Below are 56570 nucleotides of genomic sequence, written 5' to 3'. Positions count from 1 at the left end.
CTTTCGTCTTCCCAGAAAAAGTGCGGATGATCGTGGGTATTGGTATCGAAATAGCTTTTCGAACCATCAACCGTAATCTCCTGCAGAACTCCGGCATCACAAAACGCGCGCAGCGTGTTGTAGACCGTTGCCAGAGATACCGCGTCCCCATTCTTTTTGGCCGCCTCAAACAGGCTTTCGGCAGTGACGTGCCGATGGCGTCCATCGCCGACTAAAAGCTCGGCCAAAGCGACACGCTGGCGCGTTGGGCGCAGCCCCGCGTCAACCAACCAATCTGTAGCTCTGTTCTGGCTCTGAGGTGTCATCAATCCGAAACCCAATTGTTGCTGAACCATATATAGGTGCTGTGTTCGGGTAATTTCAAATGAAATTCATTCGCAAAGAATGCCGTCTGCACAACAGGATGTGACGTGCTGCTCTTGCAGGACCTTGCATACGGGTGCTAGACGAGGCCAGATATAACGAACGGACCCCTGGCAGGAGAGGCGGCAGAATGGCCCAATTCCCGAGCAGCTTTGACAAGGACGATCTGCTGAAATGCGCCCGTGGCGAATTATTCGGCCCGGGCAATGCGCAATTGCCTGCACCTCCGATGCTGATGATGGATCGGATCACCGACATCTCGGCCGATGGTGGCGCGCATGGCAAAGGCCATATTCTGGCTGAATTCGACATCACCCCTGACCTGTGGTTCTTTGATTGCCACTTCCCCGGCAACCCGATCATGCCCGGCTGTCTGGGGCTGGATGGCCTGTGGCAGCTGACCGGTTTCAACCTGGGCTGGCGTGGCTGGCAGGGACGCGGCATGGCCGTAGGTGTCGGCGAGGTCAAGCTGACCGGCATGGTCCGCCCCGACCGCAAGATGCTGACCTACAAGATCGACTTCAAAAAAGCGATCCAGACCCGCCGTCTGACCATGGGTGTGGCGGATGGTATCGTCGAAGCGGACGGTGAAATGATTTACGATGTCAAAGACATGAAAGTCGTTCTGTCCGAAGCCTGAGCCTGACCGGCCCGAAATAAGGAGCACGCACATGCGTCGAGTAGTTGTCACCGGTTTGGGGGTTGTGTCCTCCATCGGGAACAATGCCCAGGAAGTAATGGCCTCTCTCAAGGCCGGAAAGTCCGGCATCGAGGCCAACGAGCAGATGGTCGAACACGGCTTTCGCAGCCAAATCGCCGGAACGCTCAAGATTGATCCGGCTGAGCATGTAGACAAGCGTACCCTTCGCTTCATGGGTCCCGGTGCAGCATACGCACATATCGCCATGAACCAGGCAATCGCCGACGCGGGCCTGACCGAAGACCAGGTCGTGAACCCGCGCACCGGTTTGGTGGCCGGTTCCGGCGGTCCGTCAACCAGCGCGATGCTGACAGCGCATCAGACAGTCCTGAAAACTGGTGCGACTAAGCGTATCGGCCCGTTCGCCGTGCCAAAATGCATGTGTTCGACGATTTCGGCCAACCTTGCGACCGCGTTCAAGATCAAGGGTATCAACTACTCGATCACCTCGGCTTGCTCGACCTCGCTGCATTGCATCGGCAACGCAGCCGAACAGATCATGCTCGGCAAACAGGACGTGATGTTCGCTGGCGGTGGAGAAGAGCTGGACTGGACACTGTCCTGCCTGTTCGACGCGATGGGCGCGATGTCGTCGAAATACAATGACACGCCGGACAAAGCCTCGCGTGCGTTTGACCAGGACCGTGATGGATTCGTCATCTCGGGCGGTGGCGGGATCGTCGTTCTAGAGGATCTGGAACACGCGTTGGCCCGCGGCGCAAAGATTTATGCCGAAGTGACCGGGTATGCGGCCACGTCTGATGGCCACGACATGGTGGCTCCGTCCGGTGAAGGTGGCGAGCGCGCGATGCGTCTGGCTCTGTCGACCATGCCCGAAGGGCGCAAAGTCGGCTATATCAACGCCCACGGCACCTCGACCCCGGTCGGAGATGTAGGCGAAGTTGAAGCTGTGCGCCGCATCTTTGGCGAAGGCAATGTGCCCCCGATTTCATCGACCAAGTCGATGACCGGACACGCACAGGGCGCCGCAGGCGCGCTTGAGGCGATCTTCTGCCTGCTGATGCTGGAAAATGATTTTATTACGCCGTCGATCAATGTCGACACGCTTGCCGAAGGCATCTTGCCCGGTGAAATTGCAACTCAAGTAGTTGAAAACGCAGGATTGGACAGTGTGATGACCAACAGCTTCGGCTTTGGCGGCACCAACGGCTCCATGATTCTGTCGAAGTATAACGGGTGAATGTAATGTCGGATCTTCTAAAAGGTAAACGCGGCCTGATCATGGGCGTGGCCAATGACCGCTCGATCGCGTGGGGCATTGCCAAAGCCATGCATGAGGCCGGTGCTGAACTGGCATTCACCTATCAGGGCGAAGCCTTCGGAAAGCGTCTTGAACCGTTGGCGCAAAGCCTGGGCAGTGATTTCATGGTGGACGCGGACGTCACGGATGACGCCTCACTGGATCGCGCATTCGAAGAGCTTGGCGCGCGCTGGCCCACCATCGACTTCGTGGTTCATGCCATTGCCTATTCGGACAAATCCGAACTGACAGGGCGTTTTCTGAACACAACGCGGGCCAACTTCAAACACTCGATGGATGTTTCCGCCTATTCCTTCATCGAGGTTGCGCGCCGCGCCTATCCGCTGATGCAAGAGAATGGCGGGACGCTGCTGACCCTGACGTATCAGGGATCGAACAAGGTTGTTCCGAACTATAACGTCATGGGTGTGGCCAAGGCCGCGCTGGAATCGGCGACCCGCTATCTGGCCAACGATCTGGGCCCGGAAGGCATTCGCGTCAACGCGATCTCTCCCGGCCCGATGAAGACACTGGCCGGTGCAGCAATCGGCGGTGCCCGCAAGACCTACAAATTCTGCGATCAGAACGCGCCCATGCGCTCGAACGCAACGCTCGAGGCTGTTGGCGGCACGGCCGTTTACCTCACTTCAGATGCCGGAGCATGCACGTCGGGTGAGATCATCCGCGTTGATGGTGGCTTCCACGTTTTGGGTATGCCGCAGCCCGATCACATGTGACCCGATCTTTCCCTGCCGGTGCCAAGATTTCACCATCTTTCACGGGCAGGGATATCGGCATGAGCAAAGCCGAACATATCCTTTCCAGCAACACTCGCAGCATCCGGTCGCGCCGCAGATCCGGATTTCTGGGCACGCGTGGCATTGTCGCGTTATTGGCCCTGACCACCCTATTGTTGTTTGTGTTTTTCACACAGCCGCAGATGCGGGAAACCGTCAAAGCCTGGATCAGCCTCATAACAGGCTGATCCGACTCGTTTCCTAGATCAGTTGATCGAAACGACCTCGATATCAAATATCAGATCCTGGCCGGCCAATGGATGGTTGGCATCCAGCGTGACGGTTGCTTCATCGACCTCTACCACCGTTACCGGAACGGCCTGTCCGTCCGGCGTTTGCATCTGCAATTGGGTGCCGGGATCCAGCGGAATATCGTCCGGAATGCCTTCGCGCGGGATTTGCTGGCGCGCCGCGGGGTTGATCGGGCCATAGGCGTCCACGCAGGCGATCTCGACCCGCTTTTTGTCGCCAATGTTCAAACCCGGCATCGCCGAATCCAAACCCGGGATAATCTGGCCCGTACCAACGACGAATTCCAGTGGGTCACGTCCTTCGGAACTGTCAAAGACGTTTCCGTCCAACAGCGTTCCTGTGTAGTGGATGCGAACCGTGTCGCCTTGTTTGATTTCGGTCATATTGGTCTCCGGCCTCTTTTGGGGTTTAGCGGCCAAGCCTAGGAGGTAACACGACATTGTAAACCCCGGCCTCTTTCATGCCCGTTATTGTTGTGCAAACCTGCGCCGGACGATCAGGAGGGGACCGGATGCCAATCACAACCTGCATTTTCGATGCGTATGGAACGCTGTTTGATGTGGCCGCCGCCGCGCGGCAAGCAGCCAGAGAGCCGGGCTTTGAGAAACTGCAACAAAAGTGGCCCGAACTGGCCAATCATTGGCGACTGAAGCAACTGCAATACACTTGGCTGCGCGCGGTCACGGACGCGCACGCGGATTTCTGGGATGTCACTCAGGATGGACTCGACTGGGCGCTTGAGGCGACTGAGCTGCACGGCGACGCCACCCTGCGGCAGCGGTTGCTGGATCTCTACTGGGAATTGCAGGCTTACCCGGAAGTTCCGGAAATGCTGCGCGCATTGAAATCGGGTGGATTGCAAACAGCGATTTTGTCGAACGGTTCACCTCCGATGCTGGACGGCGCGGTCCAGTCTGCGGGTATCGGAGAAGTTTTGGACGATGTGTTGTCGGTGGAAAGCGTCGGCGTGTTCAAACCGGACTCGCGTGTCTATGACCTTGTGCAAGAGCGTTTCGGCTGCGCCCGTGACGAGGTGCTGTTCGTCAGTTCAAACGGCTGGGACGCGGCTGGTGCCAGCGGGTATGGCTTTGTAACCGCCTGGGTCAATCGCGCCGGGGAGCCGATGGACCGCTTGCCATGGAAACCTGCGCATGTACTGTCCGAACTAACGACGATTCCGCAACTGGCTGGACTTTAATGGTATTTTTCACTTCGTCAGATAACAGGCGTCTTTTTTTCGAGGACACTGGCTCTGGTGCACCTGTCCTTTGCCTTGCTGGGTTGACCCGCAACAGCAAGGATTTTTCGTTCCTCACGCCGCATCTGGGCGACATGCGGGTAATTGCGATGGATTACCGTGGTCGCGGACGCTCGGACCATGACCCGGACTTCATGAACTACAACGTCGTTCGCGAATCTCAAGACGCGATCGAGTTGCTGGACCATCTTGGTTTGGACCGTGTGAATGTCATAGGCACCTCGCGTGGGGGACTGATTGCCATGGCGCTTGCCGCCAGCCATCACGAACGGCTGTTGGGTGTTGTCCTGAACGATGTCGGCCCGGTGCTGGAACCATCGGGTATCGCCAAGATCATGGAATTTGTCGGCAAGCAGCCCGTTTCCAAAACACATGATTTGGCGGCTCGGGCGTTGCAGCACGTCTTGGGGCCCCAATTTCCCGGCGTGTCACTAGCGCGTTGGCGGCAGCAGGCGGAAGTCCAATTCGACGAAACGCCTGATGGTCTGACCCTCAGCTATGATCCTGCACTGCGTACAGCGCTTCTGGAACAGGCCGCTGCAGGGCCCGCCCCTGATCTGTGGCCCCTGTTTGAAGCACTGCAGAGCATTCCAACCGGCGTCATTCGCGGCGCAAATTCGGATATTTTGGGCAAAGACACGCTGACCGAAATGCACAACCGCCACCCTGATCTTATATCAGCAGAAATACCCGACCGTGGTCATCCCCCGTTTCTGGATGAACCACAGTCGGTAGAACTCATTCGCAAGGTACTGGTCACCGCATGAGCACACTAGAAATGATCGAGGCCGCCGCCGAGCGCCTTAGAGGGCATGTTCGCGAGACACCGATTCTAACCTCGCCGTTTCTGGACGAAATCGCTGGCCGCCGCGTGCTGGTGAAACCCGAATGCCTGCAACACACCGGCAGCTTCAAGTTTCGCGGCGCTTGGTCGGCCATTTCGGCGCTCAGCGACGCGCAACGACAACGCGGCGTGATTGCCTATTCTTCGGGCAATCACGCGCAGGGCGTGGCCTTTGCTGCAGCTCAGCATGGGATTTCATCGGTCATTGTCATGCCCTCTGACGCACCGCAGCTAAAGATCAACAACACCCGCGCGCTGGGGGGAGAGGTCGTTCTGTATGACCGCGCGAACGAAAGCCGCGAAGAAATTGGCGAGGCACTGGCGTCCCAACGCAGTCTGACCCTGATCCGGCCTTACGACGAACCTCAGGTCATCGCAGGTCAAGGCACCGTCGGGCTGGAACTGGCGCGGCAGACGGCCGATTTGGGTATCGAGAAGGCGGATGTTCTGGTGTGCTGCGGCGGCGGCGGGTTGACCTCGGGCATTGCGCTGGCGCTGGAAGGCCACGCGCCGGGGCTGCGAGCCCGCCCGTGCGAGCCCCAGGGGTTCGACGACGTCAAACGGTCTTTGGCAACAGGGCATATTCAAAGCAACAACGCTGCATCGGGCAACATTTGCGATGCGATCCTGACGCCGGAACCGGGCCAGATCACCTTTCCGATTCTGAAAAGGCTGTGCGGTCCGGGCCTGTCGGTGTCCGAGGAAGACGCGCTGCGCGCCATGGCGCATGCGTTTTTGCGCCTCAAGATCGTGCTGGAACCAGGCGGAGCGGTGTCGCTGGCCTCGGCCCTGTATCGCGCGGACGAAATCGAAGGCGATGCAGTGATCGTTGTGGCATCGGGCGGCAACGCCGACCCCGAAGTCTTTGGAAAAGCGCTGGAATACCTGACCTGACAAGCCGTTTGGGCTGAGGCAACCTTACTATCGTGCGTATGACGCCAGGGGATTGAGTCGTGCAAATTGCAGACATTGGAAACGTGCAAATCCACTATCGGATCGATGGTGATCCAGACGGCGCGCCGATTGTGTTTGCCAATTCATTGGGAACCGACCTGCGGCTGTGGGACGATTTGCTGCTGCACCTGCCTGCCGGGCTGCGTATCATCCGATTTGACAAGCGCGGGCACGGCCTGTCCTCTCAACCCCCGGCACCTTATTCGATGGGTGCCCTCGTGCGCGATACGGAAGGTCTGCTTGATTTCCTGAAGGTGCGCGATTGCGTGTTTGTCGGCCTGTCGATCGGCGGACTGATCGGACAAGGGCTGGCCGTCAAACGTCTGGATCAGGTCCGCGCCTTGGTGCTGTCCAACACCGCAGCCAAGATCGGCATCCCTTCGATCTGGCAGGACCGCATGGACGCGGTACAAAAGGGCGGGATCGAGGCCCTGGCTGATGCAACCATGGAGCGCTGGTTTTCCAAGGCATTCCGCGCATCGCCCGAGCATCTGCTTTGGCGCAACATGATGGTGCGCCAGCCAGTGGATGGCTATCTGGGCTGCTGCGCGGCAATCTCTGGCACAGACTTCTACACCCCCACCAGTGGCCTACGCCTGCCGACCCTTGGCATCGCCGGCAGCGAGGACGGATCGACCCCACCGGATCTTGTGCGGGAAACCGTTGACTTGATCCCCGGCTCTCGGTTCGAGCTGATGCGACGCGCTGGGCACTTGCCTTGTGTGGAACAGCCGGCAGAATACGCGGCATTGCTGCACAGCTTTCTGACCGAAATCGGACATGTTTGAAGGAGCCTTGGTTTGGCCGATCTTCTATTAGTCCATGGGTCCTGCCACGGTGCCTGGTGTTGGCGCGACCTTATCCCGGCGTTGGAAGCGCTGGGGCACGAGGTACGCGCCATTGACCTGCCCAGCCACGGATCGGATCCGACGCCTGTTGCCGATGTGACGTTGGACAGCTGTCGGGACACGATTTTGGATGCGACCTCGCCCAATACAATCATTGTCGGTCATTCCTGGGGTGGCTACCCGATCAGTGCCGCGGCTGAAGCCACGCCGGAGGCCATGCGCGCCCTTGTCTACCTTGCCGCCTACGTCCCGCAGGATGGCCTGTCGATGGTAGAAATGCGCAGACGAGCACCCCGGCAGACAATCCATGATGCCGTCGAAAAATCAACCGACGGTCAGTCGTACATGTTTAAGCCGGACAAAATGCACGATCTGTTCTATCATGACTGCCCACCCAAAACGGTGCCGTACGCGTTTGCACGCTTGTGCCCTCAAGCCATCGCACCACAGGACACCCCCCTGTCCCTGAGCGACAAATTCGACCGGGTTCCTAAGGCTTATATTCGGACAACCAAGGACCGGACAATTCCGACTGAATACCAGGAACAGATGAGCCATAAAGCACCCGAAGCTATGCGGCATACGATTGCCACGTCGCATTCCCCGTTTTTTGCGCAACCCCAAAAACTCGCTGATTTGTTGGACAAAATCGCAAAAAACCTGCCAGGGTCACAAGTCTGAGCACATCCCTTTCAACCCGCATCGTCTGCGGATAAGGTCCGCCCAAATTATCATCCTTGCGGTTCAAATGCGCCTTCCCTTTTTCTTCGTCCTTCTCACGGTCATGATCGACGCCATGGGCATCGGCCTTGTCCTGCCTATCATGCCGGAACTGATCGTCGAAGTTCAGGGCGGCACATTGGCGACAGCTGCGATCTGGGGTGGCATCCTCAGCACCGCGTTTGCCGCCATGCAATTTGTGTTCGGACCGGTTCTGGGTAACCTTTCGGATGCTTACGGGCGACGGGTGGTATTGCTGGTCTCGCTGTTCGTCATGTCACTGGACTATGTTGTCATGGCGCTTGCGGGCAGCATCTGGTTGCTGTTGGCCGGACGCATCGTCGGAGGCATTACGGCTGCCACGCATGCAACGGCGGCGGCCTTCATGGCGGATGTGTCGAAACCCCACGAAAAGGCTGCAAACTTTGGTCTATTGGGCGCAGCATTTGGCGTCGGGTTTGTCTTTGGCCCGGTACTAGGTGGGCTGCTGAGCGAATATGGCACACGTGCACCATTTTGGGCTGCGGCGGGCTTGTCTGCACTGGCCTTCGTCATCGGTGTATGTGTCATGCCCGAGACGGTCACCGACAAGACGCGCCGGGCCTTCAGCCTGAGGCGGGCAAACCCAGTGAACTCGTTGCGCGCGATTGCCGCGTTGCCCGGGATCCGGCCGATGCTGTGGGTCTATCTCCTGTACTCAATATCGATCTATGTCTACCCGGCAATTTGGGCGTATTTCACAACCGAACGGTTCGGCTGGTCACCACAAATGATCGGCCTGTCACTAGGCGTCTACGGGATCGGCATGGCGGCCGTTCAGGGCGGCCTGATCCGTCCCGCAACCAAGTATTTGGGGGAACGCGTCACAATCATCTACGGCATGGGGTTCGAGCTGTTTAGCTTTTTTCTTCTGGCCTTCCTGACCAATGGGATCATTGCCTTGATGCTGATCCCGATCACCGCCATCGGAGCGGTTGTGACCCCTGCCCTGCAGGCCCTGATGTCGCGCAAGACGCCCGACTCGCAACAGGGTGAACTGCAGGGTGTACTGACATCCTTGCACGCTTTGTCGATGGTCATCGCACCGTTGCTCATGACGAGCGTGTTCGCTCAGTTCATCAAGCCCGACGCGGCGATCTACTTGCCAGGCGCACCATTCCTCTTGGCATTCGTCATGATGGTGATCTGTCTTCTTGTGTTTTCCCGTTCACGTGGGGTCATGGCATAACTACGACATCCCTTTGACGGATTCCGCCTTGCAGCGTCCCCATAAGCGCGCCACCGTAGCGCAAAGCGAGAGAGGGACAGCATGCAAACCATCAAAGCCGCCGTTTGCCGGGCGTTCGGTGAACCTCTGGTCATCGAAGATATTCAGATCGCGCCGCCCAAGCCAGATGAGGTCGAGGTGACACTGGATGCGGTGGCAATTTGCCATTCGGACATTTCATTTGCCGGTGGTGCGTGGGGCGGGCATCTTCCTGCCGTCTACGGGCACGAAGCTGCGGGCATTATCACTGCGGTCGGCGACTCGGCAGGTGTGTTTCAGGTTGGGGACCCGGTTGTCGTTACCCTGATCCGGGCATGTGGCTCGTGCCCCTCTTGCGCGGGGGGGAAACCAACTGTCTGCGAAACGCCTTATGATAAGGTCAACGGGCCGTTGCGCACAGCAGATGGCGGACCACTGGAGCAGGCAATGGCCTGCGGAGCATTTGCAGAAAAGGTTGTGGTCAGCCACCGGCAAATTGTCAAAATACCACAGTCGATGCCCAAAGACGTCGCCAGCCTGCTGTCCTGCGGAGTGATCACGGGCGTCGGCGCCGCCGTCAACGCCGCCGGGTTGCGGCCCGGACAGGACGTGGTGGTGATCGGTGCCGGAGGTGTCGGGCTGAACGCAATTCAGGGCGCCCGCATCGCCGGTGCACGCCGTATTGTGGCCGTGGACATGACCGAAGAGAAGCTGACCATTGCCAAGGAATTCGGCGCGACCCACGGCGTTTTAGCCGATCAGAAAGCGCCCTGGAAGGCCGCCTACAAGGCGCTTGGGGGTCGCGGCGCAGATGCCGTTTTGATCACCGTCGGCGCGATTCCTGCCTACGACCAAGCCCCTCGTTTCTTGGGTCCGGGTGGTAAGGCGGTAATGATCGGGATGCCGCACTCCGGGGATATGGCAAGCTACGAGCCGGTAGTTCTGGCCGCGCTGGGTCAGGGTTTGATCGGATCAAAAATGGGCGATGTTGTCATCCAGCGGGATATTCCGTGGATGATCGACCTTTATGATCAGGGACGCCTGAAACTGGATGAACTGATCTCGGGCCGGTGGTCGCTGTCGCAGATCAACGAAGCGATCGAGGACACCAAAACCGGATCCGCCAAGCGTAACGTGATCGTTTTCGACAGGGATTAACCCGGCAGGGCAGGAGACCACCTGATGAAGCTGCAAGACCTCGACATCATTGTCACCGCCCCTCCTGCGCCCGGATGGGGCGGGCGGTATTGGATTCTGGTCAAAGTCACGACCGATACTGGGATCACGGGCTGGGGTGAATGTTATGCATCCTCAGTTGGCCCCGAGGCGATGCGCCATGTCATTCGGGACGTGTTTGAACGGCACATGCTGGGCGAGAACCCCGAAAACATCGAGCTGATGTTCCGCCGCGCCTACTCCAGCGGATTTACACAGCGTCCCGATCTGACGGTGATGGGGGCTTTTTCCGGATTGGAAATCGCGTGTTGGGATATTCTGGGCAAAGATCGCGATCGCCCGGTCTACGCCTTGCTGGGCGGATTGGTGAACGAACGCATAAGGGCCTACACCTATCTGTATCCCCTGCCCCAACATAATCTGAACGATTTCTGGACGTCGCCTGAACAAGCGGGCGAATGTGCCGCCGAAATGGTCCGGCGCGGGTTCACAGCCGTCAAGTTCGACCCCGCCGGGCCTTACACTGTTCGGGGCGGGCACATGCCTGCGATGTCCGATATCTCGATGTCTGTTGCGTTCTGCAAAGCAATCCGAGAGGCCGTGGGCGACAAAGCCGATCTGCTGTTCGGCACCCACGGGCAATTCAACACCGCGGGCGCAATCCGGTTGGGTCAGGCGCTTGAACCCTATTCACCGCTTTGGTTCGAAGAACCGACACCTCCGGACATGATTGAAGATATGGCTCGTGTCGCGCGGAACGTTCGGATCCCGGTCGCAACCGGTGAACGCATGACGACCAAGGCCGAATTCTCTGCCGTTTTGCGGGCTGGGGCGGCGGAGATCCTGCAACCCGCGCTGGGGCGTGCCGGCGGAATTTGGGAGATGAAGAAAGTCGCGGCCATCGCCGAAGTGTTCAACGCCCAGATGGCCCCACACCTATACGCCGGTCCGATTGAATGGGCCGCGAATATCCATCTGGCCGCGTCCATCCCCAACCTGCTGCTGCTTGAGACCATAGACACGCCGTTTCACGATCAACTCATCAACGGCTCATTGCAGGTTGAGGCCGGATTTGTCCCCGCGCCGACCGCACCGGGCCTTGGCATCGAGGTGAACGAAGACCTTGCACGGGCGCACCCTTTTAACGGTGATGGCCTGCATCTGCAGATGCAGGAAGAGCCCTGTGATTACGTGAACGGAAACGCCTTTCAAGGTGGTGCCCCTGCAACCGAGGGGTGACAACCCAATAGGTCTTGGGGCACATTGACCCAACCCATAGGTGTTAAACAGGCCACGCGTGACACTCGAAGACGAACAAACCGAACAAACCGAAGCTGCGCTATCTGAAATGAAAGAAAGCGCGGCTCGGGCCTCTGCGTTTCTAAAAACGCTCGCGCATGAGGGTCGGTTGATGATTTTGTGCCATCTGGCCGACGGCGAAAAATCCGTGGGTGAATTGGAGGCCTTGTTGCGTATCCGTCAGGCTGCGGTCAGTCAGATGCTGGCGCGTCTGCGCGCTGAAAACATTGTTGCAACGCGCAGGGACGGAAAATCCATCTATTACTCGCTGAACAACGACGGCGCGGCGCAGGTGATCGCTGTACTTTACGACATGTTCTGCAGCCCCGAAAGCGAATAACCCTTAGTTCGATACATAGCCCGCGATCACCTGCAACAGTTTGAACGCGGTTGCGGCGTCGTTTTCGACCACGGCCAGGAATTCCTCTTCACCAATACGCAGGCACGACAGTTCCGTCTCGGCGATCATGCTCAGCGCTCGAGGTTCCTTGCGGATCAGGCCCAACTCTCCGACCAGGGCACCGGGGCCGACCGTGGCAATCAACTGATCCACTCCGTCAGTTTGCGGAAGGTACAACCCGGCCTCCCCGTCCAGCACCACATAGGCACCGTCGGTTGGCTGATCGTCTTTAAGGAAAACAACCTCTCCTGCTTTGGCATCGAACCAGCGCGCGCCAAAGGCCAGCAGGCGCAGCTGTCGGCGGTCCAGCCCGGAAAACAGCGGTGTCTGTTCCAGCGCGCGCAGCTTGCGCGAGAGGTCAGCCGAGGCGGCACTGTCTTCTTCCACGTCCGCAGGTCCTTCATCCGAGACGACCCGACCTTGCCTGATTTCCACATACATGTCGAACACGCTCGGGTTTTCGAACTGGTCGTTCAGGTAGATCACCGTGGTATCCGGCAGCAGAGCGCGTAGATTTTTGTACACGGCCACTTTCGAGGCCATGTCATAACTGGCCAACGCGTCCTCAAGAATCAGAATATCCGGTTTCTTGATCGTCGCGCGCGTAAAAGACAGAGGTTCAGCAAAGACCGCTGGCAGGTTTTGACCACCCAGCGCCACCGGCACGTCATAGATCAGCTCAACCACCAACGGGCGCGCACCGTTTTCGCTCAATACATCCACGATCAGTTTGCGCGCCTCGTCCGAACGGGCGCCGCCGATCTGACTGACCTTTCCAAACAGGGCGTTCTCAAGAACTGTCAATCCGGGCGCGAATTTTGATTTGTCCAAGGGCACAAATACATCCAGCAACCGCTCCAGCAGCTTTTCGGAATGGCTATGTCGCAGCTCAAGGATGCGGTCCTTGAGGTCGTCGGTGAAGGCTGGTCCGATCTGTTCCGCCGAAATCACAAACGGAACGGCCAGCAGGTTTGCCAACTGTTCATCATTCAGCCCCGATACGCCCTCGTTCCGGGTCTTTTCGACAAGCTCGACCGCAGCCTCGTACGTTTGCGCCTCTAGTCCCAGTTTGCGAAACAGCGGGTGATCGGTGCCGTCCAGGCCGAAAATCTGGCGCAGCATCTCAATCACATCGCGTGTCAGGCTCACCAGTGTCTCGTCCAAACCAAATTCGCGCAACTGCTCAAGGAACACGGTCTGCTGCGCCAAAAGCTCTTGTGTGACGGGGACTTTGGGGGTGGCGAACAACAAGTTCTCCGCAACCGGCAAGGCAGGGTTATAGCGATTGCGGTCAAAGATCAGGGCCTGTTGCTCTAGCCCTGTTGCTTTCACCGCATCCTGAACCAAAGGTCGCAGTTCGACCAGTTTGTCGGCCAGCTCGGGATGCTCGGCGGCATCGAAGACCTGTTCGGCCCCGCGCAAAAACAGCGCCGCGCCGGAACCCATCCCGTCAATCAGTTTCAACCACCAGTCGCGCACCTCTTCAGCGCTGTCTAATCCCGCAGTCGTCGGGTCCAGCCAGTTTGCCTTGAAGGGGTCCGGGCTATTGCCGGCCCGCAACGTCTCATCATATCCGGGGTCGTTTGTTTCGGATGTCTGTGGCTTGAACCGCATCGGCATCATGACGTTGTCGCCCAGCGTACCCTGGAACATTACGGGTCGTGACGAAGCATACCCAATACGGGCGGCCACAACGCTTTGATGCAGCTCTGACAAACGGATTTCACCGATCCGAACCCGGCCCGAGCTGGGCAGAATTTCCCGCGTCAGCAACTCTGCCATAGCGCGGCGATCTTCTTCGCTGGGGGCCGCGATCCCGATGATTTTCCCGCTGGGAAAGGACAGGTCCAAATCATCCAGAACCTGGTTACCGTCCATATCGCGGACCGAGACATGGTCGAGCACGATGTCACCGTTCAGCCTTGGTGTGGCCTCGGGTTCGCCATCGAACAGTTTTTCGTCATGCATTCCGGAAGGTGCAAACCGTTCCGTCACCACGTCCCAGCGCAGCGACATGTCCTGTGTCTGGTTATAATAGGTCAGCAGTTCCTTCCACGGTGAGCTGAGATCCTTATACGCAGCCAGGGCCGCAACCAGCGCACCAAGCGAAACCGACCCCTGCAGGACCAGAAGACCGCCAACCAAATAGAACAGGAACGGTGTCATCTGCGAGATGAAGTTGTTTATGAATTTCATAAAGAACTTCTTCTGGTAGATCTCGAACCGGATACCAAAAAGGCGCCCCAGCTGCTCAGACACCATCGCCCGGCGGTATCGCCACCCACCATTGGCACGCAACGTAGACGCGCCCGCCGCGTTCTCGCCGATTTGGGCGGCCAGCAGGCGAACCTCCTGAATGCGTTTTTTGTTCAGAAGGTTGATCTGACGCTGCAGTTTCGGAATCAGCCAGGCTTGCAGAGGGATCAGCGCGACTGCCGCCAGCCCAAACCAGAAGCTTTGCAGAAAAAGGAAGGACAGGATGGTGATCATCTGACCCGCCTGCAAAACCGGTTGGCTGATCGCGTCCCCCATGAGCCCGCCCATCGGCTCGCTTTCGGCGGTGACCATCGACACCAGCTCACCTTGGCTGACGCGTTCGAAATAGGGTTGCGGGAAACGCAACGCGCGGCTGATCAGCACGTACCGGAAGCGGCGCAACATACGCTCGCTCAGCACGCCTTTCATTGTGTTGATGCGCATTTTCATCAGGCCATGCGCCAGCACCGCGATCAGAAACGCGATACACAGAATGATGAGGAATGTCGTCTGAGGCAGGCTATAACCCCAGACATCTACAACCGGGCTGGCCGCGCCAATCGCATCGTTGATGATGCGCTTGGGCAATTCGAGCGTCAGATAAAGTAGTGGAAACAACGTCGAGGTCACGGCCAGCAGAATCAACTGGTCGCGTTTCGAGTATTTCCAAATAAACTGGAAAATTGAACGTTCTATGGAACCTGCCCCTACTAAGGATCACCGAAACGATCTTGACGAAAGTGTCGTAAACCCAACACTCTGAATTTACCTTAGTCCAGCCAAAAGAGGCAAATAGTTTCCAATCTGATCAGTTAATTGCCGAGTGTGAACAAGTTCATTTGCGCAACCACAGATTAGTGCCTAGACTCTGTCTGGGACGATATCGGGAGGACTCATTTGACTGCCAGTATAGGCGCAGTGCTATTGATGCTCTGCTTGTTGCAGATCAAACATATGTTTGCGGATTTTTTTCTCCAGACTCCGAAAATGTTGGCAGGGCGCGGTGAGTATTTTCACGTGGGCCGTGCGCAGCATGCGGGCGTGCATGTCATCGGGTCAGTGATTGTCTTTTTAATTTTTGGCGCGCCGTGGTCGTTTATTTTGATCATTGCTGCACTGGAATGGATTGTTCACTTCAATATTGATTTCGCCAAAGCCAGCTATTCGGACAAAAAACAACTGATGCCGACGCAAGCCGCGTTTTGGCGGGCTGCGGGTCTGGACCAGTGCCTGCACAACCTGACATACATCGCCATGGTTTGGGCCTGGGCTGAATTCGCGACCTGATCAGCGATTGCTTCAGGCGACGTTTTCCAGGGATTGCGGACAATACGCGTCCAGCCACATTCGATCCAAATGGTCGATTCTAGCGGCGTCGAAACGTTCTTCTTCCTCCCAATAGCGACCAGACGAAACGAAGTAATTCAACTGTGCCTCTGCCTGCAGTGCCGCTTGCATACCCTTTGTCGAAAGCAGCCTGTCAGATATTAGGGCGTCAGTCGTCACCGAAGGAAAGACCAGCCGGCTTTCACCCTGCGACAGTCGAACCACGCGGCAGTTCTGCGCGGCACCGAACAAAGCCAACCGGGCGGATTTTGCCTCGAGCGATCGCAGCGTCACATCAGCGCGCAAAGGGTCGGCTGCTCCGTTGCCGTAAAAATGGGTCTTGCCGGAACTCGGGTAAATCATGTCACAGCCAAAAAAGGCCAAGACGGCTGGCTGCAGCGCGGCCAAGGCCCAGTAGCCCGCCGTAAACGCCATCGTGCCACCGGCATAAACAAATCCGCCAAACTTGTTTTGATGCGGAACGTATTCATCCGCCTCGACGATGCTTTGGCTGCGGACCAGTTCGTCCGGACGATTGCAGATAGGGAAGTCCTCGGGATGGATGAGGAAATCCCAATCGTCGCGGATACGCCAGGCGTTGTTGATTGCAACGATGTGGGTAAACGGATCCCTCGACCACTCCCGAGCTGCAGCGGCGGCCGGTGCACTTCCAAGTATCAAAACGCGATGCATCGGTTCGGCCATTCTGGGCCCTGCCCTTTTTCCAGTTCCCCGGAAGGATAGAGCTTTTTTTTTCCTTAACTACCCCAGTACAGAAAAACTGCTTTCTTCGTTGATCGGGCGCTTGCGGGAATAGAACCCGACATCAATGCTCCACCCGATATAGGGAAGTTCGTATTGCAGCGGCTGCGCATCGTGATCCGCGCCCCCTTCACAATACGCGATCAGGGCCGTCATCATCTTGCCTGCGATCGGCGCGTTCTTGTACTGGTTCCCACTGGTCCCGCAGGCCATGTAGAACCCCGGCAGGCTGGATTTGTCATAGATCGGAATCCAGTCTGTGGATGCGTCATACAGATCCACAACTCCGCGTGTTTTAGACGGGATGCCAAGACTTGGGACGCGCTGTGCGTACCGCATGGCTTGCGTTGTCCACTGATCGGTGAAGTCATGGTTATAATGAACGTCGTCCTCGCACCATTGATGCGGATCGCATTCCGGGTCTTCCGAGCCTACCAGGATGTGGTTACCATGTTCGGGCCGACAGTAGCAGGCGATATCGCTGTCCGAGACAATCGTGCCATCGTTTTCGAAATCGAACCCTTCGGGTGCTGGCACGTGCACAACCTCTTGCCGCAAGGGGCGGGTTTCGATCGTCATGTCATCCAGAACGCCCGCCATCTTGTTGATGATCGCCGAGCCGGGGCCCGCGACGTTCACGACGACTTTTGCGTAGATTTCTTCGCCCGAGGCAAGTTTGACACCCGAAACCCGACCGTCGCTGGACAATATCTCAACCACTTCGGCACCAGTGCGCACTTCTGCGCCATGCAGCTTGGCAGCGTCCATCAAGTTCTGCGCGGACAAAGCCGGATCCGTGACGTATCCCGCCTGTGGCCAGAACACACCGCCCTGCATCTTGCGCCCGTTCGGGTGTCCAAATTCCGGATCATCCATACGGCGCGCCGGCGCGAAACTGTCCTGAGAATAGATCGGCAGGCGCTCGGAAACTTTTTCGGCCGACCACTCCTCGAAAGGGCAATCCAGATCGGCGCTGTTCTTCATGTGCTTTTCCAGCATACCGTTCGCGTCGGTCTTCATCACCAGACAGCCGGTTTCGCGGAACTGCGCCAGATTGGCATCCTCGGGCAGGCCGAGGTAGTCCGCCCAATCGCGCCAGTAGTGGTAACCTTCCCACGCAAACGCCGTTCCGTCGAAAGTCGAATAATGCATGCGGATAATGGCGCAGGATCCGGCAGTCGAACCGTGGCCAACCTGACTGTTTCGGTCCAGCGACAGGGTTTTCCAGCCCGCTTTCGCCATTTCAAAAGCGATGGCCGCGCCGATCACACCTGTTCCGATGATGATTGCGTCAGGTTGACTCATGAGGCTTCTCCCTTCCAATAGCGCGTTGAATAGGCGCTGAATTCTTCGACTTCTTCGGGCTTGGGCTCAACCCCGGTGAAGACATAAAGGTAATGCGGAACCATTGCGATCCGCGTGGACATTGGTTCGTTCAGCTGGGCCAGATCGTACCCGATCTGCATGTAGTACAGAACGCGCGCGCGGGTTTCGGCCTCGACCTCGGAATAGCCGTACCGCGCGAACATGTCGTGAAGCGCGTCGAGCCTGCGCGCATCCGACTGATCGAGCGCCCGGCGTACTTTCCCCGATTTGCGCGCCCAATCCCGGACGGCAAAATCCAGCGCGGTATCGAACAAATCGGTGTTCACCACGCAACGATGCACGTTGCAGACGGCTGCGGTTATCGTATCCGCTGGGGCTTTGGTCTGCGCAACCAAAGCCGCTGTATTCGTCGCATGCCAGCGCGCCAGTAGGGAATCCAAAAGCTCTTGCCGGGATTTGAAGTACCAATAGAAGGACGACCGCGACACGGCCATCCGTTCAGCCAGGTTCAGAACCTTGATCTGGTCCACACCGTCTGAGATCAGCACATCCATAGCCACGTTCAGCCAGTCGTCACGCGTGACCTTGATGTTACCAACCAAGGGTTCAGCTTCGGGGTCATCCCGGTGCAGGATGGGCTTTGTGCTCATTCAACTCTCCGGCGGTGCGCCGCCCGCAGCCGTACGGCGGGTAATATAGTCTCGCAAGGCACCAATGCGGTCACTGTCTGTGGGCGGGGCCTTAAAGTCATTCACAATGCCTTTCCAAACCCCGGTTGCGCGATGATTGGCATCCATTGATCCGCGCTCTGTCCAAGTTCCGAAATTTGCGTAATCGTGCAAATGCGGTTCATAGAATTCGGTGTTGTACCGCTCCATCGTCTGGCTTGAGGCAAAGAAGTGCCCGCTGGGTTCGACTTCGCTCAGGGCGGTGTCGAAACCGATCTCAGCTTTGCCCGCCTGCGCCCCCGCGCACAGTTCGGCGACCATGTTCAGGACCTCGGCGTCACAGATCATTTTCTCAAAAGAAACGGTCAAGCCACCCTCCAGCCAACCGGCCGAGTGAATGATTACTGTCGCTCCTGCCATCAGACAGCCCCAAAGACCAAACTGGTTTTCATTCGCTGCTTGAACATCGTTGATGTTCGACGCTGATCCGGCAGCTGACCGCCAAGGTAGGCCCAGATGCCGGGCCAATTGACCTGCGGCAAGCGAAGCCTGGAAATGTGAGGGTGTTCCAAATGCGGGCGCACCCGATTTCATATCCACGTTGCTGGTGAACGTGCCATAACACACCGGCGCACCCGGCTTGGTCAGCTGTGTCAGCGTCAGCGCCGCCAGCGCCTCGGCATGCGACAGCGTAATCGCCCCGGCCACAGTAATCGGGGCCATCGCGCCCATCAGAGTAAACGGCGTGATGATCGACATCTGTCCATTGCGGGCGAAATCTATCAGCCCTTGCGCCATCGGTATGTCCAGCGTGCGCGGGCTGTTCGTATTGATGATCGTGTAGCAATGTGCGCCCGCCTGAAACTCATCGTCCGACAGCCCCCGCGCGATGGACAGCATTTCAAAGCAATCCATCACCTGCGGCGTCCCGCGTGAGAAAAAGAACGGGAACTTGTCGGTCAACTCCATCTGGGCCTGCGTCGTGAAGTAGTGGCGCAGGTTGGTTGGCACGTCCTGAGGCTCGACCTGAGGCGAGATCATCTGGAATACATCGAAATGATGCGTAAGCTTGAGGAACTCCAGATAGTCCTGCCCCGAGGCCGGGCGGCGGCCGCGTTCAAGATCTGTCGCGTTCGGTGCCCCTGCCCCCGGTTGAAACACCAAACTACCTAGCTCAAGGGTGAAGTCTCTGTGTCGCGCGCCTGCATGGCACGCAATCGACTTTGGTGCTGATGCAACGGCGGCTTCAACAATGTCGCGGCCGATAAAGACCATTTCGGTGTCTTCATACACACGCGCGCCAGCCTTTTCAAATATGCGCCGCGCTTCAGGCAACAGACATTTGACCCCTAGCTCTTGCAGTGTCCGAAGTGCTGTCTCGTGCATTTCCGCAATCTGATCCGCCGGGAAAACCTCCATCAAAGGAAACGGATTTTTGAGTTGTCGGTAGTTCACATCGCGTGTTGGGCCAGTGGCGGCATCGGTGCTGCGTCCGCGCCTTCGTCGCCCGCGTTCAGGTGTTTGCGACATCATCATCAGCCCCTCATCGCTTTGCCTTGAGGATCGTAAGGCGAAGGTGCGATGACCCGCGCCGAGCGCTCAACGCCAACTACGTGCACCGACAATTCTGTCCCCGGCTCGGCCTTTTCACGGTTGACCAACGCCATTGCCAGCGACTTTCCAGTGTAGTGTCCATACCCGCCCGAAGTGACAAAGCCGACACGCTCATCGTCCGCCCAAACGGGTTCATATCCGCTGGCGTCCGCGTCTGCGGCGTCCACTTCCAGTGTTACCTGAACCTGCGCCGGACCATTGCCGTCACGTTCTGCGACTGCTGCATCTTTGCCGACAAAGTCCTTGTCCCAGTCGATCCAGCGATCCATCCCGGTCATGCCCGGGGTGTAGAGCTGCGTGAATTCTGCAGACCAGATGCCAAAACTCTTTTCCAGCCGCGCCGACAGCATCGCGTTGAAGCCACATTCGCGAATACCCTCATCTGCCCCGGCCTCCAGCAACATACGGCGTAGCTTGATGTGGTCTCCGTAGCGGCAGTTGATCTCATACCCTTTCTCGCCGGTCACCGACATGCGCGCAACTCGGGCGCGCACCAGACCGATGTCGAAATCACCACAGCCCATGAATTTCAGACCCGAGATGTCCTGTTCAGCCAACTTTTCGACCACGGCTTGCGACTTGGGACCAACCACCGCGAACCCGCAATATTCCTCGCCCAGATCCCGGACAGTAACGCCGTCGATCATGTGATCGTCAAACCAGCGCATGTGCCAAGCTCGCAGGTAATAGCTGCCCATGATCCACCAGGTACCATCGCCCCAGTTCAGAACTGTCAGGTCCCCCTTGAGCCGCCCGTTTTCACCCAACATAGGCGCCAGCTTTGCACGACCCGGCGCAGGTAGTTTCGAGACCATGACTTTGTCGAGCCACACTTCTGCATTTGGTCCCGAGACCTCGAACCGCGAAAAGCCCGAGATGTCCAACAAACCAGCACCTTCGCGGATTACCTTGCATTCCTCAGCTACGATTTCGTGTGCATTCGACCGCTTGAGCGTCGGTGTTTCCTCGAACCCTTTCGGCGCGAAATACAACGGCACTTCAAGATCCCAGCTGACGCCCCATTTGCAGCCCGCATCCGTCATCGCGTCATGCGCCGGGGCCATCTTTAGCGGCCGCCCCGCGGGCAGTTGCTCGTTCGGGTAGGTCATAACAAAACGACGGGAATAAAACTGGCCCGTGGTTTCACGGGTATACCGCTTGTTCTGCGCAAAATCGCCAAAACGCGCCACGTCCATCGGCCAGGCATCCGCCTCGGGCTCGCCATGGATCATCCACTCGGCCAGTGTCTTGCCGACACCGCCGCCCTGCAAGAAGCCCGCCATGACAGCACAGGCCGACCAATAGCCGCGCTTGCCCGGCACCGGACCGACCAATGGGTTGCCGTCGGGGGCAAAGGTAAAGGCACCGTTTACCCATGTCTTGATGCCCACGTTCTGAATCGACGGATAACGGTCAAAGCCAAGCGTCAGCTCATTCTCGATCCGGTCGAGCTGTTCCTGAAACAGCTCTTCACCATAGTTCCAAGGCGCACCGTCCATGGCCCAGTGTTCGTGATCGACCTCATAAATACCGACCAGAACCCCTTTCTGATCCTGCCGCATATAGGTGAACCCTTCGAGGTCGACGGTCATCGGCATCTCGAAATCTGCCTCGGCGACCTCGGGCACAGTATCAGTGATAAGATAGTGGTGCTTGAGCGGTGAAACCGGCAGCTCCACCCCCGCCATACGCCCCACCTGCTTGGCCCAGAGGCCGGCGGCGTTGACCACGTGTTCACAGGTGATCGTGCCCTTGTCGGTGACGACCTGCCAGCCATCGCCGGTTTGGATTAGTTCTTCGACCTTGGTTTCTTCGTAATACTCCGCGCCCCTCTTTTTCGCCGCTGTCGCATAGGCCTGAACCGTGCCAGTCGTGTCGATATAGCCCTCGCGGTCCGCCCACATGGCCCCCAAAACGCCGTCGGTGGACATGATTGGGCAACGCCTTTGCGCCTCCTCCGGGCTCAGCAATTCGCAGTCATCAATGCCGATAGACTGGAAGATGCGGTAATTCGCCTGCAGCCATTCCCACCGTTCGGGCGTTCCGGCCAACGTCAGGCCACCGGTCATGTGCAAGCCGATATTCTGACCCGATTCCTTTTCGATCTCGCTGAGCAGGTCGATTGTATACGCCTGCAAGGACGCCATGTTTGGGTCCGCATTCAGAGCGTGAATGCCGCCAGCCGCATGCCAGGACGAGCCGGACGCCAGCCGCCGCCGTTCCAGCATAACCACATCTGTCCAGCCAAACTTGGCCAGATGATACAGAACCGAGGCGCCCACGACGCCGCCCCCGATGACCACAACGCGATACTGAGAATTCATCCTGCGCTCCCCTGCATGTCTCACCAGGGACGCTAGAGGTACTGTTCACATCTGTCTAGACATTTCTGTACAGTTCTGCGCCTACCAAAAAACTGCCTTGGAGCGGCAGTTTTCAAAGTTGTGCGCTGGGACGGGAAGCGACCTTATCAAACCACGTCAAAGTGGCTGTGTTTTCTTGTGGTATCCGCTTTTTGATCACGCGGGCAAAGTCGACGAAGACAAAGGTGGAAATGTCAGCCAGAGTGAAATCCAAACCTGCGATAAACGCGCTTTCGTTCAGTCGCTGTTCCAGAAGCGAAAAGAAATGGTCAACGCGAGTTGAACCGCGCTGCGCCAGTTCCGGGATTTGCGCGTGATTCACCGGACCCGGAATTGCCCTGTCAGCAAAGGCTGGATGTGTATTCCGCAACGCCTCGGCTACAGGCGCGCCGCCCTGCTGTTCGACAATGCTGTTCCACATCAGAACCTGCCCCTTTTCATCCGGAGTTCGGCCCATCAAAGGTGGCTCAGGAAACCGCGCCTCAAGATAGGCGGCGATCCCTAGATTCTCAGTTAGCGTGCTGCCCTCATCCGTCACCAGCACCGGAACCGTTGCATTGGGGTTCACCGCGCGAAAGTCGTCACTGAGTTGTTCACCTTTGCCGATCGAGATTTCTCGGGTTTCGATATCCAAACCCTTTTCGGCAATGAACATGCGCGCGCGCCGTGGGTTGGGGGCCGTGGAACAATCATAAAAAAGCATCAGGTTCTCCCACCCTGTCAGCGGCGATAAATGAAACAGCGCCCCTCGACGGCCCCTTCAGGAAGGGACACTTCGGTCAAGGTATCGAAATACATCCGGTCGCTGGACACCATCAAACCACCCTCGGCTAATAGCGGCTCGATCAATGGTGAGACAAATCTGGCGAAGTCGTCGTTCTTTTTGCGGTTGTGACCGCCCAAGTCCGCGTGGATCAGACTGGCCGTGGCTCCGAACCGATCCACCGAGGCCGGTAGTGTTTCTCGCACATCCCCCAAAATCACCCGATCTGCGGGCGGCGTGGAATCCGGATGCGACGCCACGGCGCGCTCGAACACATAAACAGGTCGACCTGAAATATACTGCACCATGTGATGATAGGTGCGCCCGTTGCCCAACCCCAGTTCGAACACTGGCCCAGGCATTCCTTTGGTTTCAGAGATGGCGAAATCCAGACAGGCCCGTTGGGACACCATACGGTCGATGAACAGATCCAGGCGGCTTTGGTTGTCGGGCACGGGGAAATCTCTCCTTGATATCAGTCAGCTCATGATTTGGGGCCGACACCGCATGTGATGACAAATCCTCAAGGATTTGTGTAGGTAAATTGGCCTAAGTTTCACATTTTCGCGACAATTCGGCCCAAGAACGGGTTTGACTACACAGGCACAACCGCGCGAGACTAAGTCAAAAAACACAGGGAGTTGAATACGCCGATGTCGAACCACGGACGAACGGGTGGAAAACCCGCATGACTGCGTTGTTGTCCGTCAGAGACCTCAGCATCGGTTTTGGTGCGGGCGACTCAGTCGTCAAAGGTGTCAACTTTGATGTCGAGGCTGGGCAGACATTGGCTCTGGTCGGTGAATCCGGATCGGGAAAAACCATCTCGTGCCGGGCGGCCTTGCGTATTCTGCCACGTGCCGCGCAAATCCGCAGTGGCACGATAACCCTGAACGATTCAAAAGGCTTCGAGGATCTGACCAAGATCAGCGAACGCCAGATGCGCGACATTCGCGGCAATCGGGTTTCGATGATTTTTCAAGAACCGATGCGATCACTATCCCCGTTGCACAAGATCGGCAATCAGGTCAGCGAGGTCTTGTGGCTGCATCGGAGCGCGTCCGAGGCGCAAGCCCGCAAAGAGGTCCTGACCCAATTCGAACGCGTGGGCTTTCCTGATCCGCAGCGCGCTTATGATTCTTACCCGTTCGAGTTGTCGGGCGGCATGCGCCAGCGCGCCATGATTGCGATGGCAATGGTTTCCAAGCCGGAACTGCTGATCGCGGATGAGCCAACGACCGCGCTGGACGTAACGACACAAGCGCAAGTGCTTGGTCTGATCAAAGAACTACAGCGCGAGACAGGAATGGCTCTGATCCTTGTGACGCACGATCTTGGTGTGGTTGCCAATATGGCAGAACAGGTCGTTGTTATGCACAAGGGTCGCGTGATGGAGGCAGGGGCAGCCGCCCCGATCCTAAGCGCCCCGGCGCACCCCTACACACAACAATTGTTCAACGCGGCCCCTGCAATTCCCGACGAAGATTCGGTCGGGCTGCCTATGCCGGATGATGACCTCATTCTACAGATGAAGGGGGTGTCCAAGACTTACACTATGCGGTCCAGCAGGGGCTGGCAGGGGGACAAGCTGATCCATGCCTGCCGAGGTGTGGATCTGAAATTAGCCCGCGGCAAAACACTGGCAATCGTCGGCGAAAGTGGCTCGGGCAAAACAACGGCCGCGCGGATCGCCCTTGGCGCGGAACTGCCCGATCCGGGTGGCGAGGTTCTGTTTCGCACCTCGCCAGGCGAAGACCCGATCACCGTGCACCACATGAACCGCTCTCAGCGCACGGCCTTTCAACGCAAGGCGCAGATGGTGTTTCAGGATCCGTACAGCTCTCTCAGCCCACGGATGCGCATTCAGGACGCTCTGACCGAACCATTGGAAATCCACTCCATTGGTTCGACCGCCGAACAGCGAGACAAAGCGGTCGAGATGCTGCAGCGCGTCGGACTGAATGGTGATATGCTCAAACGTTATCCCCATGCCTTTTCCGGCGGACAGCGGCAACGCCTGTCGATTGCGCGGGCGATGATGCTGGACCCGCAGCTGATTGTCTGTGACGAGCCGACATCGGCACTGGATGTATCGGTTCAGGAACAGATCCTGACCTTGCTGGAAAACCTGCAGGACCGGTTGAACCTGTCCTACCTGTTCATCTCGCACGACCTTGCGGTTGTGGCGCGCATTGCCGACGAAGTGGCCGTGATGCGCCGGGGTCTTGTCGTCGAACAGGCCCCGCCCGAGACACTGTTTTATAACCCCCGACACCCTTACACCAAGGCGCTGATTGCCGCCCAACCAGAACCCGACATCAACCGGCCCATCGACCTTAAACTGGTTGCGTTGGGCGCTGGTTCACCAGACAGTTGGGATGACACCTTCCGATTTACGGACTCCGTGATACCCTCACTGGTAGAGATGGAGCCCGGCCATAAGGTACGATGCCATGTTTAAAACCACTCGCCCGCTTATTCTGGCTGCCACGTTGGTCGCCACTTTGGTCCTGCCCGCCACGGCAGGAACACCGACCCCTCAGGAAAGCGAATTCTGGAAAGCCGAGGTCAGCGCCGGGAACCTGCCGCCGGTCGCAGAGCGCCTGCCAGCCGAACCTCTGATCGTGGATCTGGCAGCCAAAGGCCGCGAGTTTGGTGCCCCTGGCGGCACGCTTCGCACAATGGTGACCCGGTCAAAAGACATCCGCCAGATGGTCGTTTACGGGTATGCGCGATTGGTTGGGTTTGACGAAAACTACGACATCGTCCCTGATCTGCTGGAGTCCTATGAAAACGAAGGCAATCGAAAGTTCACACTGCATCTGCGTGACGGCCACAAGTGGTCCGATGGATCGCCGTTCACATCCGAAGACTTTCGTTATTGGTGGGAAGACGTTGCCAACAATGAAATGCTCAGCCCTTCTGGCCCACCTGACTTCCTGATTGTTGAAGGTAAAACGCCAGCCGTGACCTTCCCGGATGAGACAACTATTGTCTTTGAGTGGGAAAACCCAAATCCTGATTTCCTGCAGTCGCTGGCCCAAGCGCGCCCGCCATTCATCTACCGGCCGTCTGAATTCCTCAAACAGTATCACGAGAAGTTCGCAGATGCTGAGGACCTCGCCTTTCAGGTTGAAGACGCACGGGTCAAAAGCTGGGCGGCGCTGCACAACAAGCTGGACAACCTCTACAAGTTCGACAACCACGAACTCCCGACGCTGCAGCCTTGGCTGAATGCAAGTTCGGGCAAGAAGATCCGCCACAATTTCGTTCGCAACCCTTATTATCACCGCATCGATTCCAACGGCGTTCAGTTGCCCTATATCGACATCGTTGAGATGGAAATCGTCGCTGCTGGCTTGGTCGCGGCCAAGACCAATGCTGGCGAAACTGATCTGCAGGGGCGCGGTCTGGCGTTTCGCGATGCATCTATCTTGAAAAAGGGCGAAGCCGGTGGAGACTACAAAACTCTGCTGTGGAAGACCGGTGTCGCATCGCAAATCGCGATCTACCCGAACCTGAACTACTCGGATGAAATTTGGCGCGACGTTCTGCGCGATGTTCGTGTTCGCCGGGCGCTGTCCCTGGCCATCGACCGCAAAACCATCAATCAAGCGCTCTATTTCAAACTGGCCCATCCCGGTGCGATGTCCGTTTTACCCGCGTCTCCGTTCTATGACGAGGAAAACGCAAAAGCCTGGGCGCAGTATGACGTTGAGATGGCCAACGCCCTCCTGGACGAAGCTGGCCTGGCCGAGCGCGATAAAAACGGCATTCGCCTGCTGCCGGATGGGCGCCCGATGGAACTGATCATCGAAACCGCAGGAGAGCGGCAAGAGGTTGAGAACGCGCTTCAGATCGTCACGGATACGTGGCGCGAAATTGGTGTGGACCTGATCATGCGCCCACTGGACCGGGACATTCTGCGCAACCGCGTTTTTGCTGGCAACACCATGGCCTCAGTTTGGTTTGGCTGGGATGACGGTATCCCGCAGGCGCACACTTCCCCTGCTTATTTGGCACCTACGGATCAGGTGTTTCTGGCCTGGCCCAAATGGGGACAATTTTACCAAACCGGCGGCGATGTTGGTGAAGCGCCTGACATGCCCGAGGCTGAACGTCTAATGCAGCTGGCCCATGATTGGGAGGTAGCTACCACCGACGAAGAGCGTTCGGCAGTCTGGTCAGAAATGCTGAACATCCACGCTGATCAGCTTTTCGCCATCGGAATTCTGAACGGCGCGCCGCAGCCCATCGTAGTGTCCAACCGTCTGCGCAACGTGCCCGAGCAGGGCATGTGGGCGTGGGAGCCCGGCGCACATTTTGGCATTCACCGCCCCGACGAATTCTTTTTCGCCGACTAATCAGGAGCAGCTAAATGGTAATGCTGCGCTATGCGGTGTATCGCTTTTTCACGATGCTGCTGACTTTGCTGGTGGTGTCGGTTCTGATCTTCGTGATCATCAACCTGCCCCCCGGCGATTATCTGAGCAATCAGATCGCGGAATTGCAGGCCTCGGGCCAATCTGCCGGGGTCGCCAAGGCTGAATTCCTGCGCGCGGAATACGCCCTGGATCGCCCCATATGGGAACAGTACCTGGTCTGGATGGGCTTCTGGCCCGGACCGCACGGGTTTGAGGGCCTTCTTCAGGGCAACTACGGCTGGTCTTTTGAATTCGACCGTCCTGTGGCCGAGATCGTTGGCGATACCCTATGGCTGACTGTTGTGGTCAACCTGGCCGCTATCCTGTTCGTTTATGCCGTTGCCCTGCCGCTGGGCGTCCTCGCCGCAGCAAAATCGCGAACCTGGATTGACTATACGTCGGCCTTTGTTGGCTATCTTGGTTTGGCGACGCCCAACTTCCTGCTGGCACTGATCCTGTTCTATTACGGACACCGCTACTTCAACCTGCCCATCGGCGGCCTGATGGACCCATCCTTCGAAGGTCAGCCGATGAGCTGGGAAAAGCTGAAGTCCATTCTTGTCCACCTGATCGTGCCGACTTTCGTCATTGGCACATCTGGCGCCTCTGCCATGATGCAGCGCCTGCGTGCGAACATGCTGGATGAACTGGGCAAACCTTATGTGGAAACGGCCATTGCCAAGGGTATGGCACCATCGCGAATGCTGACAAAGTACCCGCTGCGCGTGGCGTTCAACCCATTTGTTGCAGATATCGGGAACTTGCTGCCGTCGATGGTATCCGGGTCGGTACTGGTCTCAGTCGTGCTTGGTCTGCAAACCATCGGCCCGACCTTGCTGACCGCACTCAAGACCCAGGACCAATTTCTGTCTGCCTTCATTCTGATGTTCGTGGCCTTGCTGACCCTGATCGGCACCATGATCTCTGATATCTTGCTGGTCATGCTGGACCCGCGCATTCGGTACGAGGGGCGTGAAGCGTGACCAAACACACCGACGGTCGCTTTGTCGACGATGCACCTTTCGACGCAGATGCCGCCCTGCAACAGTTAGAGCGCGCAGATCTGGACGCACCCAACTGGGTTCTGGTCTGGCGCAAGTTCAAAACCCATAAGCTGGGTTTGATTTCAGGTGTCTTCCTGCTGTTCTGCTACCTGATGCTGCCCTTCGCTGGATTCATCGCCCCCTACGGCCCGAATGAACGAAACGGCGAACACCTTTACGCCCCACCACAAAGCATCAATTGGTTCCACGATGGCTCCTTCATTGGCCCGTATGTCTATCCGATCGTGGCCGAAGCTGATCTTGAAACCTTTCAATGGAAATTTGTGCCCGACACGGAAGACCCTCGCCCGATCCGCTTTTTCTGCGAGGGGACCGAGTACAGGCTTGCAGGTCTTATCAAATCAGACACCCACCTGTTCTGCGCGCCGGAGGGCGCAACGCTGTTCCTTTGGGGGTCCGATCGTTTGGGCCGCGATGTGTTCAGCCGCATTCTATACGGCGCGCAGCTTTCGCTGACGGTCGGTCTGATCGGGATTTCGGTATCGTTCACCCTTGGCATCTTTTTTGGATCAATCGCCGGGTATTTCGGCGGCAAGATCGATTGGGTCATCAACCGCGTGATCGAGGTCTTGCGCTCGCTACCTGAACTGCCGCTCTGGCTTGCCCTATCGGCGGCGGTGCCCTCAAACTGGAGCCCGGTTGCTGTTTTCTTCATCATCTCGATCATCCTCGGGATTCTCGATTGGCCTGGCCTCGCCCGTTCGGTACGCGCGAAATTCCTGTCCCTAAGGGAAGAGGAATACGTCCGCGCCGCCGAGATGATGGGTGCAAGCTCGGGCCGTGTGATCCGCAAGCACCTGCTGCCGAACTTCATGTCTCACCTGATCGCCTCGGCCACGTTGTCGATACCGGCCATGATCCTCGGGGAAACCGCGCTCAGCTTCCTGGGTCTTGGTCTGCGGGCCCCGGCCGTCAGCTGGGGTGTAATGCTGAACGACGCGCAGAACCTGGCCTCGATCGAGATCTACCCCTGGACGGCAATCCCGATGCTGCCGATCATTGTTATCGTGCTGGCATTCAATTTCCTGGGTGACGGGCTGCGTGACAGTCTGGATCCATACCAGCAATGAGCTTGATTTCAGCCCTTCCTGCAACCGACGGATACCGCAAAACGGGCACCGGGGCTTGGTCCAGCGTCTACGCGGTATCTGAACTGGCGACGGCAACCTTTGGCGCGGTCGGGCAGGAACTGGCTCGTCTGATGACGGCGCTGGACCTGTCGCCCAGTGCGCCGGATGTGTCTGTGGATCACCGGCTGGCCTCGCTTTGGTATCAATATTCCTTCAAGCCCAATGGCTGGGAGATGCCTAGTCTCTGGGATGCGGTCGCGGGGGATTACCAGACTGCGGATGGTTGGATCAGGCTGCACACCAACCTACCCCGCCACCGGGCGGCGGCACTAAAAGTTCTTGAAGTCAAAGCAGATCGGGACGCGGTCTCTCAGGCGGTGCGGCGATGGTCCGCCAGCGAGCTGGAATCGGCAATCGTGGCCCAAGGTGGCGTTTCCGCAGCCATGCGCAGCCGGGCAGTGTGGTTAGAGCATCCGCAAGGTCGGGCCGTGTCCCGCGATCCACTGATCGGTTGGCACAGCCCGCGACAGATCAAACTGCGAGATCGATCCGAGGCCACGGCTGAGCGCCCTTTGGCAGGGCTGCGCGTCCTCGACCTGACGCGCGTGCTGGCTGGGCCGGTTTCAACGCGAACCCTCGCCGGTTTTGGTGCTGACGTTCTGCGTGTCGACCCGCCCGGTTGGGACGAGCCCGGTGTCATACCAGACATCTCATTGGGCAAATCCTGCACTTACCTCGATCTGAAATCGCCCTCAGGTTTGGAAAAGCTGCAAGAGTTGCTGTCTCAGGCCGATGTGTTCGTCCACGGGTATCGCCCCGGTGCTTTAGACGCACTCGGCCTGACCAGGGCCAAGCGCGATGAATTGGCCCCAAACCGGGTCGAAGTCACATTGGACGCTTATGGCTGGCAAGGCCCATGGGCCGCGCGGCGCGGGTTCGACAGCCTCGTTCAGATGAGCGCGGGTATAGCGGATGCAGGCCGTGACTGGGCAAATGCGGATAAACCGACACCATTGCCGGTTCAGGCGCTGGATCATGCAACCGGCTATCTGATGGCCGCCGCTGTGCTATCCGCCTTGGCTGAGGCTGCCTCAGGGAACGCTATCATGCTGGGTCAGCTCTCTCTCGCACGCACGGCCGAGTTGTTGGCCATTCTCGGCAAGTCCGACACGAAAGAGGTTATCACCGGCGCCAGTCCGTCAGACTACAGCCAAGCTCTAGAAGAATCAGGCTGGGGCTCCGGTCACCGCCTGAAACCTGCTCTGACTGTTGGCGACGCCAAGATGTTCTGGGACAAGCCTGCACCTAAACTAGGCACGTCGGCTCCGGTCTGGGCCACGGCCATCACCTGAGCCAATCGCCACGCGGTACGCGCGGCCCGGCCCAACGCTTTGGGTCTCGTCTTGCCAGAGGCGTCACCCAAAGGGGCGGGAGACCCCCTCAGCGATCGTCCCCACCCGGACCGATATCGTCCAGATAATCCTCGTCAATCGCCGCCTGCACCGCACCCGTCACAGCTTCGCGCTGTTTGGGCGTCAAATCCTCGGGGTCCTTGCCCTCGGCCAGGCGCACAGTGACCTCACGGTGTGCGAACTTGATGCCTTCGCGGGCGAACAATTCCCGGATGTCCTGATAGACTTTCTTGCGCACCAGCCATTGATCGCCCGGCTTGGTCATGAACTTGACCCGAATGATCATCGCAGAGTCCTGCATTTCGATCACGCCCTGCGACTTCAGCGGTTGGATAAAGTTGTCGCCGATCACCGGGTCGCTCAACAACTCTTGACCCAACTTCTTGATCAGCTTGCGCACCTTCTCGACATCGGTGTCATACGTCACCCGTAACGGCAGTTTCATGATCACCCAGTCGCGTGAATAGTTGGTCAGAACCTTGATCTCACCAAAGGGGATGGTGTTCAGCGCACCCAGATGGTGACGCAGCTGGAACGACCGAACCGAGATCTTTTCGACCGTTCCCTTCACGTCGCCGATGTCGATGTACTCACCCTTGCGGAACGCGTCATCCATCAGGAAGAACGCCCCCGAAAAGATATCGCGGACCAATGTCTGCGACCCAAAGCCCACGGCCAGGCCCACGACACCAGCACCCGCGAATAGCGGGCTGACATTGATACCCAATTCCATCAGGGCAATCAGCGCTATGGTCACAACAACTACGGCCAGAATGGCCCCACGGAACAAAGGCAACAATGTTGCCAGGCGGCTTTGCCCACCTTCGCCGCCTTCATCGCCCAGCTCAGCCTCACCACCGCCGTCGTCAATCTCCTGCGCGATCTTCGAGTCGATCCCAATGCGGAAAAAATGGAACAGGATGTAACCCATGAAGAGGATCACCATCACGTCCAGCGCCCGCTCGATCGGCAGGTCCTCGCTCCAGCTGGCATCCGGATTCCAGATGACCACCAGCGCATATAGACCGACGACAAAAGCCAGAATACCGGCAACCCGCCGCGCCAGATCTTCGTAGGTCAAGATCGAGTGCTTGCGCATCTCGGCCTGCGGCGTTTCGATCACTTCAACCTCGGCATCCGCCTCATCAGCATCGGCATTCATTGCGTCAAGCTGGTTGTTGCGATTGAAATACCGTTCCAGAAGATAGTTCATGGCCCCATAGGCAACCACGACCGACATAAAGATTGCATAGCTGCTGGCTACGATTGGGATCGAGTTTTGATTTTCCAGCACCAGGTCGACGGCCAGTTTGAACCAGCTGAACACCATGTAAAGGATCAGCACCGGCGCCCATGCGAACGAGATTAGGCGCAGAATCCACGACACCTGATCCGGTGATCGCCCGCCGCGGATAGCGTTCGAGATGGCGCGGGCGTTGAACAGGATCATCAGGACATTGCCGATCGCACCAAACATGGTCAGGCCGCCATAGACCAAGGCGTAGACGTTATAGTTCAGCCCAAAATCAGCTACCCAAGTGGCAAAAAGCACCACGGTAATGTCGTAGGTCGCCAGCGCCGAAGCCCAGATATACAGGCGTTTGGCGTCACGATCCGAGAAAGGCGGCAAGCGATATTGGCTCAGATATGGCGATAGAACCATGCGCCACAGATCAGACACCGTACGCGACAGGAAGAAGGCGGTAAAAATTGCTGTGACCGTGAACTGGATCGAGATGTCCTCAGCCTCGCCGAAAAACACGAAACCGACGATAAGCGCCATCACCATGGCAAAAATCGTGGCGCCTATCCCCATCAGGAACCGGAACACCAAAAACGGCATCTTCTCGCGATAGCCTTGCGGATCTTCCTTGGATCGCGCGACGACGATTCGCTTTGCGATACGCTTGCCGTAGATTTCAATCGACAACCATCGTCCGATCAAAAGGAAGAGAACGTTCCAGAACAGGACCTCGACATAGGTCTGTATTCGGCCATCCGGACTGGTCTGACGCAGGATGTATTGCACCTCGAAGATCGAATAAGGCAGCGCCTGAAGCCGTGAATTCATCGAGTCGCGAAACTTCGAAAACCGCTCCTGCGCTTTCATAAGCTGCGAACCGTCGCCCATCGGATCCCCGGGTGCAGCCTCGGCGGTGACACTGTTTTGCTGGCCGGAAGACACGATTTGCCCAGCGCTGTCGATGACGATCACACTGGCCCCGGCTTCGGTCGCGGAGCGGATCGCCGTAGCCAGATCGCTGTCGCTGGCTGTGTCCGTGCTGCTGCCGCCGGCTGAGGGATACCCCGGTATCAGAGAGGTCTGCGCAACTGCACCGGTGACCAGCGCCAGAGTAAGGGACCAGATTACAACCGTTAACCCAGCCAGCAATGTTCGTGTCATCGGATATTTTTCCAGTTCGCCATTCGTAACACAGGTTATCGAAGCCCGGTGGCGGGTTCAAATATTCAACCCCCGCAGCCTCAACATCGTATCAAGCCGTGTTCCCCGCACCATGCTGTGAACAGAAGTGTTTGCAACCCGGAAAAAACTGAATATGACCAACCTGACGCTGCCATCATGACGGATGGGCAGGAAATTTGATATAGAACAGGGCGCAGATGCGAAACCCACGGCTAAAATCGAAACAAGCCGGTAACGACTGGTAGGATCAGTGATTTTGCACGCGGCTAAAAAAAATATATACGATACGGGTGCAAGCGCGCGGAGTTGCACCAGAACACTGAATTGGGCAAAGGCATGAGCCTAGGAAGACAAAACGATACAACCGGCCGTGCGCCGCGCATCTTGTTCTACAGCCACGATACGTTCGGGTTGGGTCACTTGCGCCGATCCCGTGCACTGGCTGGTGCGATGACGCAGGCTGACCCATCGGCATCAGCGCTGATCCTGACCGGGTCACCCGTGGCCGGGCGGTTCACCTTTCCGCGTCGCGTCGACCACGTGCGTTTGCCAGGAGTGACCAAACGCGCCGATGGATCTTATGCATCCCAGACAATTGGAATGGGCATCGAGGAAGTGACTGAGCTGCGGGCGGGTCTTATCCAGACGGCGGTTCAGCAATTCGATCCTGACGTCCTTATCGTCGACAAGGAACCAACTGGTTTCCGCAGCGAGCTGTTACCCACCCTAGAAAATTTGCTGCGGTACCGCCGCACCAAAATGGTCCTGGGCCTGCGTGACGTTTTGGATGAACCCGAAGTGTTGGCCGCCGAGTGGGAGCGGAAAGAAGCCATTGCGGCGACCGAAAGGTTCTACGACGAAATCTGGGTGTACGGACTGCGCTCAATCTATGATCCGACCGAGGGCCTGCCGCTCAGCGCTGCCGCGCAGTCGCGTATCCATTGGACTGGTTATCTGCGCCGCGATCTCGGGCCGATAGGCGATCCGCCTGAACAGCCCTACATCCTGATTACGCCGGGAGGCGGCGGCGACGGCAAGGCTATGGTGAACCAGGTTTTGTGCGCCTACGAAAAAGACCCCAACCTGTCACCACGCGCTGTCCTTGTCTACGGCCCCTTCCTGTCGGGCGAGCTGCGGGACGATTTCGAGACCCGCGTTGCTGCGCTGAATGGTCGGGTCACGGCTGTTGGCTTTGAATCGCAGATCGAAACGCTGTTTGCCGGCGCTGCAGGTGTGGTCTGCATGGGCGGTTACAATACGTTCTGCGAGGTGCTCTCGTTCGACAAACGCGCCGTCATCGTTCCACGCACGACACCGCGGCTGGAACAGTGGATCCGCGCCTCACGCGCCGAAGGTCTGGGACTTGTCAGAATGCTGGACGAAAACCGTGACGGGTTAACGGCGGACGCGATGATTGAGGCTATTCGCAATCTGCCCGATCAGCCCTTGCCTTCTCAGGCAATCCGCGACGGCCTGCTGGATGGTCTGGACTATGTCACAAGCCGCGTGGACGCGCTGCTTGGTGGGGAACGGGAACGAGCCACCGGATGACTTCAGGAAAACCCAAGCTCACGGTGCTGGTCAAAGGATGGCCGCGCCTTTCCGAGACGTTTATCGCACAGGAACTGGTCGCCTTGCAGGACGCAGGCCACAGCTTTGACATCTGGTCCCTGCGCCACCCGACCGACACCAAACGTCATCCACTGCATGATCGGTTCAAGGGACAAGTCCACTACCTGCCCGAGTACCTGTATGAAGAACCTGATCGCGTTTGGGCCGCGCGCCACATCGCGCAGACCCTGCCCGGCTATACCGAGGCTTATAAGGTCTGGCGCTCTGATCTGCGGCGCGACCCGACACAGAACCGCATCCGGCGTTTCGGGCAGGCCTGTGTTCTGGCCGCCGAGTTGCCCGGGGAAACGCAGGTGATGTATGCGCATTTCATGCACACGCCGTCGTCGGTCGCACGCTACGCCGCCATCATGCGCGGCCTGCCCTGGAGCTTTTCGGCACACGCCAAAGACATCTGGACGTCACCCGATTGGGAGAAAGCCGAAAAACTGCAGGCCAGCACGCATGGGGCCGCTTTTGGCGCAACCTGTACTGCCATTGGGGCGGAACACTTGCGCAGTTTGGCCGATGATCCGGCGCGGGTCGATCTGATCTATCATGGCTTGGACCTGAACCGTTTTCCCGACCCACCGACCCGCGCAGCTCGGGCACCGGATGGGCGGTTTCACATGCTCTCAGTCGGTCGTCTGGTCGAGAAAAAGGGCTTTGATCGCCTGATCGATGCGTTCGCCACGCTACCCAATTCGCTGGACTGGCACTGGACACATATTGGTGGCGGTGCGCTTGGTGATGCGCTGCGCGAACGGGCTGAGGCCCAAGGTATCGCGGACCGGATCACCTGGAAGGGCGCCTGTGACCAGCCCGAAGTGATCGAGGCGATGCGCGGCTCTGATCTGTTCGTGTTGCCCAGCCGGATCGCGGCTGACGGAGATCGCGACGGGTTGCCAAATGTTCTGATGGAGGCTGCGTCTCAACTGTTGCCGATCCTGTCGACACCGGTTTCCGCCATTCCGGAATTCATAAAAACCGGAACGCATGGCGTTTTGTCCGACGACAACCCGTCCGCACTTGCCAGCGCGATCACCGAAATGGCCGCCGCTCCTGAGCGTACTGCATCTATGGCCAACGCTGCCTATTCCCGCCTGATTGCCGAGTTCCGCATGGACCCCGGCATTGCCCTGTTGTCCAAACGGCTCAGCGCATTGGGCGCGGGCAAAGACTGATGGCCCGCGTCGCCTTTTTCTCACCGATGAAATCTCCGGACAGCCCGGTGCCATCGGGTGACAGGGAAATGGCGCGCAATCTGATCAGGGCGATCGGGGCGCAGGGCGACGAGGTCGATCTCGTATCGGACTTGCGCATTTACGACAAAACGGGCGATCCGGCGGTTCAACAACGTCTCTGTTCTGACGCCAATGCCGAAGCCCGGCGACTGATCGCGGACATGACCCACGACACGGATTTGTGGGTGACGTATCACAACTACTACAAGGCCCCCGATCTGCTGGGCCCTAAAGTGTGCGCAGCTCGGGGCATCCCCTATGTGCAATTGGAAAGTACCCGTGCGACCAGCAGGTTACGCGGCCCATGGTCCGGCTTTGCGCAAGCCGCACATGATGCCTGCGACGCGGCGAACGTCATTTTTTACCACACGGCCAACGATCTAATCACGCTGGAACGTGAAAAATTCGAGGATCAGCGTCTGGTCGAATTGCCGCCCTTTTTGCCAATCTCGAGCCTGCCGCCCGCTTCCTCATGTGACGGGCCGATGCTGACGGTGGGAATGATGCGGCATGGTGACAAACTGGCGTCGTACCAACTGCTGGCGCAGGCGCTGTCGCATTTGAACGGGGATTGGGCTTTGGATATTGCAGGGGATGGACCTGCGCGGGCTGAGATCGAAGACCTTATGACACCGTTTGGCTCCAAGGTCCGGTTTCTGGGGCAACTGGATCGTGACGCCCTGCAAAACTTATACGCAAATGCGTCCATCTTGGTGTGGCCCGGCGTGAATGAGGCATTTGGCATGATTTACCTTGAGGCTCAGGCCAGCGGAGTTCCGGTTGTTGCGCAGAACAGGCCCGGTGTCCGCGATGTTCTGGCGCCGGCCGACTACCCCGAGGTCGAAGCAGGACCCGAAGCGCTTGCCGCCAGGCTACAGACGCTGCTTGGAGACCCTGCCCTGCGCCGTTCGCTTGGTACGACAGCCCGGGAATACGTGTCCAACCGCCACCTGATGCCCGCAGCAACCGAACGGTTCTGGCAGGCTGCGCGGCCTTTGATCGGAGGCACCGCATGAGCCAACTTGCTCTTTTGCGCCACGGCCACACCCATTGGAACCGCGCTGGCCGTATTCAGGGCCGCAGTGACATTCCGCTGGACGATGACGCGCGCACCGAACTGGCCGGATATGAATTGCCCGAGTTGTGGAACAAGGCAGCGCTCTGGTCCAGCCCCCTGCAGCGCGCCAGCGAAACCGCCGCATTGGTCGCGGGGCGAGAGCCTATGTTGTCCGAAGCCCTAACCGAGATGAACTGGGGCGATTGGGAAGGCAAGCGCGGCGTTGACCTGATTGCAGACGCAGACAGCGGATATCGCCATATCGAAGATTGGGGCTGGGACTATTGCCCGCCGAACGGCGAAAGTCCGGCGGAAGTGCGGGCGCGATTGCAACCCTGGCTGGGCGGTTTGCAGGGCGACACTGTCGCCGTGTGTCACATTGGGATCATGCGCGTCATTCTGGCCTCGGCCTGGGGATGGAACTTTGACGGCTCTGCCCCGTTCAAGATCAAGCGCAACCGACTTTATGTCATTGATCTGGATGGTTTTCAGCCGCAACCCGAACCGGTTCGACTGCTGCGACAAGGCCCCCGCGAATGAAAGTCATGATTGTTGTCACCCACCTGTTGGGCACCGGGCACCTGAGCCGCGCGTTGACGCTGGGCCGTGCCTTTGTCGCGGATGGGCATGATACCTTCGTGGTCTCTGGTGGGATGCCCGCTCCTCAGTTGGACACGGCCGGAATGACGCTGTTGGGCCTGCCCCCTTTGCGCTCGGATGGCACTGATTTCACCCGCCTTTTGACACAAGCCGGAACGGTAGCGGATGTCGGGTTTTTAGCGGCGCGCAAAACTGCTCTGGTTGAAGCAATTCGCAGCTTTGCACCGGATGTTTTGATCACCGAGCTTTATCCGTTTGGCCGCCGATCCCTGACAGGTGAATTTTCGGCTGCGCTAGAGGCGGCCCGTGATATGCACCCGCGCCCGATAATTCTGGGATCGATCCGGGACATTCTGGCGCCGCCCTCAAAACCCTCAAAGGCCGAGCGGGCAGAGCAGATTGTCGCAGAGCATTACGACGGCATCCTTGTCCATTCGGATCAGAACGTTGTGCCCTTGAACGTCAGTTGGCCTGTGTCTGAGCTGCTGGAGGGCCGCATGTTTTACACGGGTTTCGTGGCTCCACTGGCCCCAATACCGCACAAGGATGCAATCGGCAAAGGCGAAGTGCTTGTCAGCGCAGGCGGCGGTTCGGTTGGGCAACCGATCTTTCGCGCGGCCATCGAGGCCGCCCGAAAGATGCCGAACAGGCGCTGGCGCCTGTTGGTTGGCGGGCAAGACGCAAAGGCGCGCATTGCAGAATTGCGGAAGCATGTGGAGGGCGCCCCTGTCACTCTGGAAGCGGTGCGGCCCGATTTTCGCCAGATGCTGCCCCACGCGGCGGCTTCGGTCAGCATGTGTGGCTACAATACAGCATTGGATATTCTGCAAGCAGGAACCCCTGCCGTGTTCATTCCATTTGATGATGGCAATGAGGTCGAGCAGAGCCTGCGCGCCCGCACCCTTGCGGAAATGCCAGCCATAGATGTCATCCCAAGCAAAGATTTGAACGGAAATCTGCTGGCCCATGCCGTGGGCCGTGTGATTTCATCGGAACCTCGTCCGGTCTCAGATCAGGGGTTCGACGGCGCTGCGCAATCCGTACGAATCGCCAAAGAACTTTTGGAGCGCCGCGGATGAGTGTGGACTGGCGCAGTTTGACGGATGAGCTGGAACTCTGGCGTCAACAAGGACTGGCGCTGCCTTTGTGGTGGCGCGACGATGATGCGGTTTCCACAACGCCGCAGCTTGATCGCTTGACCGCGATGTCAGACCACCTTGGGGTGCCCGTTCATCTGGCCATCATCCCCCGCAATGCCGAGGACGTACTGGTCGAATTTGTAACTGCCCGGCCAAACCTGATCCCAGTCGTGCACGGATGGGCTCATCAGAACCACGCACCACCCGATGAAAAGAAATCCGAATTCCGCCTGCACCGGCCCATGGACGATATCACTGGGGAGATCGGCATTGGGATATCGCGGCTGCGCACCCTGTTTGCAGATCGATTGTGCCCGATGTTCGTGCCGCCATGGAACCGCATAGCGCCAGAGGTGGTGCAGGAATTGCCCGCAGCGGGGTATCGCATCTTATCGACCGCCACGCCACGGTCCAGCCCTCAGGCAGCGCCTGGATTGGCCCAGATCAACACGCATCTGGATCCAATCGACTGGCGCGGATCACGCGGGCTGGCCGACCCGGACATGTTGATCGCCAAAACCACTCAGCTGCTGCAGGATCGCCGCGAGGGTCGCGCAGATAACGCCGAACCCTTTGGCATCTTGACCCACCATCTGGTTCATGATGAGGACATCTGGACCTATACCCACGACCTGCTGAACCGGCTGCTGGACGGGCCGGGCTTTGTCTGGTCCGCCCCCCAAGCCGACTGAAAACGGAGATCTGAATGAGCCGACTGGATTCCATGCTGCGCCGCCTGACCGCACAACGCGACGGTTTGAATTGGGCGGTCGACCAAGTCTCGGACATGGCGGGCGACGTTCTGGATATGGGTCTTGGAAACGGGCGCACTTATGATCACCTGCGGGAAATTCTACCAGATCGGAGAATTTGGGTCATGGACCGCGTGCTTCAGTGCCATCCGTCCAGCACACCGCCAGCAGAGGATTTTTTGCAGGGTGAGGCCGAGCCGATGCTGCAGAAGCTGGCAGAAGGTGGACCCAGGATCGCTTTCGGTCACTACGATTTCGGGCGCGGCGTTAAGGAAGAGGACGTGGCCGAAGCGGCGCGTCTCAGCCCCTTTATCGCGCAGGTGATGTTGCCCGGCGGACTGTTGATCTCGGGCCAACCGCTTGTCGGCTTTCAGCAGATCAGCGGACCGGACACCATCGCGCCGGACCGTTACTTGTTCTACAGGGCCTGATCAGGCCACGCGCCGTCCGCGCGACCAAACACCATTCAACGCAGGGGTGCCTTCGCGCATCCGGAACCGGATGACGTCGGCACGTGCACCCGCCCGCAGCTCACCACGATCATCCAGCCCAACGACCTCTGCCGGTGTCTTTGTCACGGTTTTCAATCCGCGGGCGAAATCACCCCACATCTCGCCCAGTTTCACAGCAGACAGCAACAATGCGGATGGCACATAATCCGAGGACAGAATGTCGAGATGACCCAGCTGCGCCAATTCATGCGCAGCGACATTGCCGGAATGCGACCCGCCCCGGATCACGTTGGGTGCGCCCATCATCACCTTGATACCGTAGTCTTGGCAGGACTGCGCGGCCTCGACCGTTGTCGGGAACTCGGCAAGGGTGATCCCGTGACCGGCCGATACGCGCACCTGTTCGTCCGTCGTGTCGTCATGGCTGGCCAGCATCGCACCAAACCGTTTGGCCGCTTTTACCGTCTCAACCTCGTGCAGATCACCATAGCGGTCGCGCATCGCCTTAAGGTCGGCCACGTGTTGCAGAAATCCATCTCCCTCAAGCCCCAGTTTGCCTTTCAGATAAGCTTCCAGTTTCGACAAATCGCGGAACTGCCGTTGTCCGGGCGTGTGATCCATGAGGGAGACTAGGCCAACACGGTCTTCGGGTCCAAATTCGTTTAATTCTTCGGCAAGGGTTTCCGAGCAGACCTCGGCCCGCAAATGCAGAAAATGGCTGATCTTCAATGCATCCTGTTCCCGCAACTGCCACAGCTCACGCGACAGACCGCGCGCGTATTTGACATAGCGTTGCCCGGACGGGATCGAGCCTATCCGCATCGCGTCGAACACGGTCGTGATCCCGGTACTGGCCAGTTCGGCATCATGGGCCAGAATAGCGGCTGCATGAGGCCAGTCGACCTTGGGCCGCGGCTGGATGTGGCGCTCAAGGTTGTCCGTGTGAAGTTCGACCAGACCAGGGCAGACATAATCCCCTTCGCAGTCAATTGCGCCAGCGGGAACAGTTGCGCCGGTCGCGACCTCAGCAATCGTATCCCCCACAATCCGAAGGCTGCCCACGACCGTCTCATCGGGAAGAACAAGCGTGGCATTGGCAAGTATCATTTCTTCTGTCATCTGAACTTCACAAGGTTTGAGCTATTGGAAAGGCCACGCATAGGAGGCCAATGTGACATTCACGCGATACGCGATCTATTTTGCGCCACCGGCTCAGGCCGAATGGACAATCTTTGCGACCCAATGGTTGGGCTGGGACATGGAAGCCGGAACTGAAGTTGCGCATCCTGTCATTGACGGCGTGGACGTCGCAGCCGCGACCGATGTTCCGCGCAAATACGGTCTTCACGCGACGTTGAAGCCGCCGTTTCGCCTGAACAAGGGGCAATCTCAGATCGACTTGCAAGACGCCTGTGAACGGTTGGCCGGAACGCAACCGCCCGTCACGCTGGACGGGTTCGAGATCGCCCGGCTGGGTCGTTTTCTGGCCCTGCAGCCGGTAGGTAATACCGACGCGCTGAACGCGCTTGCAGCGGCTTGCGTCCGCGAGCCTGACAGCTTCCGCGCCCCCGCGCCCGCCGCGGAACTGGACCGCCGACGTGCCTCGGGCCTGACGCCGGAACAGGACGCCAACCTGCTGCGTTGGGGTTACCCTTACGTGATGGACACGTTCCGCTTTCACATCACCCTCAGCGGAAAACTGGACAAACCCACGCTGAAAACCGTGCAGGTCGCATTGGAGGACCATCTGGTCCCCCTGCTTCCCGCGCCGTTTCAGATTAAGGATTTGGCGCTTATGGGCGAAGCCGGAGATGGGAGGTTTCATCTGATCCATCGCTACGCCCTTTCCGGTTGAAGCCCGGCAAGGATCGCATCAATCGTGACTTCCAGCGGCCCGGAGTTATCAATTTCGATCACGCGGTTCAGCCCGTCGGGCAAGGGCATACCAGCCCGTCCCAAACGACGCGCCTGATCAGAGGTGCTTTCCCGCCCACGCGCGAAGAGGCGCTGCGCCAGCACCTCAGGGTCCGCTGTCAGCGAAATCACGATCAGGTCGCCAAAAACCACCTGCGCGTTCAACAAAACCGAACGGGACAGATTGACCAACAGCGCATTCGCCGTTTGCCGTTGGGCTGCAATCTCAATCGGGATGCCATAGTGCAGCCCATGCGCGCTCCAGTGCAACGCAAAGGCTCCATCCAGCACCATCTGCTCGAAGATTTCAATCGACACCCGGTCGAAATCTTCGCCTTCTTCGCCTTCGGGTCGGGTAATCACCCGGCGAACCCGCAGAATACCTGGCGACCGCGCGACCAACGCCTTCATGACGCTGTCTTTGCCGACACCTGACGGACCAACAACGGCTATGACCGGCGCAAGGCTCACGCGACCATCCCCCGGGTGAATTCAGACACGTTGATCTCGCGATCACAGACCCGGCTGCGCGCTTCGATATCGTGGAAAATTCCAACAATCGCCGCGCCGCGTTCTTTGGCCTCTTCGATCAAAGACAGCACCGTTTCGCGATTTTGCGCATCCAGTGAGGCAGTCGGTTCGTCCAACAGCATCGCAGGGTAATCATGCGCAAACCCACGTGCGATGTTCACCCGCTGCTGCTCACCGCCCGAAAAAGTAGTCGGGCTCAGACTCCATAGTCTTTCGGGAATGTTCAACCGCCGCAACAAACCCGCCGCCTTGTCCAGCGCCGCTTGCTTGTCGCAGCCAACGGCCAACAGCGGCTCGGCCACCACCTCAAGCGTCGGAACCCTGGGGACCACACGCAAGAACTGACTGACATAGCCGAGCGTCTCACGCCGCAACGCCAGAATTTCGCGCGGTTCGGCCTTGGCGACGTCCAGACCACCGACAAGAACCCGGCCTGATGCGGCCAGATAATTCCCATAGATCACCCGCATCAGTGTTGATTTCCCTGCGCCCGAGGCTCCGGTCAGGGCGACGCATTCACCTGCGGCGACTTTCAGCGATGCACCCTGCATCACCGGAATTACGGCACTACCCTGATTATGCAGGGTAAAGCTTTTGCTGACATTGATAAGCTCAATCATAGCACTTCATCTTTTTCCAAATACTCAAACCTGCAGAACACTGGATACGAGCAACTGCGTGTAGGCATGTTGTGGATCGTCCAGAACCTGATCGGTCAACCCGGCCTCAACCACTTGACCGCTTTTCATCACCATCAGTCGATCCGCCAGCAGGCGTACGACGGCGAGGTCATGGGTGACGATGATCGCGCTCAACCCCATCTCACGCACCAACCCGCGCAGCAGATCCAGCAGACGCGCCTGAACGGAAACATCCAGCCCGCCAGTTGGTTCATCCATGAACACGAGGCGCGGCCCCGTGACCAGATTGCGGGCAATCTGCAATCGCTGCTGCATCCCGCCTGAAAAGGCCGACGGACGGTCATCTACACGGGATTCCTCAATCTCAACCCGGCCCAGCCAGTCGATCGCACGGTCTCGGATGTCGCCATAGTGACGATCCCCCACCGCCATCAGACGCTCACCAATATTGCCGCCAGCACTGACCGACATCCGCAGGCCGTCTCGCGCATGCTGATGTACAAAGGCCCAGTCCGTTCGGCTCAGCATCCGGCGTTCCGGTTCGGACATGGTGACCGTATCCACTGGACCATCAGCACGTGTGTCAAAAATCACCTGCCCTGCATCGGGTTCCAGATGACCGGCCATGCAATTCAACAGCGTCGACTTGCCCGATCCGCTTTCACCCACGATCCCCATTACTTCTCCAGGGAAGAGATCAAAACTCACATCCGAGCACCCGATCCGCGCGCCATAGCGCTTTTCGATGCCTTTGACCTGCAATAAGGGGGTCATGCCGCATTCTCCTCGGCCAGTTGGCCAACATGGCCCGCCTCGCGGCGTGACCGGCAATAATCGGTGTCGGAACAGACGAACATCCGGTTGCCTGCATCATCCATGATCACTTCGTCGAGATAGCTATCCTCTGCCCCGCACAGATCGCATGGGTGATCGGCCTTGGTGGCCTCAAACGGGTAATCCTCGAAATCCAGACTGACTACCTTGGTATGCGGCGGAACCGCGTAAATCCGCTGTTCACGTCCCGCACCAAACAGCTGGATCGCGTCCATCTCAAGTTTTGGGTTGTCGAATTTCGGGATCGGCGACGGATCCATCACGTAGCGGTCCGACACTTTCACCGGATAGGCATATGCGGTCGAAATCGCCCCGTGCTGGCTGATGTCCTCGTACAGCTTCACATGCATCAGCCCATATTCTTCGAGGCTGTGCATCTTGCGGGTCTCGGTCTCACGCGGTTCCAGAAAGCGCAGAGGTTCCGGGATCGGCACCTGATAAACGATGATCTGGTCCTTGCGCAGCTTCGCCTCGGGGATGCGGTGGCGGGTCTGGATGACTGTGGCCTTTTCGGTTTCCTCGGTCGTTTCCACACCTGCCGTGTTCTCAAAAAACTTGCGGATCGACACAGCATTGGTGGTGTCATCGGCACCCTGATCGATCACTTTAAACGTGTCTTCGGGTGTTAATGTAGCGGCTGAAACCTGCACTCCACCGGTGCCCCAGCCATATGGCATCGGCATTTCACGGCTGGCGAATGGCACCTGATAACCGGGCACAGCCAGACCTTTCAGAATGGCGCGCCGGATCATTCGCTTGGTTTGTTCGTCCAAATATGCGAAGTTATACTCATTCATTTTGATGTATCACTTTGTTTTTGGTGTTTTTGTGGACGTATTTCTGTTGGGCGCACTGTTATTGGCGCTATTGGTGTATCTTTTCTTTCACTCTCGTCATGCGAAGCGTCGACGTCGTGCGCAAAGGCGGGATCCAAATGGCGAATGGAGTTCGGTTGGCGCGCGCACGGACCCGCCACCCGGTAGAAACCTGCGACGCCCGTAAGGCAGGTTTGGCAATTCGTCAGCCTGGTGCGCCCCAGTGGGGATGCAGACGCAGTCCAGCTCATAAGCGACCCCTTGCACACAGCTCGGCCTCCAACACTTGAGGAGAGGTAGAGTGGACGCTGCTTTTGCAAACGGACTGCGCGGCGTCTTCGAACGCCAGTTCGTCGGCCCATGCCAAGTGGGGGTGCCAGTCAAGCAGAACACTACCGATTTTGAACACGACGGCCTTCATTCTGCGGCCTCCTTTGGCGTGATTCGCTCTTCGGCCTCACGGCGCAGTTTGCGAACCAGCTCCAGTTCGGACTGAAAGTCGACGTAATGCGGCAGCTTGATATGTTCCAGGAATCCAGTCGCCTGAATGTTGTCCGCGTGGCTAAGGACGAATTCCTCATCCTGCGCGGGCGCACCCAGATTGTCTTCGCCCAACTCTTCCCAACGCAGGGCGCGATCCACCAAAGCCATCGCGATGGACTTCCGTTCAGACTGACCAAAGACCAAACCATAGCCACGGGTGAATTGCGGCGGTTCGGTCTTGGAACCCTTGAACTGGTTCACCGTCTCGCATTCGGTCAGCTCGATTTCGCCGATGTCGATGGCGAAACCCAGTTCCGGGACCTCCATTTCGACCGAGACCTTGCCGATCCGTAACTCACCGACGAATGCGTGGTTACGGGCGTAACCGCGTTGCGTTGAATAGGCCATGCCCAGCACAAACCCCTCATCCCCGCGGGTCAGGGATTGCAGACGCAGGGGGCGGTTCGACGGAAACTCCATCGGTTCGCGGGTCAGATCACCCGGGGTGGTGTCACTGGCGGGTTCATCCTGAATGATGTCCTCGCCCTTCAGGAACTTAGTGATATGTGGCGTCGCCTCGGTGCGGGGTTGCGCCGTAGGCGCAGCCGGAACCTCACCTTCTGCGGCCAGTTTGAAGTCCAGCAATCGGTGTGTGTAATCAAAGGTTGGCCCCAGCACCTGCCCGCCCGGCGCATCCTTGAACGTGGCCGAAATCCGGCGATCACACGCCATCTCATCAGTCTTAACCGGGTTCGAATAGCCAAATCGCGGCAATGTCGTCCGATAGGCTCGGATCAGAAAGATCGCTTCAATCAAATCACCGCGCGACTGCTTGATAGCTAGGGCCGCCAAATCAGGGTCGTACAAGGACCCCTCGGCCATCACCCGATTGACCGCCAAACCCAGCTGTTCGCGGATTTGGGCGATGCTCAGTTCGTCAATGTCGGTTGCGCCGCGTCTTTCTTCCGCCAACCAGGCATGTGCGTTTTCGATGGCCGTCTCGCCACCCTTGACTGCAACATACATTGCCTAGGCCTCCACACTGATTTGGGAACTGCGAGGCAGGGCCGCCACCCGGTCGCCGCAGGTAAAAAAGAAGTCACATCCAAGCGGGTACAAAGCCGCGTTGGCCTGCATTGCCAGGGCATCCGGCAAGGAAAGCCGCGCAGTGTCTTTGATCCCTGGACCACTTAGAATGGCACCTGCTTGTTGCAGCGCGTCACATTCAACAATCAAGGTGGTCGAGCGATCCGGGTATTCTGCGGTACCGATACGAAATGATCCCAGTGGGCTGAGCTCGGCCCAAGTCCCAACGGCGAAATCTGCGACGGCGGCCTGTGAAAGGGGTGCACCTGTGTGAAAGGTCAGCCACTCGCGTACTGCATTGGTGTTGAACGCACCCGCCAGGTGGACCTTTGTCTCGGGGTCACACAAAGTCAGCAGCAAGGTTCCCGCTGCGATCGACAGGGGCTTTGGCGGTTGCGCACCCTTCAGATCACGGATTTCTCCGGGCTGGGCCATTACGGTCATGGCGGCGCGGAATGCATGCGCGGCCTGGACCGGTGCATTCTGAAAACCCCCGGAAAATTGGGTCTGCGCCGTCATGTGTCCTCTCCCCTTACCATGGTGAAAAACTCGACCTTCGTCGCTGCGGCTTTGGAGGCGCGATCTGTTCTGGCGGACTGCATCTGACCCTTGAGCGGCGCGATCACTTGGTCATGAACCGCACCCGCAGCCGAGGTCTGCATCAAGGCATCAATCAACGCGGCCGCCTGGGCCTTGGGCTTGGACCGGCCCTGCACGTATCCATGCCCAACCGTTCCATCCTGCAGCACCAGAGAACACCGCGTGACGGTCATTTCGCCAAGGTTGAACCGAGCGCCAGTGCCACCAGTGCGCCCGCGCACCATGACGCCGCCCACTTCGGGGCTGCGCAGCCATTCAAAATTCGGGCGTACTTCGTACTTGTCCCAAAGGGGCATCAGCGCGCTTTCAGGCGCACGCGCCAGCAGGCCCATCCAGTCCTGTCGCGTTGCCTTAGAATTATATGTTTGATCTGTCATCAAAGCCTCTTGGCCGGGTTGTCTACATGATCTATACAACTAGACAAATACTACATCCCGATGCCTGGGCTGGCAATCCGCAACCTTGTGAAGATTTGATGACATGAGAAAAACACCCGTCTGGAAAAGCATCGCCCTGAACCTGACATCCGACATTGCAGAAGGCCGCTACAACACCGGCGACCGGCTGCCGACCGAGGCGCAATTGGCGGCAAAACACGGGGTCAACCGCCATACGGTACGGCGCGCGTTGTCGGATCTGGCGGACCAAGGTCTGGTGCATGCCCGTCGCGGCGCCGGTGTCTTTGTCGCGGCCCGTCCGACCGATTATGCCATCGGCAAGCGCGTCCGATACCACAAGAGCATCTCGGCCAGCGGTAAGATTCCCGGCAAAAAGATACTTACGCTCACAACGCGCGCCGCAGATGAAACAGAAGCAGAGGCCCTGGAGATCGCTTCAGGCGACCAGGTACACGTATATGACGGACTGTCTCTGGCGGATGGGCAGCCAATCGGGCTGTTCCAAAGTGTCTTTCCCGCGGACCGCTTGCCTGGCATTCTTGAGGCGCTATCCGAGACAGAATCGGTAACGAAGGCTTTGCAGCACTGCGGTGTTAAGGATTACACCCGCATCTCAACCCGCCTGAATGCGCGCGCGGCGACGGCAACACAGGCCCTGCACCTGCGACTGACAGAAGGTGCGCCTGTACTGTATTCCGTCGGCATAAACGCAGATCCTAATGGTCTGCCGATTGAATTCGGGCGTACCGTATTTGCCGGAGATCGGGTCACCCTGACCCTGAACGAGGACTAGGCCGCAGAAACCCTCCCGCCCGTCTCGATCTCCTGACTGAGGTCTCATCCCGTTGGTCATAGCCGATGCGGGTGCGGGCACAGGAGGTTTCGGTTCTTGCCTACTCAAGTCAGCTCGTATTTTTCCAGGAATGCCTCGGCGCTAAATGTTCGGAAATCCGGCAGGGCGGCGCGCAGACGGTCATTGTCCCAATCCCACCAGGCCAGGTCCATCATGCGCTCGGCCACGCCAACCGGATACCGGGTACGGATCGGTTTGGCGGTCACGCCGCCTACAATTGTATAGGGCGCTACATCCTTAGTGACGACAGACCCCGAGGCAACCACCGCGCCGTGCCCGATGGTCACTTCAGGTTTGATAATTGCCGCATGCCCAATCCAAGTATCATGGCCGATCCGGGCGACGCGACTGGCGCGATGTTTGAACCAATCCGCGTCATCCTCGGCATCATCCCAGTAATCTGCCGAACGATACAGGAAGTGATGCAATGAAGCCTTCTCCATCGGATGATCTGTCGCGCCGATCCGAATGAAACTGGCGATATTGGCGAACTTCCCGATCTCGGCATTCGCAATGTCACAGGTCCGGTCGCAATACGAATAGTCGCCGAAAGCAGAATTCACAACGCGGCTTCCCGCACCAATTTCGACAAATTCGCCGAAGGAACTACCCGAGATTTGGCAATCAGGATGGATAAACGGTTGGTCGGAACGCAGTCGTGCCATTGTTTTGTAGTCCTTAGTCATGAGTCACGGCAAAAAGAACGACTTTGCCTTTGTGTCCCTGGCTTTGCGTATCTTGCCTGTCTCACCCTGGATAAGCCGGCGGCGCAGCCAGCCCGAGAACCAGTCCATCAGCATCACCATCAGAGTGATCAGAACGATGTAATAGGCGACCTCTTCCCAATCCTTCTGGGTGATGATCGCTTGCGTCAGCAACAGACCGATGCCACCGCCGGTGATCGCACCGATCACAGTTGCGCTGCGGGTGTTTGATTCAAGGAAGTAGAGCAACTGACTTAGCAGCACCGGTGTCACCTGTGGGATCACACCATAGCGATAGCGTTGCGGTGCATTCGCCCCGGTGGATTGCACACCTTCGATCTGCTTTTCGTCGACGTTTTCTAGCGCTTCCGAGAAGATCTTGCCGAACGTGCCGGTATCGGTCACCAGAATTGCCAGCGCTCCCGTCAGCGGGCCGGGTCCAAAAGCGCGAGCCAGAACAACCGTCCAGATCAGCGCGTCTACGCCGCGTACAAAGTCGAACACACGCCGTGTCAGAAACCGGACGGATTTGAGCGGGTTGAAATTTCGCGTGGCGAGAAACGCCAAAGGCAATGCGATCATACCTGCGCCTAACGTGCCGAGAAATGCCATCAGGATGGTTTCAAAAATGGCCCAGACAACATCCTGATGCCGCCACATCTTGTTGGTCCAGAAGTCATTCAAGATCGCTCTGGCCTCGCCTTGCGCAGCCAGACCGGCCAATTCAGGGAACGACTTACCATAGTAAGGGCTATCAAGCGTGAACCAGAACAGCTCCCACCCATTGAAATAGCGGAAGACCTCGGACCGGTTGCGGGTCACGGTCAGGCGCCCCGCATCCGTTGTAATCGCCATGCGGTTTTTTGAAACGTTGATCCAATCCGGCGCCTCGCCCGCGGGCAGTTCAGCCTGAACACCAGCAGAGCGGGTTGGTGTCGCGCGGACGATGCCATAGCCGGGGATATCGTATTCCACTGTCTCGGGACCAAAGCGGACGATGTGGCCGTCTTCCAGATCAATGACCGTAGTCTCGCCTAAACTCACCCAGCCCGGAGCCTCACCGTCGGGGTAGCGGCCCTTGCGTTCACCTTCGATGGCGGTGGAAACCTCACCGGTGCGATTGTCACGCGAAACATGCGTTTTGTAGCTGTAGCTGTCTGCAATCAGCGTTTTGCCGTTCTCCCAGTTCGCACGCTCGGCCATTCCAGACACGTCGAAAGCAAAGAACACGTAAATCAGATAGACAAAAACAAGCGCGGGCAATCCAAAGTTGGTCAGCCGTTTGCGGTTGAACAAACGATCAGCCTCGGCCTTCAACTCATCGATGGTCAGGTCGGTGGCAAAAGTGCTCATGCCCGCGCTCCTTTCTCGGAACCGTGGGTCAGACGCGCACGCAACAGACCCGACATCTGATCGACAACAACAATCGTGACGAACAGCAGAAGGAAAATAGCAGCAGCTTCGTCATAACGCCCCTGCCCCCAGGACATCGCGTTGCGCAGCTCGTAACCCAAGCCGCCGGCGCCAACAAAACCAAGAATGGCCGAGGCGCGAATGTTGATCTCGAACCGCAGCAGCGCATAGCTGACATAGTTCGATCCAACCTGCGGGATCACGCCCAGATACATCCGCTGAGACCAGTTTGCACCGACCGAATGCAGCCCTTCGACCGGCTTCAGCGAGGCATTTTCGTTCACTTCCGAGAACAGCTTGCCAAGCGCACCCGCCGTATGAATGGCAATGGCAATCATTGCGGGCACCGGACCACCGCCCAACACAAAGATCAAAACCAAAGCGATAACGATTTCAGGCACCGCGCGAAAGATATCAGCGATGCGACGAAACAGCGGGATAAGCGAGGGCCACAATGCCATGCCACGCGTGGACATCAGCGCCAGAAACGTCCCGGCGATGGCCCCTATCAACGTCGAAGCCGCAGCGATATTGAGTGTCTCGACCAGAGCCGGGAAAAACTTCACAAGGTTCTCCGGCATCGCGCCGATCTTTTCCCATGCTTCCGACAGAACCTCGGTCGGGTAGTCGAGGATACGGTGCCAGCCGTCGACAAAGCTGCCGGCATTACGGTCGTCGGCAGTGCGGAAACCCGCTGCCATCATGGCCACGAATACGATCAGAAGGATACCACCATAGACCCGCTTGCGTCGTGTCATCTCGGAATAGTCGGCCCGGATCTGGTCGACGCTGGGGGACCCTACGGTCAGGTCTGTCATGGAATGCTCCTGAGTGGAAAAACGGGGTCCGGTTGTGCGCCGGACCCCGATCATTGTGCTTACGGACTTAGTTGGACTTCAGCTTGCGCGCTTCGATAATGATTTCGTAGGCGTCGTGGGTGATCGGCATAAGGCCTTTGGATTCACCGCCCAGAACGTTGTACATGCAGTCCGGATCAATCGAATTCATCGAGGCCAGCATACCGGTCATCTTGATTTTGACATCCTCGGGCAGTTCGGTGCGCAGAACAAACGGGCCTTCAGGGATCGGAGCGGATTTCCAAATCTCGACCAGATCGTTCATGTCGACCAGGCCGGCATCCACGGCACGGCGCAGCGCGCCGGACTGATAACCGTCTTCCCAGTCCCCAAGGCCGTCGGCCCATGTCACGCCACCGTCGACATCACCGTTGTTTACGGCCACAATGGTCTGCTCATGACCACCGGTGAATTTGACTTCACCAAAATAATCACCCGAGGTCATGGTTGCACCGGTTGCCTGCGGAATTTCGATCGACGGGATAAGGAAGCCCGAGGTCGAATTGGGGTCGCCGAAGCCAAAGGTCTTATCCTTCATGTCTTCCAACGAGGCAATGCCACTATCCTTGCGGGCAAATCCGATCGAATAGTAGCCATAGCTACCATCCGTGTTGACTTTGACCAGAACAGGCTCGACCGCCTCAGGATCGCTCAGGTAGGTTTTGGCGTACCCTGATGCACCCAGCCAAGCCATGTCGATAGTGCCGCCAAGCAGCCCTTGAATGACGCCGTTATAGTCCGCCGGTGCAAACAGTTTGGTTTCAACACCCAGCAATTCCTGGGTCTGCTCGCGCAGGCATTCCTGCTTGCTCAGACGGTCCTGTGCGTTTTCTCCGCCCAGAATACCAATGCGGAATTCGGAAATATCTTGCGCCATGGCTGGCGCGGCTATCGCAGTTGTGGCCACCAGGGCGGCAATCAGTTTTTTCATCTGTCTCTCTCCGGTTTGATATGCCGGCCTTTCATCGGCCGGTCGATAAAAGGGGTGAATTGGGCCTAGATGGTCGCCTCGGCTTCCATCAACGCTTTTGAGGTCGCGTCGAGTGTTTCAATCTGGGTCGAAGTTGCCTCTTCCGAGAAGCTGGCGTCGGCGCCGTAAATTTCGCGGGCCACGCCAGTTGTCAGTTGCTCGGGCAACCCGTCGAAAACGATACGTCCGTCGCGCATACCGACGACCCGGTCACAATAGCGGCGGGCGGTATCCAGCGTATGCAGGTTGGCGATGACGGTGCGGCCGTCTTCTTCATGGATGCGGCGCAGCGCCTGCATCACCACCTGCGCGTTCATCGGGTCCAGCGAGGCGATGGGTTCGTCCGCCAGAATGATCTTAGGGTCCTGCATCAGGGCGCGCGCGATGGCGACGCGCTGTTGCTGACCACCCGACAGCGCTTCGGCGCGTTTGGGCGCGTGCGCGGCGATGCCGAGGCGATCCAGAATATCAATCGCACGGTGGATATCTTCCATCGGGAACAGGTTAAACATGGTCGCCAGTGTCGAGTGGCGGTTCAACGTGCCATGCAGCACGTTCGACACCACATCCATGCGCGGCACCAGATTGAACTGCTGAAAGATCATCGCGCAATCAGCCTGCCATGCGCGTTTATCACGGCCTTTCAGCTTGGTGATATCACGACCTTGAAACAGGATCTCGCCGTCGCTTGCATCCGTCAGACGGTTGATCATCCGCAACAACGTCGACTTGCCCGCGCCGGACCGCCCGATGATGCCAATCATGCATGGCTTGTCTACATCCAGCGTCGCTGCATCAACGGCCACGTTGTCGCCAAAGCGCTTGGTCAGTTTTTCTATCCGCAGCACGTGCCACCCCCAATTCGTGTTGGCGACCAGCTACAGGCGGGATTCAACGGCTTTGTGTCGGCACAGTGAAAGTTTTGTAAACACCCCTGCGCACCGAGGGCCTACCCATTGGCGCATATCGCCGCTATACGCTGTGCCAACACGCTATCCATATGAGGCCATTCATGAGCTTTGACCGCAGCATCAAGATCGCCCCGTCGATCCTGTCCGCAGATTTCGCCAATTTCGGTGCCGAGATTCAGGCCATCGAAGCCCAGGGGGCGGATTGGATCCATATCGACGTCATGGACGGCCATTTCGTGCCCAACCTGACCTTTGGCCCGCCCGCCGTCAAAGCGTTCCGCCCTCATGTCAAAACGGTCATGGACGTGCATCTGATGATCGCGCCGGTTGATCCCTACATTCAGGCCTACGCGGATGCAGGGGCCGATATCCTGACCGCACATGTCGAGGCCGGGGCCCATACCCACCGTACTTTGCAGGCGATTCGCGCCGCTGGCATGAAGGCGGGCGTTGCGTTGAACCCCGGCACCCCGGCCGACGCGGTTGAACACTTGCTGGACCTGACCGATCTGGTTTGCGTCATGACAGTGAACCCCGGTTTTGGCGGCCAGAAATTCATCGACATGACCAACAAGATTCGCAAATTGCGGTCGATGATCGGAGACCGTCCAATCCATATCGAGATTGACGGTGGCGTCGACCCCAAGACGGCCCCGTTGGTGGCCGCAGCTGGTGCGGATGTGCTGGTCGCAGGTTCAGCCGTATTCAAGGGCGGTTCGGTCAATAACCCGGAAGTATACGGCGCAAACATCAAAGCGGTGCGTAGCGCGGCGGAATCGGCGACCTCGTAAACATCACTGCATCCAAAGTGACGCGCTAGTTGGAACGTTGCGCGTCACTTGTCGCATCCGGTTGGCGGTTCTTGTACCGAGCACGCATCTTGATCGCTTGCATGAACCGCCCCTCGGCCACCAAAGCGGCCAGAAAGTCGCCAAGATAGTCCTGGTGCAGGCCTGCGGCGGTGGCAGAATCGAACATGCTTTCTGCTGCATCGAACCTGTCCTCGGCCAGCAGCACCAGCGCATTCGTATACTGCTCAAACTCTCCATCGGGGTAGAGACCAAGCGCCTGATCAATGGCATCACGGGCTTCATCCGTGTACCCCAGCCCTAACGCGATATCCGCATGCAGGCGGTGGTCAAAGCGGTCGGCACCCTCAAGCGCGACACTGCGTCGAATGTGGAAAAGAGCGGCTTCATACTCGAGGTCGTCCGCCAACATGCTGGCCCGCCAAAAAAGCAGATAACTACCCGGTCCCACCCGGCTTTCCGCCAGCTCCAACACCTCATGCGCCTGTGATCTTTGGCCTAAGTCTGACAGCGCCCGCGCCTTTCGCACGTAGCCGTCCGTGTCATCAGGTTCGGCCTCAATCACCGCTTCGGCATCTTTCAATGCCTGTTTGGGCCGATCCAGCATCAGCAGGATAAGGGACCGGCGCGATAATGCGGTCACGAAATCCGGCTTCAGTTCCAATGCCCGACTTACGTGGTCAAACGCAGCTTCCCAATCGTTCTGCTCGGACAACAGAAAGGCGACACCGTATTCCGCATATGGATCATATGGATCCAGTTCGCTGGCGGTTCTGAACAGGCTCAGCGCTTCGTCCTGCCGGTTATGATCCTCCAATATCCAGGCAAGCTCCCGCATCGCCCAAGTGTATTCAGGGTTCAGGGCCAGAGCGGTTTGCATCATCTCTTCGAATTCGGCAAAATCCATCTCTCCGGCCCGGCGCGCGCTGGCGGCAAGACCGGCCATGTTGCTGGCATTCGGTTTGCGAGACACGGCTTGCCTAAACAATGCGGTCGCAGCCGCATAATCATCGCGATTGTAATACACCCACGCCCGCCCCTGCAGCCCAAGTTCGGCATCGGGATTCAAGGCCAGAATTTCGGCAAATGCGTCATCGGCCTGATCCATATCATCGAGATCATAGTAGGCCCATGCCAGCTTATCCAACATCTCAATACGCTGCCGATCAGACGCGCCGACATCACTCAGCCCGTGCTGGCAGATTTCGATGATACGCTCTGGCGTGTCACTCTGATCCAGGCAGGCGGAAACATAGGTTTCCTGAGAGTTCGTAAGCAGCGGCTTGGCCTGCCCTACGCCAGCAACCGCGATCATTGCTGTCAGGGGAAACCCGGTGAATTTAGTTAACGATTTTATCATGTTACCGGAAATCTGAATGTCTGCCGCCAGAATACTGACAATTCTGAAAAGAAAAAGGCCGCCCCGGGTGACGCGGCCAAATAATTCGCCTGTGTGCCGGAAGAAACCCCGCCGCAGATCTTTCAGAGATTTTACGGAAGGGCTGTGGGGTTGGCGGTGGCAGTTTTGTTGTAGGTATCAACGGCCTTTACGATCCACGCCGAGGCCACTCAGCGCCGGGATGGAAAAGCATGTTCGCGTTTTAACGGAAGGTAGCAAAAACAAGCAATCGAGGCGGCACGAATGCGTGATAGATCCACGCGCGTTCAGATCCCGTTTGTTTCCTGCGTATTAAATTTCTCTGAAACGCACTCAAACGGTTTCCGTTTGCCATACTGGTGGATTGTGACCATGAACGAACGAATCCTACACCAAAAAACGAGAATACCCCCATGATTGAACGCATCGACACCGGCGAACGGTCCTCCAAAATTGTGAAACATAACGGCGTGGCTTACCTGACCGGGCAAGTCGCCGAGGGCGAGACAATTCAGGAACAGGTCCGTATTTGCCTCGGAAAAATTGACGCCCTTCTCAAACAGGCTGGCTCATCACGCGAAAAGATGTTGCGCGTGACGATCTGGCTAGCGGACATGAAGGATTTTGCCGGATTGAACGAGGTCTGGAATGCCTGGGTTCCAAAGGGCCATGCCCCCGCGCGGGCTTGCGGCGAAGCCAAATTGGCACGCGCCGAGCTGAAGGTGGAATTCATCGTCGACGCGGCCTACGATTAATTCCTTTCTGCGCAACGCGTGCTGACCACAGCAGGAATGCAAACAAGAAAGGGCGTCCCGAGGGACGCCCTTTTCGTTTGATATCTCGAGAGCGATTACTCGACGATTTTCGACACGACGCCGGCGCCGACGGTGCGGCCGCCTTCGCGGATGGCGAAACGCAGGCCGTTTT

General features: G+C 58.1%; 56 protein-coding genes (1 of these 56 running past the window's edge). 30 read left to right on the top strand and 26 right to left on the bottom strand.

All coding sequences use genetic code 11. The features are described from left to right. A protein-coding gene (gene irrA / locus AC2FID_RS19315) for an iron response transcriptional regulator IrrA (RefSeq protein WP_058273233.1) crosses the window boundary here: on the bottom strand, positions 1-305 show its 5' portion. 112 nt of this gene lie to the left of the window's left edge; the window shows 305 of its 417 coding nt (coding positions 1-305); the start codon lies at positions 303-305; its stop codon lies beyond the left edge, outside the window. Positions 306-493: 188 nt separating this feature from the next. On the opposite strand from irrA, the gene fabA reads away from it, so the two are divergent. From fabA to AC2FID_RS19295, 4 genes are read left to right on the top strand one after another with little or no spacing between them, the layout of a single operon-like run. Continuing rightward, the gene (gene fabA / locus AC2FID_RS19310) at positions 494-1003 is read left to right on the top strand and encodes a bifunctional 3-hydroxydecanoyl-ACP dehydratase/trans-2-decenoyl-ACP isomerase (protein WP_058279458.1); all 510 of its coding nucleotides are present in this window, start codon (positions 494-496) and stop codon (positions 1001-1003) included. A 31-nt stretch (positions 1004-1034) separates the two neighbouring features. Further along, positions 1035-2264: a beta-ketoacyl-ACP synthase I gene (gene fabB, locus AC2FID_RS19305; protein WP_282170737.1), complete on the top strand. Its 1230-nt coding sequence runs from the start codon at positions 1035-1037 to the stop codon at positions 2262-2264. Between the two features lie 5 nt (positions 2265-2269). Beyond that, entirely contained in the window at positions 2270-3061 is a 792-nt protein-coding gene (locus tag AC2FID_RS19300; RefSeq protein WP_282120727.1) for an enoyl-ACP reductase FabI, read from the top strand. Positions 3062-3120: 59 nt separating this feature from the next. Beyond that, on the top strand, positions 3121-3309 hold the full coding sequence (locus AC2FID_RS19295; RefSeq protein ID WP_058273151.1) for a hypothetical protein: 189 nt from the start codon (positions 3121-3123) through the stop codon (positions 3307-3309). Between the two features lie 18 nt (positions 3310-3327). Here the strand turns inward: AC2FID_RS19295 and AC2FID_RS19290 are convergent, their stop codons facing one another. Continuing rightward, positions 3328-3756, bottom strand: a complete 429-nt coding sequence (locus AC2FID_RS19290; RefSeq protein ID WP_058273150.1) for an FKBP-type peptidyl-prolyl cis-trans isomerase — start codon at positions 3754-3756, stop codon at positions 3328-3330. 128 nt (positions 3757-3884) lie between these two features. Between AC2FID_RS19290 and AC2FID_RS19285 the strand changes: the two genes are divergently transcribed. From AC2FID_RS19285 to AC2FID_RS19245, 9 genes are all read left to right on the top strand, one after another. After that, positions 3885-4571, top strand: a complete 687-nt coding sequence (locus AC2FID_RS19285) for a haloacid dehalogenase type II (protein ID WP_496838250.1) — start codon at positions 3885-3887, stop codon at positions 4569-4571. Then, the gene (locus AC2FID_RS19280) at positions 4571-5398 is read left to right on the top strand and encodes an alpha/beta fold hydrolase (RefSeq protein ID WP_496838248.1); all 828 of its coding nucleotides are present in this window, start codon (positions 4571-4573) and stop codon (positions 5396-5398) included. Before AC2FID_RS19285 ends, AC2FID_RS19280 begins: the two co-directional genes overlap by 1 nt. After that, positions 5395-6369, top strand: a complete 975-nt coding sequence (locus tag AC2FID_RS19275; protein ID WP_496838246.1) for a threonine ammonia-lyase — start codon at positions 5395-5397, stop codon at positions 6367-6369. Before AC2FID_RS19280 ends, AC2FID_RS19275 begins: the two co-directional genes overlap by 4 nt. 59 nt (positions 6370-6428) lie before the next feature. After that, positions 6429-7217, top strand: a complete 789-nt coding sequence (gene pcaD, locus AC2FID_RS19270) for a 3-oxoadipate enol-lactonase (RefSeq protein ID WP_496757636.1) — start codon at positions 6429-6431, stop codon at positions 7215-7217. A gap of 12 nt (positions 7218-7229) precedes the next feature. Next, positions 7230-7958 (top strand): alpha/beta fold hydrolase, encoded by a 729-nt coding sequence (locus AC2FID_RS19265; RefSeq protein ID WP_496838244.1) that lies wholly within the window; start codon positions 7230-7232, stop codon positions 7956-7958. 67 nt (positions 7959-8025) lie between these two features. Then, complete coding sequence (locus AC2FID_RS19260; protein ID WP_058273145.1) at positions 8026-9225, top strand: TCR/Tet family MFS transporter; 1200 nt, start codon at positions 8026-8028, stop codon at positions 9223-9225. An 81-nt stretch (positions 9226-9306) separates the two neighbouring features. Further along, entirely contained in the window at positions 9307-10401 is a 1095-nt protein-coding gene (locus AC2FID_RS19255) for a Zn-dependent alcohol dehydrogenase (protein WP_496838242.1), read from the top strand. Between the two features lie 24 nt (positions 10402-10425). After that, positions 10426-11658 carry a mandelate racemase/muconate lactonizing enzyme family protein gene (locus AC2FID_RS19250; RefSeq protein WP_496838240.1) on the top strand — a complete coding sequence of 411 codons (1233 nt, stop codon included), beginning with the start codon at positions 10426-10428 and terminating at the stop codon, positions 11656-11658. Between the two features lie 109 nt (positions 11659-11767). Beyond that, the gene (locus AC2FID_RS19245) at positions 11768-12058 is read left to right on the top strand and encodes an ArsR/SmtB family transcription factor (protein ID WP_282170800.1); all 291 of its coding nucleotides are present in this window, start codon (positions 11768-11770) and stop codon (positions 12056-12058) included. A 3-nt stretch (positions 12059-12061) separates the two neighbouring features. Here AC2FID_RS19245 and AC2FID_RS19240 read toward each other — a convergent pair whose 3' ends face one another. Continuing rightward, positions 12062-15058, bottom strand: coding sequence for a cyclic nucleotide-binding domain-containing protein (locus AC2FID_RS19240; protein WP_496838332.1), 2997 nt, complete (start codon positions 15056-15058; stop codon positions 12062-12064). 243 nt (positions 15059-15301) lie between these two features. Here AC2FID_RS19240 and AC2FID_RS19235 point away from each other — a divergent pair, with 243 nt between their 5' ends. Beyond that, positions 15302-15661, top strand: a complete 360-nt coding sequence (locus AC2FID_RS19235) for a DUF3307 domain-containing protein (protein WP_370737425.1) — start codon at positions 15302-15304, stop codon at positions 15659-15661. A gap of 12 nt (positions 15662-15673) precedes the next feature. Here AC2FID_RS19235 and AC2FID_RS19230 read toward each other — a convergent pair whose 3' ends face one another. The 7 genes from AC2FID_RS19230 to AC2FID_RS19200 all read right to left on the bottom strand — a co-directional run bounded on the left by AC2FID_RS19230 (position 15674) and on the right by AC2FID_RS19200 (position 23651). Further along, positions 15674-16405: a hypothetical protein gene (locus tag AC2FID_RS19230; RefSeq protein ID WP_496838238.1), complete on the bottom strand. Its 732-nt coding sequence runs from the start codon at positions 16403-16405 to the stop codon at positions 15674-15676. A gap of 57 nt (positions 16406-16462) precedes the next feature. Beyond that, positions 16463-17767 carry an NAD(P)/FAD-dependent oxidoreductase gene (locus AC2FID_RS19225; protein WP_496838236.1) on the bottom strand — a complete coding sequence of 435 codons (1305 nt, stop codon included), beginning with the start codon at positions 17765-17767 and terminating at the stop codon, positions 16463-16465. Continuing rightward, positions 17764-18438, bottom strand: coding sequence for a TetR/AcrR family transcriptional regulator (locus tag AC2FID_RS19220; protein ID WP_496838234.1), 675 nt, complete (start codon positions 18436-18438; stop codon positions 17764-17766). Before AC2FID_RS19220 ends, AC2FID_RS19225 begins: the two co-directional genes overlap by 4 nt. Further along, positions 18439-19989, bottom strand: a complete 1551-nt coding sequence (locus tag AC2FID_RS19215) for a trimethylamine methyltransferase family protein (protein WP_496838330.1) — start codon at positions 19987-19989, stop codon at positions 18439-18441. It lies immediately after the preceding gene. A 2-nt stretch (positions 19990-19991) separates the two neighbouring features. After that, entirely contained in the window at positions 19992-22394 is a 2403-nt protein-coding gene (locus AC2FID_RS19210) for a GcvT family protein (RefSeq protein WP_496838232.1), read from the bottom strand. Positions 22395-22506: 112 nt separating this feature from the next. Further along, positions 22507-23136, bottom strand: coding sequence for a glutathione S-transferase family protein (locus AC2FID_RS19205; protein WP_496838230.1), 630 nt, complete (start codon positions 23134-23136; stop codon positions 22507-22509). A 17-nt stretch (positions 23137-23153) separates the two neighbouring features. Then, positions 23154-23651 carry a class I SAM-dependent methyltransferase gene (locus AC2FID_RS19200; RefSeq protein WP_082649262.1) on the bottom strand — a complete coding sequence of 166 codons (498 nt, stop codon included), beginning with the start codon at positions 23649-23651 and terminating at the stop codon, positions 23154-23156. A gap of 233 nt (positions 23652-23884) precedes the next feature. Here AC2FID_RS19200 and AC2FID_RS19195 point away from each other — a divergent pair, with 233 nt between their 5' ends. From AC2FID_RS19195 to AC2FID_RS19175, 5 genes are read left to right on the top strand one after another with little or no spacing between them, the layout of a single operon-like run. Then, a complete protein-coding gene (locus tag AC2FID_RS19195) occupies positions 23885-25657 on the top strand; it encodes an ABC transporter ATP-binding protein (protein ID WP_282170720.1) in 1773 nt (590 codons plus the stop codon). Next, positions 25650-27560: an ABC transporter substrate-binding protein gene (locus tag AC2FID_RS19190; RefSeq protein WP_496838227.1), complete on the top strand. Its 1911-nt coding sequence runs from the start codon at positions 25650-25652 to the stop codon at positions 27558-27560. The genes AC2FID_RS19195 and AC2FID_RS19190 overlap by 8 nt, the downstream gene beginning before the upstream one ends. Before the next feature lie 14 nt (positions 27561-27574). Further along, positions 27575-28603 (top strand): ABC transporter permease, encoded by a 1029-nt coding sequence (locus AC2FID_RS19185; RefSeq protein ID WP_108860926.1) that lies wholly within the window; start codon positions 27575-27577, stop codon positions 28601-28603. Next, positions 28600-29754, top strand: coding sequence for an ABC transporter permease (locus AC2FID_RS19180; RefSeq protein ID WP_109312530.1), 1155 nt, complete (start codon positions 28600-28602; stop codon positions 29752-29754). The genes AC2FID_RS19185 and AC2FID_RS19180 overlap by 4 nt, the downstream gene beginning before the upstream one ends. Further along, positions 29751-31106, top strand: a complete 1356-nt coding sequence (locus AC2FID_RS19175; protein WP_282170718.1) for a CoA transferase — start codon at positions 29751-29753, stop codon at positions 31104-31106. Before AC2FID_RS19180 ends, AC2FID_RS19175 begins: the two co-directional genes overlap by 4 nt. Positions 31107-31194: 88 nt before the next feature. Here AC2FID_RS19175 and AC2FID_RS19170 read toward each other — a convergent pair whose 3' ends face one another. Beyond that, a complete protein-coding gene (locus AC2FID_RS19170) occupies positions 31195-33570 on the bottom strand; it encodes a mechanosensitive ion channel domain-containing protein (protein ID WP_496838224.1) in 2376 nt (791 codons plus the stop codon). 357 nt (positions 33571-33927) lie between these two features. On the opposite strand from AC2FID_RS19170, the gene AC2FID_RS19165 reads away from it, so the two are divergent. The 7 genes from AC2FID_RS19165 to AC2FID_RS19135 are packed head-to-tail and all read left to right on the top strand — an operon-like array spanning position 33928 to position 40425. Next, a complete protein-coding gene (locus AC2FID_RS19165) occupies positions 33928-35142 on the top strand; it encodes a glycosyltransferase family protein (protein ID WP_496838222.1) in 1215 nt (404 codons plus the stop codon). Next, positions 35139-36386, top strand: a complete 1248-nt coding sequence (locus AC2FID_RS19160) for a glycosyltransferase family 4 protein (RefSeq protein WP_496838220.1) — start codon at positions 35139-35141, stop codon at positions 36384-36386. Before AC2FID_RS19165 ends, AC2FID_RS19160 begins: the two co-directional genes overlap by 4 nt. After that, positions 36386-37462 carry a glycosyltransferase family 4 protein gene (locus AC2FID_RS19155; protein WP_496838219.1) on the top strand — a complete coding sequence of 359 codons (1077 nt, stop codon included), beginning with the start codon at positions 36386-36388 and terminating at the stop codon, positions 37460-37462. Before AC2FID_RS19160 ends, AC2FID_RS19155 begins: the two co-directional genes overlap by 1 nt. Further along, positions 37459-38043: a histidine phosphatase family protein gene (locus AC2FID_RS19150; protein WP_282120751.1), complete on the top strand. Its 585-nt coding sequence runs from the start codon at positions 37459-37461 to the stop codon at positions 38041-38043. The genes AC2FID_RS19155 and AC2FID_RS19150 overlap by 4 nt, the downstream gene beginning before the upstream one ends. Beyond that, positions 38040-39182, top strand: a complete 1143-nt coding sequence (locus tag AC2FID_RS19145; RefSeq protein WP_496838217.1) for a glycosyltransferase family protein — start codon at positions 38040-38042, stop codon at positions 39180-39182. Before AC2FID_RS19150 ends, AC2FID_RS19145 begins: the two co-directional genes overlap by 4 nt. Then, positions 39179-39934 carry a polysaccharide deacetylase family protein gene (locus AC2FID_RS19140; protein ID WP_282120753.1) on the top strand — a complete coding sequence of 252 codons (756 nt, stop codon included), beginning with the start codon at positions 39179-39181 and terminating at the stop codon, positions 39932-39934. Before AC2FID_RS19145 ends, AC2FID_RS19140 begins: the two co-directional genes overlap by 4 nt. Positions 39935-39948: 14 nt before the next feature. Beyond that, positions 39949-40425 (top strand): class I SAM-dependent methyltransferase, encoded by a 477-nt coding sequence (locus AC2FID_RS19135; protein WP_496699735.1) that lies wholly within the window; start codon positions 39949-39951, stop codon positions 40423-40425. Here AC2FID_RS19135 and AC2FID_RS19130 read toward each other — a convergent pair whose 3' ends face one another. After that, the gene (locus AC2FID_RS19130) at positions 40426-41565 is read right to left on the bottom strand and encodes an alpha-D-ribose 1-methylphosphonate 5-triphosphate diphosphatase (protein WP_496699736.1); all 1140 of its coding nucleotides are present in this window, start codon (positions 41563-41565) and stop codon (positions 40426-40428) included. Between the two features lie 52 nt (positions 41566-41617). Here AC2FID_RS19130 and AC2FID_RS19125 point away from each other — a divergent pair, with 52 nt between their 5' ends. Further along, positions 41618-42301 carry a DUF1045 domain-containing protein gene (locus AC2FID_RS19125; RefSeq protein WP_496838214.1) on the top strand — a complete coding sequence of 228 codons (684 nt, stop codon included), beginning with the start codon at positions 41618-41620 and terminating at the stop codon, positions 42299-42301. Here AC2FID_RS19125 and AC2FID_RS19120 read toward each other — a convergent pair. The 7 genes from AC2FID_RS19120 to phnG form a co-directional block, all read right to left on the bottom strand. After that, entirely contained in the window at positions 42283-42831 is a 549-nt protein-coding gene (locus AC2FID_RS19120) for a ribose 1,5-bisphosphate phosphokinase PhnN (RefSeq protein WP_496838212.1), read from the bottom strand. The two genes, AC2FID_RS19125 and AC2FID_RS19120, sit on opposite strands and share 19 nt — an antisense overlap. Beyond that, on the bottom strand, positions 42828-43511 hold the full coding sequence (gene phnL / locus AC2FID_RS19115; protein ID WP_496838210.1) for a phosphonate C-P lyase system protein PhnL: 684 nt from the start codon (positions 43509-43511) through the stop codon (positions 42828-42830). The genes AC2FID_RS19120 and phnL overlap by 4 nt, the downstream gene beginning before the upstream one ends. 24 nt (positions 43512-43535) lie before the next feature. Next, on the bottom strand, positions 43536-44306 hold the full coding sequence (phnK, locus tag AC2FID_RS19110) for a phosphonate C-P lyase system protein PhnK (RefSeq protein ID WP_496706870.1): 771 nt from the start codon (positions 44304-44306) through the stop codon (positions 43536-43538). Beyond that, on the bottom strand, positions 44303-45163 hold the full coding sequence (locus AC2FID_RS19105; protein ID WP_282170705.1) for an alpha-D-ribose 1-methylphosphonate 5-phosphate C-P-lyase PhnJ: 861 nt from the start codon (positions 45161-45163) through the stop codon (positions 44303-44305). The genes phnK and AC2FID_RS19105 overlap by 4 nt, the downstream gene beginning before the upstream one ends. A gap of 435 nt (positions 45164-45598) precedes the next feature. After that, entirely contained in the window at positions 45599-46690 is a 1092-nt protein-coding gene (locus AC2FID_RS19100) for a carbon-phosphorus lyase complex subunit (RefSeq protein WP_496757698.1), read from the bottom strand. Positions 46691-46693: 3 nt separating this feature from the next. Further along, entirely contained in the window at positions 46694-47269 is a 576-nt protein-coding gene (phnH, locus tag AC2FID_RS19095; protein ID WP_496838207.1) for a phosphonate C-P lyase system protein PhnH, read from the bottom strand. Then, positions 47266-47727 (bottom strand): phosphonate C-P lyase system protein PhnG, encoded by a 462-nt coding sequence (phnG, locus tag AC2FID_RS19090; RefSeq protein WP_282170702.1) that lies wholly within the window; start codon positions 47725-47727, stop codon positions 47266-47268. The genes phnH and phnG overlap by 4 nt, the downstream gene beginning before the upstream one ends. 103 nt (positions 47728-47830) lie before the next feature. Between phnG and phnF the strand changes: the two genes are divergently transcribed. After that, positions 47831-48541, top strand: a complete 711-nt coding sequence (phnF, locus tag AC2FID_RS19085) for a phosphonate metabolism transcriptional regulator PhnF (protein WP_282120764.1) — start codon at positions 47831-47833, stop codon at positions 48539-48541. A gap of 104 nt (positions 48542-48645) precedes the next feature. On the opposite strand, the gene AC2FID_RS19080 is transcribed toward phnF, so the two are convergent. The 5 genes from AC2FID_RS19080 to phnC all read right to left on the bottom strand — a co-directional run bounded on the left by AC2FID_RS19080 (position 48646) and on the right by phnC (position 53393). After that, positions 48646-49266 carry an LbetaH domain-containing protein gene (locus tag AC2FID_RS19080; RefSeq protein WP_496838205.1) on the bottom strand — a complete coding sequence of 207 codons (621 nt, stop codon included), beginning with the start codon at positions 49264-49266 and terminating at the stop codon, positions 48646-48648. A gap of 24 nt (positions 49267-49290) precedes the next feature. Beyond that, on the bottom strand, positions 49291-50658 hold the full coding sequence (phnE, locus tag AC2FID_RS19075; protein WP_496838203.1) for a phosphonate ABC transporter, permease protein PhnE: 1368 nt from the start codon (positions 50656-50658) through the stop codon (positions 49291-49293). Beyond that, positions 50655-51536: a phosphonate ABC transporter, permease protein PhnE gene (phnE, locus tag AC2FID_RS19070; RefSeq protein WP_496838201.1), complete on the bottom strand. Its 882-nt coding sequence runs from the start codon at positions 51534-51536 to the stop codon at positions 50655-50657. Before phnE (AC2FID_RS19070) ends, phnE (AC2FID_RS19075) begins: the two co-directional genes overlap by 4 nt. Positions 51537-51603: 67 nt before the next feature. Beyond that, positions 51604-52506 carry a phosphonate ABC transporter substrate-binding protein gene (gene phnD / locus AC2FID_RS19065; protein ID WP_496726761.1) on the bottom strand — a complete coding sequence of 301 codons (903 nt, stop codon included), beginning with the start codon at positions 52504-52506 and terminating at the stop codon, positions 51604-51606. 65 nt (positions 52507-52571) lie between these two features. Then, positions 52572-53393 carry a phosphonate ABC transporter ATP-binding protein gene (gene phnC / locus AC2FID_RS19060; RefSeq protein WP_496699749.1) on the bottom strand — a complete coding sequence of 274 codons (822 nt, stop codon included), beginning with the start codon at positions 53391-53393 and terminating at the stop codon, positions 52572-52574. Positions 53394-53557: 164 nt separating this feature from the next. On the opposite strand from phnC, the gene rpe reads away from it, so the two are divergent. After that, the gene (rpe, locus tag AC2FID_RS19055; RefSeq protein WP_496838199.1) at positions 53558-54247 is read left to right on the top strand and encodes a ribulose-phosphate 3-epimerase; all 690 of its coding nucleotides are present in this window, start codon (positions 53558-53560) and stop codon (positions 54245-54247) included. A 25-nt stretch (positions 54248-54272) separates the two neighbouring features. Here the strand turns inward: rpe and AC2FID_RS19050 are convergent, their stop codons facing one another. After that, positions 54273-55625: a tetratricopeptide repeat protein gene (locus AC2FID_RS19050; protein ID WP_496838197.1), complete on the bottom strand. Its 1353-nt coding sequence runs from the start codon at positions 55623-55625 to the stop codon at positions 54273-54275. Positions 55626-56056: 431 nt separating this feature from the next. Here AC2FID_RS19050 and AC2FID_RS19045 point away from each other — a divergent pair, with 431 nt between their 5' ends. Further along, positions 56057-56398, top strand: coding sequence for a RidA family protein (locus AC2FID_RS19045; RefSeq protein WP_496838195.1), 342 nt, complete (start codon positions 56057-56059; stop codon positions 56396-56398). A gap of 95 nt (positions 56399-56493) precedes the next feature. Here AC2FID_RS19045 and AC2FID_RS19040 read toward each other — a convergent pair. After that, positions 56494-56570 (bottom strand): EF-Tu C-terminal domain-related protein (locus AC2FID_RS19040; protein WP_211198660.1); only part of this gene is annotated, 77 nt, incomplete at its 5' end.

It is taken from the genome of Ruegeria sp. CDSC068, assembly GCF_059610545.1.
The sequence above is the reverse complement of the archived record's forward strand: the minus strand, read 5'-3'. Positions and strand labels throughout refer to the sequence as shown.

Excerpts from the sequence above, each read along its gene's own strand:
- fabA (WP_058279458.1), top strand. The coding sequence starts at position 494 with ATGGCCCAATTCCCGAGCAGCTTTGACAAGGACGATCTGCTGAAATGC.
- fabB (WP_282170737.1), top strand. The coding sequence starts at position 1,035 with ATGCGTCGAGTAGTTGTCACCGGTTTGGGGGTTGTGTCCTCCATCGGG.
- AC2FID_RS19300 (WP_282120727.1), top strand. The coding sequence starts at position 2,270 with ATGTCGGATCTTCTAAAAGGTAAACGCGGCCTGATCATGGGCGTGGCC.
- AC2FID_RS19295 (WP_058273151.1), top strand. The coding sequence starts at position 3,121 with ATGAGCAAAGCCGAACATATCCTTTCCAGCAACACTCGCAGCATCCGG.
- AC2FID_RS19290 (WP_058273150.1), bottom strand. The coding sequence starts at position 3,756 with ATGACCGAAATCAAACAAGGCGACACGGTTCGCATCCACTACACAGGA.
- AC2FID_RS19285 (WP_496838250.1), top strand. The coding sequence starts at position 3,885 with ATGCCAATCACAACCTGCATTTTCGATGCGTATGGAACGCTGTTTGAT.
- AC2FID_RS19280 (WP_496838248.1), top strand. The coding sequence starts at position 4,571 with ATGGTATTTTTCACTTCGTCAGATAACAGGCGTCTTTTTTTCGAGGAC.
- AC2FID_RS19275 (WP_496838246.1), top strand. The coding sequence starts at position 5,395 with ATGAGCACACTAGAAATGATCGAGGCCGCCGCCGAGCGCCTTAGAGGG.
- AC2FID_RS19260 (WP_058273145.1), top strand. The coding sequence starts at position 8,026 with ATGCGCCTTCCCTTTTTCTTCGTCCTTCTCACGGTCATGATCGACGCC.
- AC2FID_RS19255 (WP_496838242.1), top strand. The coding sequence starts at position 9,307 with ATGCAAACCATCAAAGCCGCCGTTTGCCGGGCGTTCGGTGAACCTCTG.
- AC2FID_RS19250 (WP_496838240.1), top strand. The coding sequence starts at position 10,426 with ATGAAGCTGCAAGACCTCGACATCATTGTCACCGCCCCTCCTGCGCCC.
- AC2FID_RS19245 (WP_282170800.1), top strand. The coding sequence starts at position 11,768 with ATGAAAGAAAGCGCGGCTCGGGCCTCTGCGTTTCTAAAAACGCTCGCG.
- AC2FID_RS19235 (WP_370737425.1), top strand. The coding sequence starts at position 15,302 with ATGCTCTGCTTGTTGCAGATCAAACATATGTTTGCGGATTTTTTTCTC.
- AC2FID_RS19230 (WP_496838238.1), bottom strand. The coding sequence starts at position 16,405 with ATGGCCGAACCGATGCATCGCGTTTTGATACTTGGAAGTGCACCGGCC.
- AC2FID_RS19225 (WP_496838236.1), bottom strand. The coding sequence starts at position 17,767 with ATGAGTCAACCTGACGCAATCATCATCGGAACAGGTGTGATCGGCGCG.
- AC2FID_RS19220 (WP_496838234.1), bottom strand. The coding sequence starts at position 18,438 with ATGAGCACAAAGCCCATCCTGCACCGGGATGACCCCGAAGCTGAACCC.
- AC2FID_RS19215 (WP_496838330.1), bottom strand. The coding sequence starts at position 19,989 with ATGATGTCGCAAACACCTGAACGCGGGCGACGAAGGCGCGGACGCAGC.
- AC2FID_RS19210 (WP_496838232.1), bottom strand. The coding sequence starts at position 22,394 with ATGAATTCTCAGTATCGCGTTGTGGTCATCGGGGGCGGCGTCGTGGGC.
- AC2FID_RS19205 (WP_496838230.1), bottom strand. The coding sequence starts at position 23,136 with ATGCTTTTTTATGATTGTTCCACGGCCCCCAACCCACGGCGCGCGCGC.
- AC2FID_RS19195 (WP_282170720.1), top strand. The coding sequence starts at position 23,885 with ATGACTGCGTTGTTGTCCGTCAGAGACCTCAGCATCGGTTTTGGTGCG.
- AC2FID_RS19190 (WP_496838227.1), top strand. The coding sequence starts at position 25,650 with ATGTTTAAAACCACTCGCCCGCTTATTCTGGCTGCCACGTTGGTCGCC.
- AC2FID_RS19185 (WP_108860926.1), top strand. The coding sequence starts at position 27,575 with ATGGTAATGCTGCGCTATGCGGTGTATCGCTTTTTCACGATGCTGCTG.
- AC2FID_RS19175 (WP_282170718.1), top strand. The coding sequence starts at position 29,751 with ATGAGCTTGATTTCAGCCCTTCCTGCAACCGACGGATACCGCAAAACG.
- AC2FID_RS19170 (WP_496838224.1), bottom strand. The coding sequence starts at position 33,570 with ATGACACGAACATTGCTGGCTGGGTTAACGGTTGTAATCTGGTCCCTT.
- AC2FID_RS19165 (WP_496838222.1), top strand. The coding sequence starts at position 33,928 with ATGAGCCTAGGAAGACAAAACGATACAACCGGCCGTGCGCCGCGCATC.
- AC2FID_RS19160 (WP_496838220.1), top strand. The coding sequence starts at position 35,139 with ATGACTTCAGGAAAACCCAAGCTCACGGTGCTGGTCAAAGGATGGCCG.
- AC2FID_RS19155 (WP_496838219.1), top strand. The coding sequence starts at position 36,386 with ATGGCCCGCGTCGCCTTTTTCTCACCGATGAAATCTCCGGACAGCCCG.
- AC2FID_RS19150 (WP_282120751.1), top strand. The coding sequence starts at position 37,459 with ATGAGCCAACTTGCTCTTTTGCGCCACGGCCACACCCATTGGAACCGC.
- AC2FID_RS19145 (WP_496838217.1), top strand. The coding sequence starts at position 38,040 with ATGAAAGTCATGATTGTTGTCACCCACCTGTTGGGCACCGGGCACCTG.
- AC2FID_RS19140 (WP_282120753.1), top strand. The coding sequence starts at position 39,179 with ATGAGTGTGGACTGGCGCAGTTTGACGGATGAGCTGGAACTCTGGCGT.
- AC2FID_RS19135 (WP_496699735.1), top strand. The coding sequence starts at position 39,949 with ATGAGCCGACTGGATTCCATGCTGCGCCGCCTGACCGCACAACGCGAC.
- AC2FID_RS19130 (WP_496699736.1), bottom strand. The coding sequence starts at position 41,565 with ATGACAGAAGAAATGATACTTGCCAATGCCACGCTTGTTCTTCCCGAT.
- phnL (WP_496838210.1), bottom strand. The coding sequence starts at position 43,511 with ATGATTGAGCTTATCAATGTCAGCAAAAGCTTTACCCTGCATAATCAG.
- phnK (WP_496706870.1), bottom strand. The coding sequence starts at position 44,306 with ATGACCCCCTTATTGCAGGTCAAAGGCATCGAAAAGCGCTATGGCGCG.
- AC2FID_RS19105 (WP_282170705.1), bottom strand. The coding sequence starts at position 45,163 with ATGAATGAGTATAACTTCGCATATTTGGACGAACAAACCAAGCGAATG.
- AC2FID_RS19100 (WP_496757698.1), bottom strand. The coding sequence starts at position 46,690 with ATGTATGTTGCAGTCAAGGGTGGCGAGACGGCCATCGAAAACGCACAT.
- phnH (WP_496838207.1), bottom strand. The coding sequence starts at position 47,269 with ATGACGGCGCAGACCCAATTTTCCGGGGGTTTTCAGAATGCACCGGTC.
- phnG (WP_282170702.1), bottom strand. The coding sequence starts at position 47,727 with ATGACAGATCAAACATATAATTCTAAGGCAACGCGACAGGACTGGATG.
- phnF (WP_282120764.1), top strand. The coding sequence starts at position 47,831 with ATGAGAAAAACACCCGTCTGGAAAAGCATCGCCCTGAACCTGACATCC.
- AC2FID_RS19080 (WP_496838205.1), bottom strand. The coding sequence starts at position 49,266 with ATGGCACGACTGCGTTCCGACCAACCGTTTATCCATCCTGATTGCCAA.
- phnE (WP_496838203.1), bottom strand. The coding sequence starts at position 50,658 with ATGAGCACTTTTGCCACCGACCTGACCATCGATGAGTTGAAGGCCGAG.
- phnE (WP_496838201.1), bottom strand. The coding sequence starts at position 51,536 with ATGACAGACCTGACCGTAGGGTCCCCCAGCGTCGACCAGATCCGGGCC.
- phnD (WP_496726761.1), bottom strand. The coding sequence starts at position 52,506 with ATGAAAAAACTGATTGCCGCCCTGGTGGCCACAACTGCGATAGCCGCG.
- rpe (WP_496838199.1), top strand. The coding sequence starts at position 53,558 with ATGAGCTTTGACCGCAGCATCAAGATCGCCCCGTCGATCCTGTCCGCA.
- AC2FID_RS19050 (WP_496838197.1), bottom strand. The coding sequence starts at position 55,625 with ATGATAAAATCGTTAACTAAATTCACCGGGTTTCCCCTGACAGCAATG.
- AC2FID_RS19045 (WP_496838195.1), top strand. The coding sequence starts at position 56,057 with ATGATTGAACGCATCGACACCGGCGAACGGTCCTCCAAAATTGTGAAA.